Origin of the sequence: Sphingobium naphthae (assembly GCF_043589935.1) — a bacterium.
GTDB lineage: Bacteria > Pseudomonadota > Alphaproteobacteria > Sphingomonadales > Sphingomonadaceae > Sphingobium > Sphingobium naphthae_A.
In genome coordinates this window covers 837,932-894,299 of sequence record NZ_CP171454.1, presented here as the reverse complement: position 1 = coordinate 894,299, position 56,368 = coordinate 837,932, and the positions used below count along the sequence as shown (strand labels likewise).

The following is a 56,368-nucleotide window of genomic DNA, read 5'->3' as shown; positions in this document are numbered from 1 at the left end:
CGGTGGACGAACTGATCCGCCTGTCCGGCCTGTCGCCCGCAGTGGTGCAGACGGTGCTGCTGGAGCTGGAGCTGGGCGGCCGGCTGGAGCGCCATGCGGGCGGACGGGTGAGCCTGACCTGAAAGGGACTGGCCTTGGGCGGCCTGCTTCCCTACATCAGCGATGCTTGACGGGGGGCGTCATCCATTTCCACACTCGCGCGTGTACGTGAGAGAGTTTCATACCGGGGCCTGAATGCAGCTTGTCATCGTCGAATCGCCGGCCAAGGCGAAGACCATCGAGAAATATCTGGGCGGCGATTTCCACGTCCTCGCCAGCTATGGCCATATCCGCGACCTGCCGCCCAAGGACGGTTCGGTCGACCCGGACAACGGCTTTGCCATGTCCTGGGAAAATTATGGTGACAAGGGCAAGCAGCTGAAGGCCATTGCCGACGAGGCGAAGAAGGCCGACCGACTGATCCTGGCGACTGACCCCGATCGCGAGGGCGAAGCGATCAGCTGGCATGTGCAGGAAGTGCTGCGCGCCAAGAAGGCGCTGCCGCAGAAGGTGGACCGGGTGACCTTCAACGCAATCACCAAGGCGGCCGTGACCGAGGCGATGGCGCAGCCGCGCGCGCTGGACGAGGATCTGATCGACGCCTATCGCGCGCGCCGGGCGCTCGACTATCTGGTGGGCTTCACCCTGTCGCCGGTGCTGTGGCGCAAGCTGCCCGGCGCCAAGTCGGCGGGTCGCGTCCAGTCGGTCGCATTGCGTCTGGTGGTGGAGCGCGAGCGCGAGATCGAGAGCTTCGCGCCCCAGGAATATTGGTCGGTTGCGGCCGAGATGGAGCAGGGCGGGCAGAGCTTCACCGCGCGGCTGGTCCGCTGGAAGGGCGAGAAGATCGACCGCCTGACCATCGGCAGGGAAGGCGACGCCATTGCCGCGAAGGCGGACGTGGAGGCGGGGCGCTTCACCATCGACAAGGTCGAAACGAAGCCGCTTACCCGCAATCCCCCGCCCCCCTTCACCACATCGACGCTGCAGCAGGAAGCCGCCCGCAAGCTCGGCTTTTCGGCCAGCCACACGATGCGGATCGCGCAGCAACTCTATGAGGATGGCGCGATCACCTATATGCGGACCGATGGCGTGCAGATGGACGGCAGCGCCATTTCAGCCGCGCGCAAGGCGATCGCGGACCGTTATGACGGCGGATACCTGCCCGAAAAGCCGCGCCAGTATCAGACCAAGGCGAAGAATGCGCAGGAAGCGCATGAAGCGATCCGCCCGACCGAGTTCAGCCGCGACAAGGCGGGCTCGGGCGATCATGCGCGGCTCTACGACCTCATCTTCAAGCGCGCGCTGGCGAGCCAGATGGCGAGCGCCAGGCTGGAGCGCACGACGATCGACATGGTCGACGGCAGCGGCAGCCATACGCTGCGCGCGACCGGGCAGGTGGTGATCTTCCCCGGCTTCCTCGCGCTCTACGAAGAAGGCCGCGACGACAGCGACGACGATGATTCCAAGCTGCTGCCGCGCCTGGCCGAAGGCGATGCGCCGGCCAAGAAGCAGGTCAGCGCCGAGCAGCATTTTACCCAGCCGCCGCCGCGCTATTCGGAAGCGAGCCTGGTCAAGCGGCTGGAGGAGCTGGGGATCGGGCGTCCGTCGACCTATGCCTCCACGCTGCAGGTGCTGAAGGACCGCGACTATGTGCGGGTGGAGAAGAACCGCTTCTTCGCCGAGGAAAGCGGGCGGCTGGTGACGGCCTTCCTGGAGCGTTTCTTCGAGCGCTACGTGTCATACGACTTCACCGCGGGCCTTGAGGATGAGCTGGACGACATCAGCGGCGGCAGGGCCCAGTGGCAGCAGGTGCTGGAGGCTTTCTGGCGCGACTTCAAGCCCAAGACCGCCGAGGTGATGGAGCAGAAGCCGAGCGACATCACCGCGGAGCTGGACAAGTTTCTGGAGCCGATGCTGTTCCCGCCCAAGGCCGATGGCAGCAATCCGCGCGCCTGCCCGATGTGCGGCGACGGGCAGCTGTCGCTGCGCGGCGGCCGCTTCGGCGCCTTCATCGCCTGCTCCAACTATCCCGAGTGCAAATATACCCGCAAGTTCGGCCAGCCCGGCGGCAAGGAAGGCGAGGACACGGGACCGGAGGTGCTGGGCCAGCATCCAGAAACCGGGCAGGACATCGTGCGCAAGTCCGGCCGTTTTGGCCCCTATATCGAAATGGGCGAGGGCAAGGAGGCCAAGCGCGGTTCGATCCCCAAGGACCTCCCCGATGGCGAGCTGACCCTGGACTGGGCGGTCAAGCTGCTGAGCCTGCCGCGCGAGGTGGGGCTACACCCCGAAACGGGCAAGCCCATCGTCGCCAATATCGGCCGCTTCGGGCCCTATCTGCTGCATGACGGCAAATATGGCCGCCTGTCGAACACCGCCGAGATTTTCGAGGTCGGCATGAACAGCGCGGTGGTGAAGCTGGCCGAAGCGGCGAGCCGCGGCGGCCGGGGCGCGGCGCGCGAGCCCTTGAAGCTGCTGGGCGCGCATCCGCGCACGGAGGCGGAGATCAAGGTGATGGAGGGCCGCTATGGCCCCTATGTCACGGACGGCACGACCAACGCGACCCTGCCAAAGACGGTGACGCCCGACGCGTTGACGCTGGAGGAAGCCGCCCAGCTGATCGACACCAAGGCGGCATCGGCCCCGCCAAAGAAGGGCAAGAAGAAAGCCCCCGCGAAAAAGGCCGCAGGCGCGAAGAAGGACGCCAGCGCGAAGAAGGAAGCGGGCGCAAAGAAGCCCGCCGCGAAGAAGGCGCCGGCGAAGACGAAGGCTGCGAGCGCTGGCTGATATTCCCGCCCCGGCGTGAAGTTTTCATTCCGGATCAATAACGACTTGTCACCTGTAGTCCGGTCGAGGACCATAGGTGCGGGTCGTGCTGATTCGGGGGGAAAGGCACATGCAAGTTCAGCGAATTTTAGGTGGTGTGATCCTGTGTCTGGGATCAATCCTGATGTCCGCCTGTGCAGGCGCGGGCGGTGCGCGGGTCGAGCCGGTAACGATGGCAGTGTACCCGGACCGCGATGGTTGCAGGACGCTGAGGGAGCCCGACGTCCATGCTGGCAAGCCCAAGCCAACCGCAGCGGACTCTCGCCCGGGCGCAATCGACCTATCCTGCTTCACATTTCCCGGATCGGGCCAGACTGCCTATGTCACAGCAGCAGGGAGCGATACTGCGCGCAACCGCCTCGCTGCGGTGCTGCTGAAGCAGGCGGACGATGTGTGCACGTCTGAAAAGGCATTGTTGCTCAAACGCCAAGCTGAAGTGAATGGCTGGATGAGCATCCTCACCACTGGCCTTTCGACCACATCGACGATCGTGTCCGGGGACTTGGCGAAATCGATCCTGTCGGGTGGTGCTGCCATCACCAGCGGCAGCCGCGACCATGTGAACACCCATGTCTATCGCAACCAGATCATCCAAACGATCACCAAGGCAATCGACACGGAGCGGACCCGCCTGCACGACTTGATCGTGCCGCACCTTAAGCAGGATATCACGACTTATAATGTTGATGAGATGATCCGGGAGGTGAACGCCTATCACCAGGCATGCTCCTTTGGCACCGGGCTTCAGATTGTCATGGATTCGGTTGAGAAGCGCGAAGCGTTCAACCGCGCTGCGCAGGTGCAAAGCATCAACGACGAATTACGGGCACTCGAGACCGATCGGCGGACGGGCATCGCGGGGGCGGGTACAGATGCGCGGATCGAAACCTTGCTCGACGAGCGCATGCGGCTCGCAACCGGGGTATCGGTTGACTAGGTCATCGCAAGGGTAAGCGAGACGAGTGCGGCCGCGGCAAGCATCGCGCCGGCTAGCCATTTGGCGGCGGTGAGGGCGCCTTGATCGGTGAGGGGGGCGGGCGGTTCGCGGCTGTCCTCCAGACGGCGCGTGAGGGCGCGCAGAAGACGCGGTGCGTCGTCTGCCAGGCGGGCCGCTTCCAGAGCGAAGGCCACGGCCTTTTCCGGCGACTGGGCTGAGGCGAGGCGGTTCAGGACCAGCCGGCCGCGCGCCTTCTGCAGGGCGGCGGACAGGTCGAAGCCCGGTTGGATGGCGCTCAGAACGCCGTCCATGGTGATCAGCGCCTTGAAGATCAGTGCGAGATCGGGCGGCAGCACCAGGCCCTCCCTGCGCAGCAGCGGGAAGAAATCCGCGACCATTCTGCCCAGCACCAGAGGGCCGCTGCCGTGGCGGGCGACCAGCTGCTCGGCGGCGGCGAGCACGCCCTTGGGATCGGGCGCGCTGTCGCGCGACCAGTCGAGCAGCGTGTCGGCCAGCGTTTGGGAATCGCCCGCACGCAGGGACAGGATGAAGGTCAGGAATTGCTGCTGCCGCCGGGCGCTGACATGGCCGATCAGGCCGAGGTCGAGCAGCGCCAGTCGGTTGCCCGGCAGGCAAAGCAGGTTGCCCGGGTGCGGATCGCCATGGAAGCGGCCGTGGACCAGCACCATGTCGAGCACCAGCGCCGCGCCGAGGTCGGCAATGGCGGCTGGATCGATCCCGGCCGCGCGCAGGCTGTCTCCGTCGCGCGGGGGCAGGCCGGCGACATAGTCCATCACCAGCACGGAGTCGCTGCTGTAGCGCCAGTGGATGGCCGGTATGACGATCGCCGGATTGTCGGCAAGGTCGGCGCGCAGGCGATCGGCATTGCGGCCTTCATTGGTGAAGTCCAGCTCCTCCAGCACCGTGTCCAGCAATTGTCCGACCAATGCCTGGGGCTGGAAGCGACGGGTTTCCTTGCTGCTGGCCTCCACGATGCCGGCGAGATGAGTGATGAGCCGCAGATCGGCCTGCATGGCCTTGCGAATGCCGGGCCGGCGTATCTTCACGACGACATCGGTGCCGTCCTGCAAAGTGGCGCGATGCACCTGCGCCATCGAGGCTGCGGCGAGCGGGATCGGATCGAAGCGGGCGAAAGCGGTTTCGGGGGGCTCGCCCAGCGCGTCCTCCAGCCGCGGGCGCAGCGCTTCGAACGGCAGGGTGGGGGCGCTGCTGTGCAGGGCCGCAAATTCGGCCACCCACTGTTCGGGCAGCAGGTCGGCGCGGGTGGCGAGGATCTGCCCGAGCTTCACATAGGTGGGGCCCAGCGCTTCGAGCGCCTGTCGCGTGCGGCGGGGCAGATCGGGTGGGGGCGCGTCGCCGGATCGGCTGGCCAGGCCCATGCGCGCGAGCAGCATGTCGAGGCCGAAGCGCGTGGCGATGGCGGTGATTTCGGCCAGCCGCTCCCGGTCGCGGGCGGCAACAACGATCGTTTTCAGCATGACGCTTCAACGATCGGCGTGGACCAATGTTTCGGGTGAGGAACGGGTCGCGGTCAATCCACCCAGTCGAGGCCGATGTCGCGGTAGATGAAGCGGTCGTCCTCCCAATCTTCCTTCACCTTGACGTGCAGGTAGAGATGGACCTTGACGCCCAGCAGAGCGGCCAGTTCGGCGCGCGCCCTGGAGCCGATTTCCTTGAGGCGCTGGCCGCCTTTGCCGAGGACAATGGCGCGCTGGGTCGGACGGGCGACCAGGATCTGCTGGTGGATCTCCACCGATCCGTCCTCGCGCTCCTTATATTGTTCGGTGTCGACGGCGGCGGCATAGGGGAGTTCGGCGTGCAACTGGTGATACAGCTGCTCGCGCGTGATTTCCGCCGCCAGCATCCGGTCGGTGGCGTCGGAGACCTGATCCTCGGGGAAATGCCAAGGGCCCTGCGGCATGGCGCCCGCAAAGGCGGATTTGAGTTCGGCGAGGCCATCGCCGGTCTGGGCGGAGATGAAAAAGGTCTCCTCGAAGCCGATCCGCTCGTAAAGCTTCTGGGTGTGGACCAGCAGCTTTTCCTTTATGGCGATGTCGACCTTGTTGAGGATCAGCCATTTGCGTTCGGGGCGATGAGTGAGCGCCTCGATGATCGGCTCCATCTTGGGGCCGAGCCCCGCCTTGCCATCGACGATCAAGGCGATGAGGTCCGCGCCCTGCGCTCCGCCCCAGGCCGCCTGCACCATCGCGCGGTCGAGCCGGCGACGCGGCGCAAAGATGCCGGGCGTGTCCACCAGCACGATCTGCGCGTCGCCCTCGATCGCGACGCCCATGACGCGCGTGCGCGTGGTCTGCGCCTTGGGGCTGGTGATCGCCACCTTCTGCCCCACCAGCGCATTGACCAGCGTCGATTTGCCCGCATTGGGGGCGCCGACGATGGCGACGACGCCGCAGCGCTGGGATTCCATATCAATCGTCAAATAAAGCTCCGTTCGCCCATCGCCATATGGTCATCCCGGCGAAAGCCGGGATCCCGCTTCTTCTTGCCAGCATTGCCGAAGAAAAGCGGGATCCCGGGACAAGCCCGGGATGACGGGGATTATTGTAGGTCGTTTTTATCTTGAGAGGAAGCTGTGCCTATCCCGCCAGCTTGTCCAGCAGGGCCTTGGCGGCCGCGGTTTCGGCTTCCTGTTTCGATGCGCCGGTGGCGCTGGCTTCGCCGGCGCCCTTGATGGAGACCGCGACGGTGAAGCGCAGCGCATGTTGCGGGCCGGAGCGGTCGGTCAGCTGATATTCGGGCGGCTTGCGCTTGTTGGCGGCGGCCCATTCCTGCAGCGCAGATTTGGGATGGCGCGGCGCGCTGGTCTGGGTATCGACGCGGTCGCCCCACAGGCGGCGGACGAGCGCGCGCGCTTCGTCCAGCCCCCCTTCCAGATAGAGCGCGCCGATCAGCGCCTCCATCACGTCGCCCAGCACATTGTCGCTGTCGGCCGCGCCGTCGTCGCGCGCCTGCTTGCCCAGGATCAGGTGCCTGGGCACGCCGGCCGCGCGCGCGATGTCCGCGCAGGTTTCGCCCGATACGAGCGCATTGTAGCGGCGCGACAGCTTGCCTTCGGGTTCGTCGGTGAAGCGGTCGAACACCCATTCGCCGATCAGCAGGCCAAGCACCCGGTCGCCGAGAAATTCGATCCGTTCATAATTGACCGGCTTGGCGCTGCCATGGGTGAGCGCCTGTTCGAACGCCGCCCGGTTGCGCGGCGCGCGGCCGATCAGCTCCTTCAGCCAGCCGTCAGTATCGGGCCGGGGGGGCGTTCCGCTCAAAATCCTTCCCCGATGCGGCTCCACCGCGCGGCGGTGAACCAGGTCCAGGGGAGCAGCCAGTTGGCGCTGCCGTCGGTGGAGAAGACGGAGACCAGCGCCTTGCCGACCAAGTTCTTTTCCGGGACCAGGCCGATGCCGCCGCCTTCGACCGCGGGGAAGCGGCTGTCGGCGCTGCGGTCGCGATTGTCGCCCATCATGAACAGATGGCCTTCGGGCACCAGCACCGCGTCGCGATCATCGGCCGCGCCATCGGGCAGCAGGTCGAGCACATTGTAGCTTCTGCCGCCGGGCAGCGTCTCGCGATATTGAGGATAGCGGCACTGCCGGCCGCCGCCGTCCGCGGCTTCCTCGAATTCCGGGCGGTAGCAGGGCGAAGGGCTGCCTTCCTTCTGCGCGGTGTCGGTCATGTTGGGCGTCACGGGGATGACGAGGTCGGCGACCTTCTGCTTGGGAATGGCCTGGCCGTTCAGATAGACGGTGCCGCCGCGCACCGCGATGATGTCGCCGGGCAGGCCGATGACCCGCTTGATATAGTCATTCTTCTGGTTCGGCGGCGCCTTGAACACCACCACGTCGCCGCGTTCGGGCGTCGAGGCGAGGATGCGGCCGGGGATCAGCGGCACCGAGAAGGGAAGCGAATAGCGCGAATAGCCATAGGGCCATTTGGCGACCAGCAGATAGTCGCCGATCAGCAGCCGCGGCTGCATCGATTCCGAGGGGATGTTGAAGGGGGAGACGATGAAGCTGCGCAGGATGAAGACGAACAGGCCCAGCTTGACGAGAAACCAGAGGAAGTCCCGTGTTTCGGATTTGGCGGTCATGGATGCTGGTCTTTTCCTTCGCTCCGGCCCGGAAAAGGGCCGTCGCGGCTTTTGCGGCGTCGTAAAGGCCGCGTCAAGCACGCCCGATGGTGCATTGCACGCCGGACCTGTCTAGACAGAGACAGAATCGACCGGTGCAGCGTCGATGTCGACCAACGTCACAAAAGGATTCCCCAGCATGACCAGCCCTGCACTGCACGGTTCCCTGGCGGCCATCGCCGCGCTCCCTGAGCCCGACCTCAAGACCATCTTCACCACCGAACCCGATCGCATGTCCGCGCTGGTGCTGAACCAGGGGCCGCTGCGGTTCGACTGGTCGAAGACGCATTTGACCGCCGACCTGATCGACGCCTTCCTGGACCTCGCGCAGGAGCAGGGCTTCGCCGCGCAGCGCGACGCCCTGTTCGCGGGCGAGGCGGTCAACAACACCGAAGGCCGCGCCGCCGAGCATCCCGCCGAGCGCGGCGAGGGCAATGCCGAAAGCGTGGCGCGGGCCAAGGCGCTGCACGAGCGGATGCGCGCGCTGATCGACGCGATCGAGGCGGGCGCGCTGGGCGAGATCCGCCATATCCTGCATATCGGCATTGGCGGGTCGGCGCTCGGCCCCGACCTCATCATCGACGCGCTGGACGGCGACGGCATTCGCTATGACGTGGCGATCGTGTCCAATGTCGACGGCACCGCGCTGGAGCGGGCGATGGACAGTTTCGATCCGGCCTATACGCTGATCGCGGTTGCGTCCAAGACCTTCACCACGACCGAGACGATGCTGAACGCGGCGAGCGCGATCAACTGGATGGTCGAGGCCGGCGTCGAGGACCCCTATGGCCGCGTGATCGCGCTGACCGCCTCGCCCGAGCGGGCGATCGAATGGGGCGTGGACGAGACCCGCATCCTGCCCTTCGCCGAAAGCGTGGGCGGGCGCTATTCCCTCTGGTCCTCGATCGGCTTCCCCGCCGCGCTGTCGCTGGGTTGGGACGCGTTCGAGAGCCTGCTGGAGGGCGCGGCGGCGATGGACCGCCATTTCCGCCTGTCCGATCCGCGCGAGAATGCGCCGCTGATCGCGGCCTTCGCCGACCAATATTATGCCCGCATCATGGGGTGCCAAACGCGCGCGCTGTTCGCCTATGACGAGCGGTTGAAGCTGCTGCCATCCTATCTCCAGCAGTTGGAGATGGAGAGCAATGGCAAGAGCGTCACGCGCGATGGCGCCCCGGTCGACGGGCCGACCGCGCCGATAACCTGGGGCGGCGTGGGCACCGACGCGCAACATGCCGTGTTCCAGCTGCTGCACCAGGGCACGATCATCACGCCGGTCGAATTCATCGCCTCGATCGAGCCGGGCCATACGCTCGACCCCGCGCATCACCGCGCGCTGCTGGTCAATTGCTTCGCGCAAGGCGCAGCGCTGATGCGGGGCAAGGAGAATGCGGACGATCCCGCGCGCGCCTATCCCGGCGGGCGGCCGTCGACCACGATCCTGATGGAGGATGTGACTCCGCACGCGCTGGGCGCGCTGATCGCCTTCTACGAGCATCGCACCTTCGCCAATGCGGTGCTGATGGGGATCAACCCCTTCGACCAGTTCGGCGTCGAGCTGGGCAAGGAGATCGCCAAGTCGATCGAGGCCGATGGCCCGAGCGGCTTCGACCCGTCGACCATGGCGCTGATCGACCTGGCTCTGGGCGCGGAGTGATCCCCGGTCCGTTCGTGCTGAGTAGAGGCTCGATCGCTACTCAGGACGAACGGTCCCCCAGGTGAAACACCATTTGTAACTCACCGCGCCAGCCGCCATATCCCGCGCACCATCAGCGGAGACCGGCATGAGCGACTATGATTTCGACCTTTTCGTCATCGGTGCAGGATCGGGCGGGGTGCGGGCGTCGCGGGTGGCGGCGGCGCATGGCGCCAGGGTCGCGGTGGCCGAGGAATTTCGGGTCGGGGGCACCTGCGTCATTCGCGGCTGCGTGCCCAAGAAGCTGCTCATCTATGGCGCGCATTTCGCCGAGGACCTGAAGGATGCCCGGCGCTTCGGCTGGAACGTCCCCGATTGCGGCTTTGAATGGACGACGCTGCGCGATAATGTGCTGCATGATGTCGACCGGTTGGAAGGGCTCTACAAGAATACGCTGGAAAATCACAAGGTCGAGCTGATCGCGGAGCGGGCGACGATCACCGGGCCGCACAGCGTCAAGCTGGCGAGCGGGCGTGAGATCAGCGCGAAGGTGATCCTGGTGGCGACCGGCGCCTGGCCGATCATCCCGGAGGTCGAGGGCGCCGAGCATGGCATCACCAGCAACGAGGTGTTCCATCTGGACGAATGCCCCGGTCGCATCGTGATCGTGGGCGGCGGCTACATCGCCAACGAGTTCGCCGGCATCTTCCACCAGTTCGGCAGCCATGTGACGATGGTCAATCGCGGGGGCACGCTGCTGCGCGGCTATGACGAGACGGTGCGTGACCGGCTGCTCCAGATTTCGATGATGAAGGGGATCAATTTCCGCTTCAACGCGAAGATGGAGAAGATCGAGAAGAATGAGGACGGGACGCTGTGCGTGCGATTCGAGAGCGGCGATCCGGTTGCGGCCGACCTGGTGTTGTTCGCGACCGGGCGGCGGCCCCATACCGAGGGGCTGGGGCTGGAGACGGCGGGCGTCGAGCTGAACGAGAAGGGCGCGATCAAGGTCGACGAGTATAGCCGCAGCAGTTGCGAGAGCATCTATGCGGTGGGCGACGTGACCGACCGGCTGCAGCTGACCCCGGTGGCGATCCGCGAAGGCCATGCCTTTGCCGACACGGTGTTCGGCGACAACAAGCGCAAGGTCGATTATGGCTGCGTGCCGTCGGCGGTGTTCAGCCATCCGCCGCTGGCGGGCGTGGGCATGACCGAGGCGGAAGCGCGCAACAAGCTGGGCACGGTCAAGATCTACACGTCCGATTTCCGGCCGATGAAGAATGTGCTGGCCGGGCGCGATGAGCGCGCGCTCTACAAGATGATCGTGGATGCGACGACCGACAAGGTGGTGGGGCTGCACATGATCGGACCCGATGCGCCGGAAATCCTGCAGGCGGCTGCGGTCGCGGTGAAGGCGGGCCTGACCAAGCAGGATTTCGACGACACGGTCGCGCTGCACCCCAGCATGGCCGAAGAGCTGGTTCTGCTGAAATAGGCAAATGGTGATCCTGCGACAGCAGGACCACTTCAGACGGCCGCGAAGGTCACCACCAGCGCGTCGCGCCAGGCGGGGCGGGCGGGGTCGAGCGGATGGATTTCGGTGACGCCGTGCAGGATGCGATGATCGTCGATCAGCATCGTGTCGCCGGGATCGGTCAGAGTGAATTCGCCCAGCGCCCTGCCGTCGGGCGCGCCGATGCGAGTGACGCCTTCGCGCACATTGCAGCGTTCGACCAGCATCACCAGCACCCGGTCGACGCCGTCGCGATGCATCCCCTCGGGCGTCGGGCGCCCCTGTTCGTCGGGGCTGGCCTCGATCCGGAACTGGTGCAGTTCGACATGCCAGGCGCCCGAGCCGGCAGGGGCGAAATGGTCGGCGCAGAAGGCGAGGATCGCCTGCATCACGGGATTGGCGATGGTGGCGGGATCGACGGGATCGAACCAGCGCTGCACGTCGCCGTTGAGCGGATTATAGTCGCGGCTCTGCCAGTGGGGCTGGTGCGGCTGGCGCGTGAGGACGCCGTCGCGACAGGCGAAGGTGGCGTGGCGGCGGCGGCGATAGCGCCCGCCATCGGCCATGTAGAGATCCGGCCCCAGATGCCGCCAGCTCGTAGCGAAAGCGGCCCAGTCCGGCTCGGCGATGTCGAGCCGGTCGAACATCGCCGAGCCGGACAGGCGGGCATAGCCGTCGCGCGCAAGGGCGGCTTCGATGCGGGATAGGCTGTCCGTGTCGCTCATTCTGCTTCTCATAGCGCAAAGCAGGGAACGAGCGACAGGGCCAGTTGCCGCCAGCCGGATCGCGGCGGGGCGTCAGGCGATGGTGGGGACCATGCCCCCTTCGACCCGCAGGGCCGCGCCATTGGTCGCGGCGGCGAGCGGGCTGGCGAGATAGGCGGCCATGGCCGCGACTTCGTCCGCCTCAATGAGGCGTTGGATCAGCGAGAGCGGGCGCAGGCGAGCGAAGAATTCGGCTTCCCGCTCGGCTTCGGGCGCGTCCTTGTTGTCGACGACCGATCGGATGAAGTCGACGATCCCTTCCGACCGGGTCGGGCCGGGGAGCAGGCTGTTGACGGTGACGCCGGTGCCGCGCGTATGTTCGGCAAGGCCGCGCGAGATGGCGAGCTGCGCCGATTTGGTCATGCCGTAATGGATCATCTCGGCCGGCGGGAGCAAGCCGCTTTCCGAAGCGATGAAGAGGATGCGGCCCCAGTCGCGATCGATCATGCCGGGGAAATAGTGGCGGGCAAGACGCGCGCCGCTCACCACATTCACCTCGAAGATATGATGCCAGTCGGCGTCGCTGATGTCGGCAAAGTCCTTGGCCTCGTAGATGCCCAGATTGTTGACGAGGATGTCTGTATCAGGGACTGCGGCGATCAGGGCGGCGGCGCCCTCCGCCGTGGCGGGGTCAGCGAGGACGGGATTGACCGCGCCGCCGATCTGCGCGGCGGCGGCGTCCAGCTTGGCTTGGCTGCGGCCGGTGATGGTGACGGCAACACCCTCTTCGGCCAGACGCCGGGCGATGGCGAGACCGATGCCGGCGGTCGATCCGGTAACGATGGCGCTCTTGCCCATGAGCTTCAAATCCATGGCATATTTCCCTTCAAGCAGACAGCGAACTGGACAGAAGATAGCATCTGCTTCATTCATGATTAGAGCGCACATCATCACTTCAGAAGTGAATTGAAATCATGGATAACCGGCTGGGCGACATCGAGACGTTTCTGATGGTGGCGAGCGAGGGGAGCTTCGCCAACGCGGCCAAGGCGTTGCGGCTGACGCCGTCGGCGGTGAGCCGGTCGATCGCGCGGCTGGAGCAGCGGTTGGGCGTCACCTTGGTGCGCCGGACGACGCGGGCGCTGGCGCTGACGCGCGAGGGGGCGGCCTATCGCGACCGGATGACGGTGCTGCTGAGCGACATGATGGAGCTGGAGGCGGGGCTGGGCGAGGATAGGGGCGAGCCGCGCGGGCTGTTGCGGGTCAACGCATCGCCCTCCTTCGGGATCGAGGGCCTGATCCCGCTGCTGCCCCGCTTTCGGGCGCGCTATCCCGGCGTGCGGGTGGACCTGACGCTGTCGGACATGATCGTCGACCTGGTCGAGGAGCGCGCCGATGTCGCCATTCGCATCGGGCCGCTGCGCGACACGCGGCTGCGGGCGAAGAAGCTGGGGCATAGCCGCATGGCGCTGGTCGCCAGTCCCGACTATCTGGCGCGGCGCGGCACGCCGCGCACGCCCGACGATCTGGCGGCGCATGACTGCCTGCGCTTCAGTTTTCGCCGGTCGGTCGACAGCTGGCCCTTCCGCATCGGGCGCAGGATCGTGCAGCGGCCGGTGGAGGGCGCCTGCTTCGGCAATTCGGGCGAGGTGGTGCGGCAAATGGCGCTGGCCGGGTGCGGGATCGCGCGTCACGGCTATTTCCACGTCGCCCGCGACCTGAAGGACGGGCGGCTGGTCGAGCTGTTGGCCGACTATGATGCCGGGGACGGCGAGGATATTCATGCGCTCTACGCCGCAGAGGACCGGACGGCGGCGCGGGTGCGCGCGTTCCTCGATTTCCTGGATGCGGTGGTGGTGGAGGAGGGACGCGGCGTCAGCGCGCCGGCGCGTCCTGCGCCAGCAGATTGAGCGCGCGCGTCATCAGCGCCACGAACCTGGCTTCGTCGACCCGCGCGGCGGAATTGTTCCAGCTGGCGCTGAGCGCATACCAGTCACCATCCTGTCGCTGCGCCAGGAAGCTCATCGCGATCACGCCGGGCTCGCTGCCGCCCTTGTAGCCGAGGTAGCGCCAGCGGCCGGCGTCGGCCGGCGCGATGCCGGGATTGATGGCCAGGATCGGCAAGGCGTCGCCGCCGCCGCGCCGCAGACGGTCGAGCAGCGCGACGAGGTCGGTGGGCGAGGCGAACCATTCGATCCGGTCGATCGCGGCCGGCCTTTCGGCGACGCTGCCGATGTCGACATGGGCGGCGGAAAGGCGCGCGGCGGCGTCGCGCAGCAGGGCGCGGCGCGCGTCCGGCGCGGCGGCGGCATAGCGCGCGCGCAGATCGGCCGCGCCGGGCATCTTGAGCGCAAAGGCCTCGGCCGTGGTGAGCAGCGGCAGGGTGCGGGCCGGATCGGCATGGCCGCTGGCCGCGACCATGGCGTCCACCAGGTCGCGGCCGAGCGCGAGGAGCAGCGTGTCGGCGGCGCTGTTGTCGCTCTCCGCGATCATGGCGGTGGCGAGGCTGTGCAGCGTCATCGGCGCGGCGTCGGGCCAGCGCATCAGGCGGCCGGAAAAGCTTTTGGGGCCAAGCGGGACGACGTCGCTCCAGCGCCGATCCCCGGCGGCGACGGCGCGGGCGAGTTCGGCGAGGATATAGAGTTTGAAACTGGAGCCGGTCGCCATCTGCGCATCGGCGCGATGGGCGCGGATCGGCTGCGGCCCGGCGTCGGTCAGCCTGGCGATCGACAGCGCGCTCGTGCCGGGCAGGGCGACGAGATTGGCCATCACCTTGTCTAGGCTGTCGTCGGCGGTGCGCGCGCCGATGATGCGCAGTCCGATGACGCGGGCGGGCGGCTGGGGCGCGACCACCAAAGTGAAGCCGACGGTTGCGCGCTCGTAACGGACTTCGACCTGACCGGCGGTGGCGCTTTCCCGCCGCACCGCGCCCAGCGCCAGCGGCTTGCCATGCTGGGCGCGCAGGTCGGCGGCAATGGCGCGCCAGCGATCCACCGGCACGGCGTCGAGGAAGAGCGGGGCGAAGAAATCGCTTTCGTCGCCGGGAGCGGCGAGGAGGCGCAGCAGCTGCCGGGCGCGGGACTGATAGTCGGGCGAGGGCGCGGGCGCCGCGGATGCGGGCGCGGCGAGGGAGAGGATGAGCAGCGCGAGGAAGGCGAGGATTTGCGCCGTCGCGCGGGTGAGGAGGCGGGGAGATGGGCTGCGTTTGGGGCTCTGGGCTCCTGCCTTCGCAGGAGCACGGGGGCGGGCGGGGGTGGTGCCGATGCGATGGCGGGTCGTGTGGCGCGCGTTCAACATGTCCCGGCTGCGCTCGGAGCGAACGGAACCGGGCATCGTCATGCGTCGATCGCTTCCTCGTCCAGCGCGGCGGCGTTTTCCTGGATGAAGGCGAAGCGGTGGGCGGGGTTGGTGCCCATCAGCCGGTCGACCAGATCGCGCACCTGCTGCCTGTCCTCGACATCGTCGGGCAGGGTGATGCGGATGAGGCTGCGGGTCCTGGGGTCCATGGTGGTTTCGCGCAGCTGCATCGGGTTCATTTCGCCCAGCCCCTTGAAGCGGCTGATATCGACCTTCTTGCCCTTGAAGTCCCTGGCCAGCAATTGCTCGCGATGCGCGTCGTCCTTGGCATAGAGGCTCTTGCCGCCCGCGGTCAGGCGATAGAGCGGCGGCTGGGCGAGGTAGAGATGGCCGCGCCGCACCAGTTCGGGCATTTCCTGGAAAAAGAAGGTCATGAGCAGCGTCGCGATGTGCGCGCCGTCGACGTCCGCGTCGGTCATGATGACGACGCGTTCGTAGCGCAGATGATCCGGATTGCAGTCCTTGCGCGTGCCGCAGCCCAGCGCCAGGATCATGTCGGCGATTTCCTGATTGGCCAGGATCTTGGCGGTGTTGGCCGACGCGACGTTCAGGATCTTGCCGCGCAGGGGCAGGATCGCCTGCGTCTTGCGGTCGCGCGCCTGCTTGGCGGAGCCGCCTGCGCTGTCGCCTTCGACCAGAAAGATTTCAGCGCCTTCCGGGTCGTCGTTCGAACAATCGGTGAGCTTGCCGGGCAGGCGCAGCTTGCGGCTGTTGGTCGCGGTCTTGCGCTTGACTTCTTTTTCCTGCTTGCGGCGCAGCCGTTCGTCCATGCGGTCGAGCACATAGGCGAGCAGCGCCTTGCCGCGATCCATATGGTCGGTCAGATAATGATCGAAATGATCGCGCACGGCGTTTTCGACCAGGCGCGCGGCATCCGGACTGGTGAGGCGGTCCTTGGTCTGGCTCTGGAACTGGGGGTCGCGGATGAAGACCGACAGCATGATTTCCGACGAGGTCATGATGTCGTCGGCCGTGATGTCCTTGGCCTTCTTCTGCCCGACCAGATCGCCGAAGGCGCGGATGCCCTTCACCAGCGCAGCGCGCAGGCCCGCTTCGTGCGTGCCGCCGTCGGGCGTGGGGATGGTGTTGCAATACCAGCTATAGCTGCCGTCGGACCAGAGCGGCCAGGCGACCGCCCATTCGACCCGGCCTGCATCGGCGGGAAAATCCTGGTTGCCCGAAAAGAAGACGCTGGTCGCGCATTCGCGGTCGCCAATCTGTTCCTGGAGATGATCGGCCAGGCCGCCGGGAAACTGGAACACGGCGTCGGCCGGCGTATCGTCGCTGATCAGGGTGGTATCGCATTTCCAGCGTATCTCGACCCCGGCGAAGAGATAGGCCTTGGATCGGGCGAGGCGGTAGAGGCGAGCGGGCTTGAACTTCTGTTCGCCAAAGATCGCGGTGTCGGGAGTGAAGGCGACCGACGTGCCGCGCCGGTTGGGCGCGCCGCCAACCTTTTCCAGCGGTCCCTGCGGCAGCCCCTGGGAAAAGCTCTGGCGGAACAGTTCCTTGTTGCGCGCGACTTCGACCACGGTCGAGGTGGAGAGCGCGTTGACGACCGAAATGCCGACGCCGTGCAGGCCGCCCGAAGTGGCATAGGCCTTGCCCTCGAACTTGCCGCCGGAATGGAGGGTGGTGAGGATGACCTCCAGCGCCGACTTGCCGGGAAATTTCGGGTGCGGATCGACCGGGATGCCGCGGCCATTGTCGGTGATGGTAAGGCGATTGCCCGCCTCCAGCGTCACCTCGATCCGGGTGGCATGGCCCGCGACCGCTTCGTCCATGCTGTTGTCGAGCACTTCGCTGGCGAGATGGTGCAGCGCGCGCTCGTCAGTGCCGCCGATATACATGCCCGGCCGGCGCCGGACGGGCTCCAGCCCTTCCAGAACCTCGATCGCCGAGGCGTCATAATCGGTGGTGGTGGCGGGGGCGGCGGCAAACAGGTCATTGGACATGGCGCCAAGCTATAGGCAGGCGCGCCGCAGGCGCAAGCGCGACCGCATGATGCGACGCAGCAACGAAATGTTACGGTGAGCCGTGCAACGAAATTGATCCATGATGGGTTTGGGCTCCCGATGGGCCAACTATGCCCCAGGCGAGGAGAAAATTGATGAAGAACAGCATCCTGGCGCCCTTCGGCGCGATGATGGCGCTTGGCCTGGCAATGCCGGCCACGGCGCAGGATAATGGCGGCGCGGTAGACTGGACCGGCCCCTATGTCGGCGGCTCCTTCGGCTATAACTGGCAGAAGAGCGACAATGCGGAGCATCTGCGTTTCGACACCGATGGCGATGGCAGCTTTGACGACGCGGTGACGACCACGACCGGCGCCAACGCCTTTTCGCCCGGCACCTGCGGCGGCGCGGCGCGGGGACGCACCCCGGCATCGGGCTGCAACGCCGACAAGGACGCCATCGGCTGGATGGGCCATGTCGGCTATGACATGCAGTTCGGCAGCTTCGTCGCGGGCGTCGTTGCGGAAGCGGGCAAGGCCTATGTCGACGACAAGGTCACGGAATTTTCCACCACCCCGGCCTTCTACACGATGCGCCGCAAGATCGACTGGAACGGCAATCTGCGCGCGCGGCTGGGCTACACCACGCCGGGCGGCGTGATGCCCTATATCACCGGCGGCCTCGCCTATGCGAAGGTGAAGAATAATTTCAACACCAGCAATGGCGCCAACAGCTTCACGGAGGAGAACCGCAGCGAGGATGGCTGGGGCTGGACCATGGGCGGCGGCATCGAGGCCAAGGTGGCGGACAATTTCTCGATCGGCGCGCGCTATCTGTGGACGCGCTACAATGTCGACGACTATCGCGTCGATGTGGGTGCGGGCAGCGCACCGGCGACCAATCCCTTCCTGATCACGCCGTCGGGCGGCACCAGCATCAATCGCGGCGACAAGTTCGACACGCAAAGCGTGATGGTGACGAGCAGCTTCCGCTTCTGATCCGACGCGCCTTTTCCAGGCGAAAAATGGGCCGGTTCCTTCAAGGAGCCGGCCCATTTTCATTGGGAGGATGAGCAGGCGGCGTTCAGCGCACGCGCGGGCCGCCGAAGGGCATGGGCGGCGGCGGGCGGCGAGTGCCGCGCGGCAGCTGCGCCTGATAGGCCCGGCCGCAATGTTCGACGCAATAGGGGAAGCCGGGATTGACCGCTTCGCCGCAGAAATGGAAGTCCGGTTCGCCCGGATGCCCCATGGGCCATTTGCAAATCCGCTCGGTCAGGTCGAGCAGGCTGGTCTTGTCCGCGATTTCGGGGCTGGGCTTGGCCGGCACCAGGCGGCGCGGCGGCGCGGGTGGAATCGGCGCCTGCTGGTCGCCCGGACCCTGGCGCAGGAAGCCGCCTGGGCCCACGGAGATGATGCGCGGCTGCGGCGCGGGCGTGGGCGCATCGCCCGATGCTGCCGCTGCGGGCGCGGCGGGCGCTGCCGCCGGCGCGGCGGGCGCGGCAGCGGCGGCGGGACGCAGCGGCGGCGGGGGCGCAGCGACCGGGGCGGCGGCACGAGGCGTTTCGGCTTCGGCCGCGGCGGGCGCGGGCTTGCGCGCCGGGGCGGCGCGCTTGGGCGTCTCGTTCGCCTTCACCGGCGACGGGCGGGACTGCAGGCCCAGGCGATGCGCCTTGCCGATCACCGCATTGCGGCTGACGCCGCCCAGTTCGTCGGCGATCTGGCTGGCGGTGAGGCCGCGTTCCCACATCGCCTTGAGCTGGTCGATGCGCTCGTCAGTCCAGGACAATGAAAAACTCCTTACAGATTTCGGATCGCTCCCCATATGGGAAGCCCGCGCCTGAGGTTCAAATCCCTGGACTTGACCCCTTGCAGCACAACGGACCAGCCGATAGTCGATCCGACCATGAACGACCAGCCCAAAATTGCCGCCGAATCGCCCTTTGCCGAACCGGGCGTGCCGCAGATACGGAACGTCAACTGGGCGGGAACCTGGGCGCTCTATCGCAAGGAAGTGCGCCGCTTCCTGAAGGTGCAGTTGCAGACCGTGTGGGCGCCGGCGATCACGACGCTGATGTTCCTCATCATCTTCATCGTCGCGCTGGGCGGCAGCGGGCGCACCGTGTCGCTGCGCGGGGAAGCGGTGGCCTTTGCCGACTTCATTGCCCCTGGCCTCATCATCATGGGCATGATCAACGCCTGTTTCGCCAATGCGAGCTTCTCGCTGATGGTGGGTAAGGTGCAGGGGACGCTGGTCGATTATCTGATGCCGCCCATTTCGGTGGGCGAGCTGTTGTTCGCGCTGGCGGCGTCTTCGGTCACGCGCGCGGTGTTCGTGGGCTTCGCGCTGTGGCTGGCGATGGCGGCCTGGCCGGGCGTGCATGTGACCCCGGCGCATCTGTGGGCGGTGCTGTGGTTCGGCCTGCTGGGGACGAGCTTCATCGCCTTCCTGGGCGTGCTGACGTCGATCTGGGCGGAGAAGTTCGACCATGGCGCGGCGATCACCAATTTCGTGATCGGGCCGCTGGCGCTGTTGTCGGGCACCTTCTATTCGATCGACCGGCTGCCCGCCTTCTTCCAGGGGATCAGCCACGCCAATCCCTTTTTCTACATCATCTCGGGCTTTCGCTACGGCTTCGTCGCGGCCGCGGACACCAATGTGATGATGGGCAGCGCGGTGCTCCTGGGGCTGAACCTGGTCTTTGGCGGGCTGTGCTACGCGCTGCTGCGGCGCGGCTGGAAGATCAAGGCCTGAGCGTCAGAGGAACGCTGCGAACAGCGGCACGGCGAAGGTGGTGACAAACAGGATCGCCGCCGCCGCCAGCCAGTGACGCAGGCGGGGAAGGCGGTCGTCGGCTTTGTCGTCACGCAGGAACGCCATCGGCTTGAATTGCTTTCACGAACACCAATGCTGCCTTGCGCGCGCGACCGGATCATCAATGTCGCGCCGCATCGCGGCGCGGGAATACTCAAGATGTTCAGCGGCTGTATACCAATTTCTGCGACAGGCGGAGCGGCTGGCGCAGGTGAATGGCGAGGGAGTAAGGCGTGAAGGTGGCCATGGTGTTCGGGACTCGTCCCGAGGCGATCAAGATGTTCCCGGTGGTGCATGCGCTGCGCCGGCGCAGCGGGGTGGAGACGCGCGTGATCGTCACCGCCCAGCATCGCGGGCTGCTGGACCAGGTGCTGGCGATCGCCGGGATCGCGCCCGACATCGACCTGGACGTGATGGTGCCCAACCAGACGCTGGACGGGCTGACCGCGAAGCTGATCGTCGAGCTGGGCCGCGCGTTCGACGCCGAAACGCCCGACCGGGTGGTGGTGCATGGCGACACGCTGACGACCATGGTGGCGAGCCTGGCGGCCTATTATCGCAAGATCCCGGTCGCCCATGTCGAGGCGGGACTGCGCAGCGGCGACATTCATCATCCCTGGCCCGAGGAGGTCAACCGCCGCGTCGTCGCCTGCATCGCCGACATGAATTTCGCGCCGACGCAGGCGGCGGCTGACGCGCTGCGCAAGGAAAATCGCGATCCGGCCTCCATTCACGTCACCGGCAACACGGTGATCGACGCGCTGCTGGCGACGCGCGACCGAGTGCGCGCCGATCCGGCGCTGGCGGGTGGGCTCGATGCGCTCGCGACGCGCTTTTCGGGCCAGCGGATCGTCGCCGTGACGACGCACCGGCGCGAGAATTTCGGCGGCGGCATGGAGGCGATCGCGCGCGCCATCGCCGACATCGCCGCGCGCCCGGACGTGGCGGTGGTGTTCCCGGTCCACCCCAATCCCAATGTCCGCCCGGTGATGGACGCGGTGCTGGGCGACCTACCCAATGTCGCGATGATCGAGCCGCTGGATTATCCGCATTTCGTGCGGCTGCTCGACATGTGCCACCTGGTGCTGACCGACAGCGGCGGGGTGCAGGAGGAAGCGCCTTCGCTCGGCAAGCCGGTGCTGGTGATGCGCGAGACGACCGAGCGGCCCGAAGGCGTGGAGGCGGGCACCGCCCGGCTGGTCGGCGCGGACCGCGCGCGGATCGTGCGCGAAGTGCTGGCGCTGCTGGATGATGAGGACGCCTACCAGGCGATGGCGCGGGCGCATAATCCGTTCGGCGACGGCAAGGCGGCGGAGCGGATCGCGGCGGTGATCGCGGCCAGGTGATCGGCAAGGCCGATGGCCAGGAGCCGCGAGGGCTGACAGCGCGGGAGCGGGCGAACCGGCCAGCATTACCAAAATCTTCAGCAATGTCGGCCAAAAGCGGCTATCAGACGTTGTTGACCAAGGGACCATTCGCTTCATGCCCGTCGATACCCAGCAGAAGGTTTCCGTCATCGGCCTTGGCTATATCGGCCTGCCGACGGCTGCGCTGATCGCGCGCGGGGGATGCCAGGTGGTGGGCGTGGATGTGTCGGCGCATGTGGTCGAGACGGTCAATTCCGGCCGCGTGCATATCGAGGAAGTCGATCTGGACGGGCTGGTGCAGGGGGTGGTGGCGCGCGGCAATCTGCGCGCCAGCCTGGCGGTCGAGGAAAGCGACGTGTTCATCATCGCGGTGCCGACTCCGGTGGCCGAGGATCGCGCGCCCGATATTTCCTACGTGCTCAAAGCCGCCCGCACGGTCGCGCCGGTGCTGAAGGCGGGCGACACGGTGATCCTGGAATCCACCTCGCCGGTCGGCACGACCGAAGCGATGCGCGACATTTTCGCGCAGCTGCGCCCCGACCTTAAAATGCCGGGCCTGGGCGCGCAGGGCGATGTCGCCATCGCCTATTGCCCGGAGCGGGTGCTGCCCGGGCGCATCCTGGTCGAGTTGATCGACAATGATCGGTGCATCGGCGGCATCACGCCGCGCTGCGCGCGCAAGGCGCTGGGCTTCTATCGCCAGTTCGTGCGCGGCGCCTGCATCACCACCACCGCGCGCGCGGCCGAGATGGTGAAGCTGGTCGAAAACAGCTTCCGCGACGTCAATATCGCCTTCGCCAATGAATTGTCGGTGATCGCGGAGAATATGGACATCGACGTGTGGGAGGTGATCCGCCTCGCCAACCGGCATCCGCGCGTCAACATCCTCAATCCCGGGCCGGGCGTGGGCGGCCATTGCATCGCGGTCGATCCCTGGTTCATCGTCCATGGCGATCCCGACAATGCGCGCATCATCCGCACCGCGCGCGAGGTGAATGACGGCAAGACCGATCATGTCGTCGCCAAGGCGTCGGACCTGATCGACGCTTTCGCCGGCGAGGATGTCGCGTGCCTGGGCCTGGCGTTCAAGGCGAATATCGACGACTTTCGCGAAAGCCCGGCGGTGAAGGTCGCCGCGCGCCTGGCCCGCCGCTATGGCCGGCGGATCAAGCTGGTCGAACCCTATGCGCGCGAGGTGCCGATGGACTTTGCGGGAACGGGCGCCGAACTGATCGATCTCGATACGGCACTGGAACAATGTGGCGTGTTCGTCATTCTGGTCGATCATGACATGTTCAAATCAGTCCCCGTCGACGAGCGCGCCGACAAGGCGGTCTATGACACGCGGGGAATCTGGCCCGACCAGCCGCGCCGCCAGCCCGCCGCGACGGCGGGACGCATCGCGGTCTGACCGGCAGCGGCGCGGCCCGTCGCGCGGGCGGTTGCCATCCTGCTGCCCCACGGCTAACCCCCGACAAGAGGGGCGCTTTTGCGCGCGCCCGGGCAATCGCCAACGGGGGACATGAGGCATGACGCGACGGCTTCTGCCGCGAGGGACGATGGCCGTCCTGCTGCTGGGCGGGCTGGCCGCCTGCACCACGGTCGAGGATGCGCCGCGTGGCGAGCAGGCCTATGCCATCATGCCGCCGCCGCCGGCCGTGGGGCTGGACTATCGCATCGCCCCTGACGACGTGCTGCGCATTCAGGTCTATCATGAGCCCGACCTGTCGCTGGAGGATGCGCGGGTCGATGCGCAGGGCATGGTGCGCATGCCACTGATTGGCGCGGTGCCGGTGGCGGGCCTGTCCGCCAGCGAGGCGGCCGACGTTGTCGCCGGTCGGCTGGGCGAGCGCTATCTGGTGTCGCCGCAGGTCAGCCTGTTCGTCAAGACGGCGGTGGGCCGCCGCATCACGCTGGACGGCGAAGTGCGCGAACCGGGCCTCTATCCGATCGAGGGGCGGCTGACGCTGTCGCAGGCGGTGGCGCTGGCCAAGGGCCCGACCCGGCTGGCCGCCACCGACCAGGTGGTGGTGGTGCGCCGCATGGACGGGCAGCGCCAGGCGGCGATGTTCGACCTGGGCGCGATCCGCAAGGGCGCGGCGCCCGATCCGGAAATCCTGCCCGGCGACCAGCTGATCGTCGGCCTGTCGCGGGCGAAGGCGATTCTGGGCGGCGCGCTGGTCGCCGTGCCGGCGCTGGCGGCCGGGTTCATCGCGCTGGACGGAGATAATTGATGGCCGGTATGATGACCCAGGGGCAGGATCGACCGGAGCGCCAGGATGTGGGCGCGCGGCTGACGCGCGGCGCGCGCGATTACTGGATGGTGCTGCGGCGGCACCGCGTCATCCTGTTCGTCACCATGGCGCTGTGCCTGCTGGCGGCCTTGCTCTACATCCTGCTGTCGACGCCCGATTATCGCGCGACGGCGTCGGTGGAGGTGGAGGATGTGCCCGCCGGCGCGGCCGGCGCGGGGACGCCGCCGCGCCCCAGCAACGACGATGTCGAAACCGCGATGCAGACCCAGCTGGAAGTGCTGCGCAGCCGCGCGCTGGCCGAGGAAGTGGCGCGCAGCCTGGCGCTGGTGGGCACGCCCACCTTCTTCGACGGCATGGGCGTCAGCCGGCCCAAGCAGGGGAGCGGCGGCCAGAGCCAGCGGCAGGTCGAGCAGGAGCGAGTCATCGCCCTGCTGCGCGACAGACTGGAGGTGGAGCTGCCGGGCAAGTCGCGCGTGATCCGCATCAGCTTCGTCAGCGCCGACCCGGCGCTGTCCGCGCGGATCGCCAATGGCTATGCCGACAGCCTGATCCGGTCGGACCTGAAGCGCGGGTTCCAGTCGGGCGTGCAGGCGCGCCGCTTCCTGCTGGGCGAGCTGGACGGCGCGCGCCGCGACCTGGAGCGGGCCGAGCGCGAGCTGGCGGTCTATGCCGCGCGCAACGGCGTGCCGGTGGAGGATGGCGCGGACAGGGACGGCGCCGCGGCCAACGCCAGCGGGCCGGCCAAGCCGTCGGAAGCGGCGATCGACAGCCGGCTGGCGCAGCTCAACGCGCTGCGCGCACAGGCGCTGGCCGAACGGATCGCGGCGCAGAAGCGGTGGGAAAGCGCGCGCGCGGCGAGCGCAGACACGCTGCCCGAAGTGCTGGGCAACGGCGCGATGCAGCAGCTGATGGCGGAGCGGGCGCAGGCGCGCGCTGCGCTCGTCGAGGAGCGGCAGTTCCGCAAGGACGCGCACCCGGAAATGCGCGAGGCGCGGGCGCGGCTGGCGGCGCTGGACGATCAGGCGCAGCAGATGGCGAGCCGCATTCGCGCGTCGCTGCGGCAGGAATATGACATCGCCCGGCGCGGCGAGAAGCAGATCGCCGACGAGATCGCCGATGTCGAGCAGGACGCGCAGGCGGCGCGGGGCCGCAGCGTGCAGATGGGCATGTATGAGCGGTCGGTGGAAACCTATCGCATGCTGCACGACAGCCTGTTGCAGCGCTATCGCGACATGGCGTCGCAGGCGGGCTTCCAGGCCGGGCGCATCCAGCCGCTCGACAGGGCCGTCGCGCCGGCGCGGCCCTTCTCGCCCAAGGTTGGGGAAACGATGCTGCTGGCCGCGATCGGAGGTCTGGCGTTGGGGCTGCTGCTGGTGGGCGCGCGCCACGTCTTCGACGATGCGGTGACGTCGGCCGAGACGCTGGCCGAGCGAGTGGACCTGCCGCTGCTGGGCGCGGTGCCGGTGACCGGCGACAATCCGCAGCCATCGGAGGTGTTCGCCCCGATCGCGCGATCCTTGCTGCTGGCGTCGACCAGCGGCCTGCCGCGCTCCATCCTGGTCACCAGCGCGCAGGAGGGCGAGGGCAAGTCGCTGACGCTCAACGCGCTGGCGCGCGCGCTCGCCGCGCTCGACAAGACGGTGCTGGTCATTGATGGCGACATGCGCCGGCCGGTGCAGCATGCGCTGTTCCGCGTCGCGCCGGGCCGCGGCATCAGCGAGGTGCTGACCGGTCAGGCGAGCGCAGCCGAAGCGGTGGTCGCGACCGGGGTTCCGGGCGTGTCGCTGCTGCCTTGCGGCGCGGTGCCGCCCAATCCGACTGAATTGCTGGCGACCCCGGCGCTCGACGCGCTGCTGGCGTCGGTGCGCGACGACTATGACACGATCCTGATCGATGCGCCGTCGATCCTGGGGCATGGCGACACGCCCCTGCTGTGCGCCCGCGCGCAGGCGAACCTGATGGTGGTCGAATGGGGCCGCAACCATCATGGCGGCCTGCGCACCGCGGTCGACCGCCTGCGCCGCGCGGGCGGGGTCATCATCGGCGCGATCCTGACCAAACAGCAGGGCCGGGCGTTCGATTACGATTATCATCGCGGCGGGTGAGGCGCGGTCGCGCGGAGCCTGACGGCCCGCTTTGCCGGGACGCCTCGGTTCGCAGGCTTCATCCATGATCCTGCCGGCGAGGATGCCCCCGAACGGCCGGGATCGGCGAGGGAGCCGTAACAGACTGTGAAAAGACGAAGCCCGCCGGGCGATGACGCGCGACGGGCTTTTCGTCGGGTTTTTACGCTAGCTCAGGCGCGGGCCATCAAACCTTCGACCAGGCCGTCAAACAGGCGCTTGCCGTCGGTCGCGCCGTGAGCGGGTTCGATGACGCGTTCGGGGTGGGGCATCATGCCCAGCACATTGCCGCCATCATTGAGGATACCGGCGATATTGCGGGCCGAACCGTTGATATTTTCGGCATAGCGCAGCGCGACGCGGCCTTCGCCTTCCAGCCGGTCGAGCGTGGCGTCGTCGGCGAAATAATTGCCGTCATGATGCGCGACCGGGAAATGGATCGTCTCGCCCGCGTCATAGCGGCTGGTGAAGGCGCTCTGTGCGTTCTCGACGGTCAGGGGCACGTCGCGGCAGACGAAATGGCCGCCGGCATTGCGCAGCAGCGCGCCGGGGAGCAGGCCGCTTTCGGTCAGCACCTGGAATCCGTTGCAGACGCCCAGGACGAACGCGCCGCGCGTTGCCGCCTGCGCCACCGCCTGCATCACGGGCGATCGCGCGGCCATCGCGCCTGAACGCAGGTAATCGCCATAGGAAAAGCCGCCGGGCACGCCGATCAGGTCGATGTCGGCGGGCAGATCAGTGTCGCGGTGCCAGATCATGGCGGGCTTGCTGCCGGTCGCAGTTTCGAACGCCACCGCCAGGTCGCGGTCGCAATTGCTGCCCGGAAAGACGATGACGGCGCTCTTCATGAGTCAGGCCACCTTTTCGATGCGGTAATTTTCGATCACCGTGTTGGCGAGCAGCTTGCGGCACATGGCGTCGATATCCTCGTCGCTCGTGTCGTCGGCCAGGTCGAGTTCGATCAGCTTGCCCGCGCGCACGTCGTTGACGCCGCCAAAGCCCAGGCCCTCGAGCGCGTGATGGATCGCCTTGCCCTGCGGATCGAGGACACCGCCCTTGAGGGTGACGAAGATGCGGGCTTTCATGGCGTGCTCAACTCCCTGGAACCAACGTGGCCGCGCGCGCCGGGCGCGGCAAGTGCGGATGGCGCACCCCCTAGGCCCGGCGCGCGCGCGAGGCAAGCCATTATCCTGCGGCCGTGCAGCCGATGGGCTGCGTCGCCACCGACGCCCGCGAAGGACGCCCGGGCGGCGCGCGGCGGCGGGAACGGCGCGCCTCCGGCCATGGCGGTCAGCGCCAGAGCGCCGCCAGCGTCGCCATCATCCCCGCGTCCTCTGGGCGGGGCCGGCGCGGGGCGCCATAGCCGCGGCATTCGAGGCAGTCGGCGCGCACGCCCGCTCCGGATACCAGCGCGCGCACGTCGCTCACCGCCTGCAGCGCCCAGCCGCGCTGCGCCCAGGCCTGGCGCGCGAGCATGTCGCGCGGGGCGGTGGCGTCGTCGCTCTCGCGCTCGGCCAGCGCTTCGAGCCATTCGGCCCAGGGGTCGGGCGCCTTTTCGATGCGATAGGCGCGGGCCTTGGCTGGATCGAGCTTGGCGCGGCGAGCGGCTTCGGCGATCGCGTCCTCCAGTCCGCCGAAGCGGTCGACCAGGCCGATCTGGCGCGCGGTGCCGCCATCCCAGACGCGGCCCTGGGCGATGGCGTCGATCTGCTGCGGCGTCTTGTTGCGCGCGCGGGCGACGAGGCCGACGAAGCGGCGATAAATATCCTCGACCCCCAGCTGCATGATCTGGTCGAATTCGGGCGTGGTGCCGCCGGCGATATCGGGCTGGCCCGACAGTGGCGTGGTGCGCACGCCATCGGTGGTGATTCCCATCTTCGCCAGCGTCCCTTCGAAGCTGGGCAGGATGCCGAACACGCCGATCGAGCCGGTGATGGTTTCGGGTTCGGCGAAGATGACGTCGCCCGGGGTCGAGACCCAATAGCCGCCGCTCGCCGCGACATTGCCCATGGATACGACCACCGGCAGGCCGTCCTCCTTTGCCTGCAGGATGGCGCTGCGAATTTTTTCCGAAGCCATGACCGACCCGCCGGGCGAGTCGACCCGAACGACCAGCGCCTTCAGATCACGCTGGTCGAGCGCGGTCAGCAGCAGGTTCGAAATCGTGTCGCCGGCCGCGGTGCCGGGGCCCGCTTCGCCATCGACGATGTCGCCCGCGACCGTCAGCACGCCGATCTGCCCGTCATTCGCGGGCGCGCGCGCCTTCACATAAGTGCGCAGGTCGATGGCGGCGAAGCTGCCCGCCTTGTCCCCCGCAGCGTCGCCCGCAATCTCCGCCACATGCTCGCCAAAGGCCGATTCGTCGCCCAGCTTGTCGACCAGGCCGGCGGCGAGCGCGGCCTTGGCGATGTCGCCATTGGCGGCGCGGGCGGCGGCGGCGGGATCGCCCGCATAGGCCGCGATCCGCGCGCGGGGCCGCGCCTTTTGCACATCATCCTGCCAATTCTGCCACAGGGCGTCGGCCAGCGCCTGATTGGCCTGGCGCGCTTCGGGCGATTGTTCGGTGCGGGTGTAAGGCTCGACGAAGCTCTTGTAGGTGCCGACGCGATAGACATGGGTGTTGACGCCCAGCTTGTCGATCAGTCCCTTATAATAAAGGTTGGAGCCGCCCCGACCCAGGATCGCGACGCCGCCCAGCGGATCGCTCCACACTTCGCTGGCATGGGCGGCGAGTTGATAGCTGTCGTCGGTATAGAGGGTGGCATAGGCGAGAACCGGCTTTTTCGCCGCGCGCACCGCATCGAGCGCCGCGCCGATCCGCGTCATCGCGACCTGGCCGCCGCCCAGGAACCCGTCGAGGTTGAGGACGACCGCCTTCACCTTGGCGTCGCCCTTCGCTGCTTCGAGTGCGGCGACGATGTCGGACAGGCGATATTCCTTCGCTTCGGGCGCGGAGCCGGTCAGCAGGGCGGTCGGGCTGATCTCGGCGGGCTGCTCCGCCACCGTGCCGTCGAGGTCCAGCAGCAGCGCGCCGCTGCTGACCGACTTTGTCGGCTTGGGCGAATAGGACAGCGCGGCATAGAGCGCCCCGAAGAAAAGCAACAGGAACAGAAGGACGAGCCCGTCCTTGATCGCGACCAGGATGCGCCATGCGCCCTTCACAAATGCCAAGTCGGCTGCTCCTTCTGCTCAAACGCGCGTGTGTCGACCATCGGGGGCTATCGCATCCATGCCCGCGCTGCAATGTGGGGGATGCGGCGGCCGCGACAAGCTTGCACGCGCGATTTTGCCCGTTATGGGGTGGGCATCATTCGCCGCTATCGTGCAGGAGACGCGCCCATGCCCACTCTCGTCCTCATTCGCCATGGCCAGTCGGCCTGGAATCTGGAAAATCGCTTCACCGGCTGGTGGGACGTGGACGTGACCGAAAAGGGCGTGGAAGAGGCGCGCGCGGCGGGGCGGCTGATGGCGGAGAAGGGCCTGGATTTCGACCAGTGCTACACTTCGCTCCAGACCCGCGCGATCAAGACGCTCAACCTGGCGCTGGAGGAAATGGGGCGGCTGTGGCTGCCGGTCGAAAAGGACTGGCGCCTCAACGAGCGCCATTATGGCGGGCTCACCGGCCTCAACAAGGCCGAGACGGCGGAAAAGCATGGCGACGATCAGGTGAAGATCTGGCGCCGCAGCTTCGACATCCCGCCCCCGGCGATGGAGGCGGGCAGCGCGTTCGACCTGTCGGCCGACCGCCGCTATGCCGGCATCGCCATTCCCGCGACCGAATCCCTGAAGGACACGATCGCGCGCGTCCTGCCCTATTGGGACACCGTCATCGCCCCGGATCTGAAGGCCGGCAAGCGCGTGCTGATTTCCGCCCATGGCAATTCGCTGCGCGCGCTGGTCAAGCATCTGTCGGGCATTTCCGACGAGGAGATTACCGGCCTGGAAATCCCGACCGGCCAGCCGATCGTCTATGAGCTGGCCGACGACCTGTCCGCCACCGACCGCTATTATCTGTCGGAACGGTAACTCCTCCCCTGAAAAGGGGAGGATTTGACGTTTGCCCAATGCCGCTACTGCCGCTAAGGGGCTTTGCTTTCCGCGCTATCAGGGGAAGTCAGCACGGTCATGAGCGCTATCGACGTCGGCATCATCATGGGATCCCGCTCCGACTGGGAGACGATGCGCCACGCCGCCGAGACGCTCGACGCGCTGGGCGTCGCCCATGAATGCAAGGTCGTGTCGGCCCATCGGACGCCGCAGCGGCTCTATGACTATGCCGGCGGCGCGGCGGCGCGCGGCCTGAAGGTCATCATCGCCGGCGCGGGCGGGGCGGCGCATCTGCCCGGCATGGCCGCGGCGATGACGCGGCTGCCGGTGCTGGGCGTGCCGGTCGAATCCAAGGCATTGAAGGGCATGGATTCGCTGCTGTCGATCGTCCAGATGCCCGGCGGCATTCCCGTCGGCACGCTCGCCATCGGCAAGCCCGGCGCGATCAATGCCGGCCTGATGGCGGCCGCGATCCTGGCGACGCAGGATGCGGCGCTGGCCGAGCGGCTGGACGCCTGGCGCGCGCGCCAGACCGACGCCGTCGCCGAAACCGTCCAAGACTGACGGAAGATTGGCGGACAAGAGAGACATGACGACCATCGCGCCCGGCTCCACCATCGGCATTCTCGGCGGCGGCCAGCTTGGCCGGATGATCGCCGTCGCGGCGGCGCAGCTGGGCTATCGCACCCATATCTTCGCGCCGGAGGAAAGCGGACCGGCGGCCGACGTGTCGCCCAACTGGACGCGCGGCGCCTATGCGGATGCGCAGGCGCTGGCCGCCTTCGCCGACAGCGTCGACGTCGTCACCTATGAATTCGAGAATATCGATCCATCCGCGGTCGACACGCTGGCGCGCCACGGACTGGTGCGGCCGGGGGCGGAGGCGCTGCGCGTCGCGCAGGACCGGCTGGCGGAAAAGCGCTTCGTCTGCGACCTGGGCGGGCTGACCGCGCCGTTCGCGCCGGTCGAAAGCCTGGACGATCTGGAAGCGGCGATCGAGACGATCGGCAGCCGCGCGATCCTGAAGACCAACCGCATGGGCTATGACGGCAAGGGGCAGGCGCGCCTGGCCGAGCCGGGTGATGCGGTCGGTGCCTGGAACGCGATCGGCCGGCAGAGCGCGATCCTGGAAGGCTTCGTGACCTTCGCGGAGGAATTTTCGGTGATCCTGGTGCGTGGCGCGGATGGCGCAACGCGCTTCTGGGATTCGCCCGCCAATGTCCATGTCAACGGCATCCTGTCGACGTCGACTGCGCCCGCCGGCCCGCTGATCGAGGGGCAGGTCGACCAGGCGCGCGCGCTGGCGGCGCAGGTCGCCGACGCGCTGGACTATGTCGGCGTGCTGACGCTGGAATTCTTCGCCAGCGCCGACGGACCGGTGTTCAACGAGATGGCGCCGCGCGTCCACAATAGCGGCCACTGGACCATCGAGGGCGCGGTGACGAGCCAGTTCGAAAATCATGTCCGCGCGATCTGCGGCCTGCCGCTGGGCGACACCGGGCTGGCCGCGCCGCGGGTCGAGATGCGCAACCTGATCGGCGACGATGTGAATGCCTGGGCTGAGATATTGGCCGATCCGGCCAATCATCTTCACCTCTATGGCAAGCATGAGGCGCGCCCGGGCCGTAAGATGGGACATGTGACGCGGCTGGCGCTGTGAGCGAGATCGTTCTGGTCCTCGCCCGCGCCGACAATGGCGTGATAGGCAAGGATGGCGACCTGCCCTGGCGGTTGCCGGCGGATTTGCGGCATTTCAAGGCGATCACGGCGGGCCATCCGATGCTGATGGGGCGCAAGACGTTCGACAGCCTGCCCGGGCCGCTGCCGGGCCGCCGCCATATCGTTCTGACTCGCGACCGCGCCTGGCGGGCCGAAGGCGCGGAAGTAGCGCATGATGTCGATGCCGCCATCGCGATGGCGAAATCGCCCACGCTGATGGTCATCGGCGGCGCTGAAATCTACCGACTGATCCTGCCGATCGCGGACCGGATCGAACTGACCGAAGTGCATCTGGACGCCGATGGCGACGCCAGCATTGCCTATCCCGACGCGGCCGAATGGCGGGAAACCGCGCGCGTGGATCATCCGGCGACGGACGGGCGGCCGGGCTACAGCTTCGTCACCTTGGCGCGGCGATAGGGCGCGGGCGCGCGCTCCATTGCCACGCTTTGGCCACGCCCCTATAGCGCGGCGCATGGAGCGGCTTTCCAGCAGCGGCCCGGTTCCCCCGCATCTGCGCGGGAGCGTCATGGCGCTCGGCAATTTCGACGGCTTTCATGCCGGGCACCAGGCGGTGGTCGGCCGCGCGATCGCGCGCGCGCGCGCGGAAGGACGGCCGGCGATTGTCGCCACCTTCGATCCGCACCCGATGCGGCTGTTCCGGCCCGACAGCCCCAGTTTCCGCCTGACGACGCTGGACCAGCGCCAGGCGCTGTTCGCCCATGCCGGGGCGGACGCGATGCTGGTCTTCGACTTCACGCGCGAACTCGCCGCGCTCGATCCCGCCGCTTATGTCCGCTTGCTGGTCGAGCAGTTGGGCGTCGCCGCGGTGGTGACGGGGCAGGATTTCACCTTCGGCCGGGGGCGTGCCGGCACGATCGGGAGCTTCGCTGCGCTGGGGTTGCCGGCCGAAGCGGTCGCGCCGATCACCGACGGGGAGGGGGTGATTTCCTCCACCCGCGTGCGCGCGGCGCTGCGAGCGGGCGATTGCGCGACGGCGACGCGGCTGCTGACGCGGCCCTTCACGATCGAGGGCGTGGTGCAGCATGGCGCCAAGCTGGGCCGGACGATCGGCTTTCCCACCGCCAATATCGACATGGGCCCCTATCTGCGCCCGGCCTATGGCATTTATGCGGTGCGCGGGCGGCTGTCCGACGGGCGCGTGCTGGACGGCGCGGCGAACCTGGGCATCCGGCCGAGCTTCGACCCGCCCAAGGAATTGCTGGAGCCGCATTTCTTCGACTTTTCCGAAAGCCTTTATGGCGAGCGGGTCGCGGTGGAGCTGATCCACTATCTCCATGCCGAGCGCAAATATGAGGGGCTGGAGGCGCTGACCGCCGGCATCGCGCAGGACTGCGCGGACGCGCGGCAAATCCTTGCGGGAACGCCCCGCCTCGCGTAGGGCACGGCCCTGATCTGCTCAACCTCCGTTCGGTTCGAGCGTGTCGAGAGCAGTTCGCGACGAACGCTTCTCGGCTTCGCTCGAAGCTGCTCGAACCGAACGGCCAGAATAAGCGCGCCCATGACCGACCAGCCTGCCCAGAAAACCGAAGACTATAAGTCCACCGTCTTCCTGCCCCAGACCGACTTTCCGATGAAGGCGGGCCTGAGCGCCAGGGAGCCGGCGATCGCCGCGCGGTGGGAGGCGATGGACCTCTATGGCAAGCTGCGCGAGAAGCGGGCGGGGCGCGAGCGCTTCATCCTGCATGACGGCCCGCCCTACGCCAATGGCGACATCCATATGGGCCATGCGATGAACAAGGTGTTGAAGGACATCATCGTCCGCAGCCAGTCCTTGCTTGGCAAGGACGCGCCCTATGTGCCCGGCTGGGACTGCCACGGCCTCCCGATCGAATGGAAGATCGAGGAAGAGTATCGCAAGAAGAAGCTGAACAAGGACGAGGTGCCGGCGGCCGAGTTCCGCGCCCAATGCCGCGCCTATGCCGACAAATGGGTCGGCGTGCAGAAGGAGCAGTTCAAGCGGCTGGGCATCATGGGCGATTGGGAAGATCCCTATCTTACCATGAAGTATGACGCTGAGGCGACCATCGTCGGCGAATTGCTCAAGTTCGCGGAGAGCGGCCAGCTCTATCGCGGGGCCAAGCCGGTGATGTGGTCGCCGGTCGAGAAGACCGCGCTGGCCGAGGCGGAAGTCGAATATGAGGATGTGACGTCGACGCAGATCGACGTGGCGTTCGAGATTGTGGAAGCGCCGAACGCGCCGGAACTGGTCGGTGCGCATGCGGTGATCTGGACGACGACGCCCTGGACGATCCCGGTGAACCAGGCTTTGGCTTATGGGCCGGAGGTTGAGTATGTGCTTTGCCGCTGCACGCCGAAGCTCCTCGCGCCATTCGTCAAGCCCGGAGGAAAAGGAGAGTCAATCTATCGGCACGGCAAAAGCCTGTTGATTGCGGCCGCATTGCTCGATCAATTTAAAGCCCGGCTCGATTGGGATTTTAATGGTGTGCTTTGGCGCGGCAAAGGCTCGCAGCTCGCCGGCGCTGTCGCCCGCCATCCCATGCACCATCTCGGCGGCTTCTTCGCCAAGCCGCGTCCGTTCCTGGCGGGCGATTTCGTCACCACCGATGCGGGCACCGGCCTCGTCCACATGGCGCCGGACCATGGCGAGGACGATTTCGGGCTGTGCAAGGCGAACGGCATCAACCCGGTCTTCGCGGTCGAGGGTGACGGGAAATATCGCGCGGACTGGCTGTGGCTCGGCGGGCAGGGGAGCGTCATCAATCCCAAGTTCGTGAGCAAGGACGGGCCGATCTGTTCCGACCTGCGCGATGCAGGCGCGCTGCTCGCCGCGTCGGACGATTTCCGCCACAGCTATCCGCATAGCTGGCGGTCGAAGGCGAAGATCATCTTCCGCGCGACGCCGCAATGGTTCATTCCGATGGACCAGCCGCAGGGTAAGCGCGCTGTTCTCGACAAGCTCGAACCGAACGGTGGAGGGGAGCAGGCCCAGGAAATTCCGTTCGGTTCGAGCAGCTTCGAGCGAAGCCGAGAAGCGTCTGTCGTGAACGGCGGCAACGGCGCAACCCTGCGCGAAATCGCGCTCGACGCGATCGCGCAGACGCGCTGGGTGCCCGAGCGCTCGACCAACCGCATCCGCTCGATGGTGGAGGGCCGCCCGGACTGGGTCATTTCCCGCCAGCGCGCCTGGGGCGTGCCGATCGCCCTCTATGTCCATCGCAAGAGCGGCGACTATCTGGTTGATCCGGCGGTCAATGCCCGCATCGTCGAGGCATTTCGCGCGGGCGGCGCCGACGCCTGGTTCGGCGCGGATCATCAGGCGCTGCTCGGCCCCGATTACGATCTGACCGACTATGAGGTCGTGAACGACATTCTCGACGTCTGGTTCGATTCAGGCTCGACCCACAGCTTCGTGGTCGAAGGCCGCTATGGCGAGGGCGCGCGCGCCGACCTCTATATCGAAGGGTCGGACCAGCATCGCGGCTGGTTCCAGTCGTCGCTGCTGGAAAGCTGCGGCACGCGCGGTCAGGCGCCCTACAAGGCGGTGCTGACACATGGCTTCGCGCTGGACGGGTCTGGCAAGAAAATGTCCAAGAGCCTCGGCAATGTCGTCGACCCGCTCAAGATCATGAGCGAGAGCGGCGCCGACATCCTGCGCGTCTGGGTGGCGAGCACCGACTATTTTGACGACGTGCGCATTGGCAAGGAAGTGCTGGCCGGCGCGTCCGACGCCTATCGCAAATTGCGCAATACCTTCCGCTACATGCTGGGCGCTCTGTCCGACTATGATGAAGAGACCGAAGCGGTCAGCTACGCGGAAATGCCGGAACTGGAGCGCTACATGCTCCATCGGCTGGCGCAGCTCGACGCGGAATTGCGCGCCGTGGTGGACAAGGGTGCGGGCAGCGAGAACTGGCTGGAGTTCAGCCGCTACAGCCGGGCGATCTTCGACTTCGCCAACAGCGACCTGTCCGCCTTCTTCTTCGACATCCGCAAGGACTGTCTCTATTGCGACGCGAAGGGCGATCCCAAGCGCCGCGCCTATCGCACTTTGCTCGACACGCTGTTCCACGCGCTGGTCCGCTATGTCGCGCCGATCATCCCCTTCACCGCCGAGGAAGTGTGGCAGAGCCGCTTCCCAAGTGCCGAGGATAGCGTCCATTTCCTGGAATGGCCGGAGGTCGACGCGCGCTGGATCGACTCCGATCTGGGCGACAAATGGCAAGCACTGCGCGACCAGCGCGAACAGGTGAACGAAGCGATCGAGCCGCTGCGCCGGGACAAGATCGTGCGATCCAGCCTGGACGCGGACGTCACCATGGGCGAGCTGCTGGCGGCGGGCAACGTCGATTTCGCGGAAGTGGCGATCGTCGCGCGCGTGACCATGGGCGAGGGCGACGGCATCATCGTGCGGCCCAGCGACTGGCACAAATGCGGCCGCTGCTGGCGCAAATCGCCCGAAGTGACGGAAGACGGCGCGCTGTGCGACCGTTGCGAGAAGGTGCTGACCGCATGAGCCCCGCCAATCACCGCCCGCTGGGCCTGACCGTGGCGATCGCCACGCTCGCGCTCGACCAGCTCATCAAATATACCGTCACCTATCCGTTGGCGCTGCAGAGCCGGGCGGACGAAGGGATCGACCTGCTGCCGATCTTCCGCCTGCGCTGGCTGGAAAACAGGGGCGTGTCGATGGGCTTTTTCCATGCGGACACCGATGCAATGCGCTGGGCGCTGGTCGGCATGACCTTTCTGATCGCGACATTCGTCGCGGTGTGGATGTGGCGGGAAAAGGCGCGGCAGGACGTCGCGGCGCTCGGCCTGGTGCTGGGCGGGGCGATCGGCAATATCATTGACCGCGTGAGGCTGGGCTATGTCGTCGATTATGCCGACCTGCATTTCGGCGAATGGCGGCCCTTCCTGATTTTCAACCTGGCGGACGCCGCCATCACCATCGGCGTGCTGATCCTGCTTGCACGGGCGTTGCTGCTGCGCGACAAGGGCGCAAAGACGGAGACTTTGAAGTGAAGCGTAAACTGATCCTCGCCGCCGGCCTTATCGCAACCCTTTCAGCCTGCGGCGGTGGCCGTGGCCTGATGGGGCGCGAGCGGCCCGATGAATTTGCGGTGTCGCGCCAGGCGCCGCTGGTCGTGCCGCCCGACTTCGCGCTGGTGCCCCCCGCGCCCGGCACGCCCGCCGCCGCGTCCGTCGACGCCAGCAAGGAAGCCATGCAGGCGATGTTCGGCGGCCCGGCCCAGCGCAGTGCGGCGGAAAGCGCGGCGCTGAACGCGGCTGGTCGCGCCGATGCGGCCGCCGGCATCCGCTCGCAGGCGGGCGATCCCGACACGCAGGTCGTGAACAAGGGCAACACCACCCGCGACATCATCGCCGCGCCCGAAGGCGATGGCCAGGAAGCGCGCGCGGCAGTCCCGCAATAAGGGGCTTTTAGCGCGGCTGATACAGGATTTGCGCCTCGCCCGTCGCCCGGACTGGCAGGTGCAACCCTTCGCCATAAGCGTGTAGCTGACCAATTTCAAAATCGTTCGCTCGCGCTTTGATGACGAAATCGCCCACTCGTTTGTTGGCGATGGCGCGTGCGATCGTGACCTTCAGTTCCGCAATGTCCTTGGCAAAATTCTGGCTGAGCGCGGTAGCGATCAAGTCGGCAAAGCCCCGTGTGCGGCTTATGGCCAAGGCGGTGTCGCCGCCGATGCCGTCCGTGTCGCCGGTGATGATCGGGTCGACAAAGCTGACCTCAGGCGAGTTGGCGGCATTCACTGGCCGGGCGGCCAGCCAGACGCGGCCATGCGTGTCGCGCGCTGCGCCATCACGACGCGCACTGATATCGACGCTGACGGCGATTCGACCGCCAACCGAGCCGTAGCAGGTGATATTCGAAAAGCGGGCGCGCACGTCGCCGAGTGCGGGAAGGTGGAAGGGGCGCGCTGCCCGCTTGTCCAGCGCCTTCTGGATGACGGGCACCAGTGTCTGATAATCTGCCGTAACCGGAAGGCGGAAGCGCAATCCCTTCGTCTTGTTCGATCGATCCAGCGGCGGCAACGGCTTGGGCTGCGGCGGCGGGGGGCGATCGCCGACGAAGGTTTGCGTGGTCGCCTCCAATCCCAGATCCAGGCGCAGCGTCCGACCGCGCATTGAGTAGCCATTGTAGAAGACGCGGCTGGGTGCGACGCGCATCCAAACGGGCGGATTGCGGCGGTTCAGTTCCAATGTCGTGAAAGCATCGCGCCACAAGGCCTCGATCCGGCTGCGAAGGTTCAGCTTGGCCAATTCGCGCGGCAGGTCGCGCTCAAGCTGCGCGACGACCGGGCGCAGCTTCTCATCAGCCTGATCGGTAAAGCGAATACGCTGACCCAGGAAATCAATGCCCGGCGGGGTCGTCCAATCATAATGAAGATCGATCTTGCCCGTGGGCTTCCACTGCCGGTCGATGTCAAGCCGGATGCGGGCCTGAACGTGGGCGGAGCCGGTGGCGGTTTCCCCCTTCAAGACGCCGGCGACGTCGCGCGCGCTGATCCGGGCATGGACCGGCACGTCGGCGATGATGGTCTGCCCTTCTCCGTGCAAGGTAACCGGGCCGCGCGTCACCGTCCCCACGATGGTGCAGCTGATCGGCGGCGTAACCTTTATGTCCTCGCCCAATATGCGCAGCTTCTGCGGCGCTATGCATCTGGGCTCGCGCTGGTTGATTGTCCACAAGATGCGCGGCACCGACCGTTCGATCGCCTGACGTATCGCGTCCGAGCTGGCTTCGATGGGCACGGCGATGATGGACGTTTCCAGGGCGTCCGGCACTTTGTCGGATGCGCGCGGGGGCGCCCGATCAGCGGGCGCGTCGCGACAGGACGGGCATGTCAGCACGGGAAGAAGGAGTGTTGCCACGCGAAAGGACGGACGCATTGTCCGGAAAGCGCCTTGCAATGGCTTCTCCTGATCTTGTCGGGTCCGCAGCAGCCTGTGATCTCCGCCGCGGTTCGCACAAGGACCATTGACCGCGTATTTGGTTCCCGCCGCGCTGGCTTAGGCGCGCGCTTCAGATCCGACACTGTTGTGGCGCAGCGCGGTCAGCACCGTGTCGACGATGGCGTCGGCATCGAGCCGGGCCTGCGCATATTGCCGCTCCGGCTTGTCCTGATCCTGGAACAGGTCGGGCAGGCGCAGCGTGCGCAGCTTGAGGCCATTGTCGATCAGGCCGAGGTCGCTGGCCAGCGTCAGGACATGCGCACCCAGGCCGCCGATCGCCCCTTCCTCGATCGTGACGGCGACGTCATGGCTGGTCAGCAGCTTGCGGATCAGCGCTTCGTCCAGCGGCTTGGCGAAGCGCAGGTCGGCCACGGTGGTGGAAAGACCCTTGGCCTCCAGCGCGTCGGCCGCCTTGATCGCTTCCTCCAGCCGGGTGCCGAGCGAGAGGATCGCAACCTGGCGTCCTTCGCGCATGATGCGGCCCTTGCCGATCTCCAGCGCCTGCGGCGTCTGCGGCAGGGCGATGCCGGTGCCATTGCCGCGCGGATAGCGCACCGCGATCGGGCCACTGTCATGCAGGGCGCAGGTGTGGACCATATGGACCAGCTCCGCCTCGTCCGCGGCCGCCATCACCACCATGTTGGGCAGGGTGGCAAGATAGGTGACGTCGAAGCTGCCGGCATGAGTTGATCCGTCAGCGCCGACCAGACCCGCGCGGTCGATCGCGAAGCGAACGGGCAGGTTCTGGATCGCGACGTCGTGCACGACCTGGTCATAGGCGCGCTGCAGGAAGGTCGAGTAGATGGCGCAAAAGGGCCGCATGCCCTGCGCTGCGAGGCCCGCGGCGAAGGTGACGGCATGTTGTTCGGCGATGCCGACGTCGAAGATGCGGTCGGGAAAGACCGTCTGGAACTTGTCCAGCCCCGTGCCCGACGGCATGGCGGCAGTGATGGCGCAGACGGCGGGATCGCGCTGCGCTTCGGCGATCAGCGCCTGCGCGAAGACATTGGTGTAGCTGGGCGGACCGGGGGGCGCCTTGTCCTGGGTACCGGTGATGACGTCGAATTTCTGCACGCCATGATATTTGTCGGCCGCCGCTTCGGCCGGGGCATAGCCCTTGCCCTTTTGGGTGACGACATGGACCAGGCATGGGCCCTGCGCGGCATCGCGGACATTTTCCAGCACCGGGATCAGCTGGTCGAGATTATGCCCGTCGATCGGCCCGACATAGTAGAAGCCCAGTTCCTCGAACAGGGTGCCGCCCATCGCCATGCCGCGCGCGAACTCGTCGGTCTTGCGCGCCGCATTGTGGAGCGGGCGGGGCAGCTTGCGCGCCAGCTTCTTGGCAAGGTCGCGCAAGCCCAGAAATTCGCGGCTCGACACCAGGCGCGCGAGATAGGCGGAGAGGCCGCCGACGGGCGGCGCGATCGACATGTCATTGTCGTTGAGGATGACGACCAGCCGGTTGCCCGCGTCGCGTGCATTGTTCATCGCCTCATAGGCCATGCCCGCCGACATGGCGCCATCGCCGATCACCGCGATCGCCTTGCCCGGCTTGTCCTGCATCTTGTTGGCGATGGCGAAGCCCAGCGCCGCGCTGATCGATGTGGAGCTGTGCGCCGCGCCGAACGGGTCATAATCGCTTTCGGCGCGCTTGGTGAAGCCGCTGAGGCCGCCGCCCTGGCGCAGGGTGCGGATGCGGTCGCGCCGTCCGGTCAGGATCTTGTGCGGATAACATTGATGGCCGACGTCCCAGATCAGCTTGTCGTCGGGCGTATCGAACACATAGTGGATCGCTGTGGTCAGCTCCACGACGCCCAGGCCCGATCCCAGATGGCCGCCCGTGACGCCGACCGCCGCGATGGTTTCGGCGCGCAGTTCGTCCGCCAGCTGGCGCAGCTGCTCGGGCTGCAGCTTGCGCAGGTCGGACGGCCAGGCGACCTGGTCGAGCAGCGGCGTTTGCGGGCGATCATTCATGGTCAGGCATAGTCTCCAATGCGCCCCGCCATGCGCGGGCCGGGCGTCTGCGTCTCGCTCAGGCCGCGCACTTGGCGCAAAGGCCGAGGATCTCGATCACGGGGCGTTCGGGGCGGAAGCCATCCTGCTGCGCGATGGCGCGGACCTGGCCGGTCACCGTGTCGTCGTCGACATGAGTGGCCTGCTTGCAGTTGCGGCACACCATGAAGATGCAGTCATGGTGGCAGCCCGGATGGGCGTTGGCGATATAGGCGTTGGCGCTTTCGACCCGCATGGCGATGTTGTTCGTCACGAACAGGTCGAGAATGCGGTAGACGCTGTTTGGCGCGACGCGCTTGCCGCGGGCCTTGGACACGGTGTCGGCAATGTCATAGGCCGAGGCCGGCCGCTCTTCAGACGCCAGCGCGTCGAAGATGGCGGCGCGCATCGGCGTCCATTGCTCATTCTGCGCCTCCAGCGTGGAGCGGGCGGCGTCCGCCAGCTTCGCGCCGGTGGGTTCCAGATGGTCATGATGATGATGGTCGGCCATAAGGTCCAATCTATGCGCAGCCGGCGCAAGGGGCAAGGGCGGCGCGTCAGCGCTGACCGAAGGTCCATGCGGCCCAGAGCCAGCCGGCGATCATCAGCGTTCCGCCGACCGGCGTCACCGCGCCCAGCCATCGCGGGCCGCCCAGCGCCATGATGTAGAGCGACAGGGCGAAGATCGCCGCGCCCGCCAGCAGCAGCGCCGCCGCGCCGCGCGCGACCCCGGTCAGCGCGATCGCGGCGACCGCGTGGACCAGCTGATAGAGGCCGCCGGTGCGCAGCCAGTCAGCGGCCTTGGCGTCGGCGACGCCATGCGCCCCGAACGCGCCTGCGCCGATGGCGAGCGCCGCCGACAGACAGGCCAGGATCGCGATCATGCCTCTTCCCCGTCGCCGCGGCTGAGCAGTCGCATGGAATTGCCCGGCCGATACATCAGGTCCTTGGCCGCCAGCAGCGTGCCATGTTCGATCTGCAACGCCATGCGCTGGCGGTCATTCTCGCGATATTGCCGCTCGACCTCCTCGATCTCGGTCGACGGCACGCCCAGCGTCTCCATCGCCTGGACGCCCATGCAGATGGCCGATTCATAGACTTCGCGGACGACCCCGGCGAGTTCGATGCCCTGCAGCGCCAGCACTTGCCGCCGGTCAAAGGCGCGGACCATCAGCGCCGCCTGCGGGAACGCCTCGGCAATGGGTTCGAGCGCGCGCGCGTCGAGCGCGGGATCGTCGATGCAGAAGGCGATCAGCCGCGCCTCGTCCGCGCCCGACCGGCGCAGCAGGTCGATGCGGGTGCCGTCGCCATAATAGACCTTCATGTCGAACCGGCTCGACACTTCGATCTGGGCGGGCTTCTTGTCGATCAGGACGACGCCGAAGCCATGGCCCATCAGCATCTGCGCGACCGTCTGGCCAAACCGGCCATAGCCCACGATGATCGCCGATCCGCGCGGCGCGTCCTCGGGCCCGGGCAGGTCGTCGCGATCCTTGCTCCTGGCGAATTCGAAGCGGCGGGCGAAGAGCATCAGGAACGGCGTGGTCGCCATGGAGAAGGTGACGATGGCGCTGAACAGGCTGGCCGCCTGCGGCGCGATCAGCAAAGCGCCTTGCGCCTGGGCGAAGAGAACGAAGCCGAATTCGCCGCCCTGGCTCAGCAACAGGCCTGCGCCCAGCGCCTGTTGCCAGCTCATCCCGAACAATCGGGCGAGGCCCGTGATGATCGCAGCCTTGGTGGCCACCAGAATGGCCGCCATGGAGAGGACGAACAGCGGATTGGCGATCACCGCGCGCAGGTCCAGCACCATGCCCACGGCCAGGAAGAAAAGGCCGAGCAGGATCGATCGGAAGGGTTCGACATCGGCTTCTATTTCATGCCGATAGGGCGAATCAGCGAGCATCACGCCTGCCACGAAAGCCCCCAGAGCGGTGGACAGGTGCAGCGTGTGCATGAGTTCGGCTGCAGCGAGCACCGTGAACAGGCCGACGGCGACGAACAATTCGCGCTCGCCCAAACGGCCGACCAGCGCCAGGAGCGGACGCAGGATGAAGCGCCCGACTAGCACCAGGCCCGCGATCGCTGCCACAGTGTAGCCGGCCAGCACCCACCCCGGCGGCCCCCCGGCATCGGCCGGATTGCGCGACAGGGCCGCGATGATCGTGATGAGCGGCACGATCGAGAGATCCTGGAACAGCAGGATCGAAAAGACCTTCTCACCGAAGGGCGAGTTGATGCGGCCGCTCGACTTGAGACTTGGCAGCACCTGCGCGGTTGATGACAAGGCAAGCGGCAGGCCGAGCGCGATCGCCGCGCCCCAGGAGAAGCCGGTGGAATAAAAGATGATCGCGGTCAGCACGCAGCCGCAGGTCACGACCTGGGCCAGGCCGAGTGCGAAAATGTCGCGCTTCAGCCGCCACAGCCGGGCCGGATGGAGTTCGAGGCCGACGAGGAAGAGCAGCAGGACGATGCCGATTTCGGCTATGGCGAGTTTCGATTGGCCGCCACCGACCAGGCCCATCCCCTGCGGCCCCACGAGCGCGCCGGCGACGAGATAGCCGAGCACCGCGCCCAGGCCGAAGCGGCGGAACAGCATGACGAAGGCAACGGCGGCGCCAAGCAGGATGACGCCCTCGCTCAGCAGCATGTCGGTGGCGCTGGTCGTTTCCATCAGGCGTCCGCCATGCGTGCGGCTTCGGCGATGGCTTCGAAGCCGAGGCGAATAGAGGCATGGCGCGCGGGGTAGCCGCGCGCGGGGGCCAGCACGGCAAGGCCGGGCCAGAAGTCGAGCGTGTCGCTATCGCCGGCCAGATAGGCGGTCAGGCGATCGCGCGCATCGGCCAGTTCGTCCGCGGAAAGGCCGATCGCCTGCGCAGCCATCAGCGCCGCCGACGCCTGTCCCAGCGCGCAAGCCTTCACGTCGAGGCCGAGTTCGGCGAGCCGGCCGTCGGCCATGCGCACGTCCGCGGTGACGCGCGATCCGCAGGTGGGCGATCTCTTCTCGACGCTGGCCTGCGGATCGGCCAGCCGCTGGTGATGCGGAATGCTGGCGGCGAGCCGCAATATGTCCTTGTTATAGAGGGGGGCGTTCATGCCGATGATGTAGGACAGGAATGGCTTTTGCGGAAGCCGCGGATCGATGCCACGACGAAATAAGGGCGGCCCATTGTTTCGCGCGGCCGCGCGGCCTATCGCGAGCGCCATGAGAATATTGGTCGATGCCGACGCCTGCCCCGTCAAGGAGGAGATTTACAAGGTCGCCTGGCGACACGAGGTGCCCGTCGCCATCGTCAGCAACAGCGTCATCCGCGTCCCCGCCCATTCGCTGGTCGAGCGCGTGGTGGTGAGCGACGGCTTCGATGCGGCGGACGACTGGATCGCGGAACGGGCCGATGCGGCAACGGTCTGCGTCACCGCCGACATCCTGCTCGCCGACCGCTGCCTCAAGGCCGGGGCCCAAGTGATAGCGCCCAATGGCAGGCCCTTCACCACCAGTTCGATCGGCGCGGCGATCGCCACGCGCGCGATCATGGCGGATCTGCGCGCGGGCGCGGTGGGCGACGCGATCGGCGGGCCAGCGCCCTTTTCCAAAGCGGATCGCTCGCGCTTCCTGTCGGCGCTGGACGAGGCGCTGGTGCGCCTGAAGCGCGGCCGCTGATGGGGCGGTCTGTGGAGCAGCCCTGGGATGCGATCATCCTGGGCGCGGGCGCGGCGGGGATGATGTGCGCCGCCGTCGCAGGACAGCGCGGACGCCGCGTGCTGCTGGCCGACCATGCCGACGCGCCGGGCAAGAAGATCCTGATTTCCGGGGGCGGGCGGTGCAATTTCACCAATATCCACACGGCGGCGGACCGCTATCTGTCGGCCAACCCGCACTTCGCCAAGTCCGCGCTCGGCCGCTACAGCGCGCAGGATTTCCTGGCGCTGGTCGACCGTCATGGCATCGCCTGGCATGAAAAGACGCTGGGGCAGCTGTTCTGCGACGGGTCAGCAAAACAGATCGTCGCCATGCTGGAGGCTGAATGCGACAAGGGCGGCGTCACCATGGCGCTGGGCGCGGGCATCACGGGGGTCGATCATGGCGAGGGCCTGTATCGCGTGACGCTGGGCGATCGCGAGCATCGTGCGCCCGCGCTGGTGCTGGCCACGGGCGGCCCATCCATTCCCAAGTTGGGCGCGACTGGCTTCGCCTATGACGTGGCGCGGCGTTTCGGCCTGTCGGTGGTGCAGCCGCGCCCGGCGCTGGTGCCCTTCACCCTAGGGCCCGACGACGCGCTGTTCCAGTCGCTGTCGGGCGTGTCGGCGGATGTCGAGGTGCGCTGGGGCAAGACGCGCTTTCGCGAAGCGGCGCTCTTCACCCATCGCGGCCTGTCGGGACCGGCGATGCTCCAGATCAGTTCCTATTGGCAGCACCGGACGCCGATACAGGTCGACTTCCTGCCGGATCGCGCGGCGGACTGGCTGCTGGAGGAGAAACGGGCGCGACCGCGGGCGCAGCTGCGCAAGCTGCTGGGGCAGGCGCTGCCGGAGCGGCTGGCCGACGCGCTGCTGGAACGCGCCGGGGTGCAGGGCGAACTCGGCGCGTTGAGCGACAAGGCGCTGCGGCAGCTGGGCGCGCGGCTGGCGGACTGGCCTTTCACGCCCTCGGGCACGGAAGGCTATGCCAAGGCGGAAGTGACGGTGGGGGGCATTGCCACCGCCGGCCTGTCGTCGCGGACGATGGAGGCGGCGAAAGCGCCCGGTCTCTACGCCATTGGCGAGGCGGTGGACGTCACCGGCTGGCTGGGCGGCTATAATTTCCAATGGGCGTGGGCCAGCGGCTGGGCGGCGGGCCAGGCGATCTGAGGCCGGAGCCCTTTGACGGCAGCGTCCTGGATCAGGTGCCCTGCATCAGGCCCGTTGCGCGCGCGCGGCGGCGATGCTGGCCTGTAGATGCGACGGGCGGAACGGCTTTGACAGGCGCACGATGTCGGGCGCGATCAGGTCCACGCCCTGATAGCCCGATATGATCAGCAGGGCGATGCCGGGATGGTCGCAGCGCAGCCGGATCGCCAGTTCCGCGCCCGTCATGCCGGGCATCACATGGTCGGTGACGACGATGTCGGGACGATAGCCCGCCTCGATCATGCCGAGCGCCAGTTCGGCATGATCGACATCGACGACCTCATAGCCCATGTCGGCCAGCATGTCGCGGGTGCTGGCGCGGACCAGCGCATTGTCGTCGACCAGCAGCAGCTTGCCGCTCTGCCGCCGTTCGGGCGCGTCCTGTTCGTCCGGACTGCCGGCACGCGCCGGGTCTTGCGCGACCGGCAGCCAGAGCATGACCGTGGTGCCGCCGCCGACCTTGCTGTCGATCTCGATCGTGCCGCCCAGCTGTCCGGTCAGACCATGCGCCATGGACAGGCCCAACCCGTGGCCGGACGGCTTGGTGGTGAAAAAGGGCTCCATCGCCGACTTGCGCACTTCGGGCGTCATGCCGAACCCGGTGTCGCGGATGGCGATGCGGACATAGTCGCCCGTCGCCAGGCCGGGGGGCGCGGGCCGGCGGTCGGCGCTGATGCCCAGCGTGCCGCCATCGGGCATGGCGTCGCGGCTGTTGATCGCGATGTTGAGGATCGCAAGCTCCAGCTGGTTGGCGTCGGCGCGAACGGCGGGCAGATCGGCGGGCAGGTCGACCGACAGGGCGACGCACGGACCCATGGTGCTGGCCAGCAGCGCCTGCATGCCGGCGACCAGGTCGGGCAGGTCCACCGCCGTGGGCGAGAGCGGCTGACGCCGCGCGAAGGTCAGCAGCCGCTGCACCAATATCTGCGCCGCCTCGGCCGCCTGCAGCGCCATGCCCGCGTGGCGGTCGATCGATTCGGGCGTGCGCTTGGGCGTCAGGATCAGGTCCAGCCCGGCAATGATCGGGGTCAGCAGATTGTTGAAATCATGCGCGACATGGCCGGTCAGCTGGCCCATCGCCTCCATCTTCTGGAACTGGCGGACCATGTCCTGCGCCTGTTCCAGTTCCTGCGTGCGTTCGCGCACCCGCTCGTCCAGCTGGTCGTTCAGCGATTCGAGCGCGGCGAAGAGTCGGCCATTTTCCAGCGCAGTCGACGCCGCCCGGGCCAGCGCCTCCAGCAGAGCCACTTCATTGTCGCTGGGCTCGCCCTCTTCGGACCAGTAGGCGCCGACCGCCGCCGTCGCCTCCATCCGGCCGATCGGGACCATCACCATGCTGCGCACGAAGGTGCGTTCATAGGCGTCGACGGGCACGCGGGCATCGTTGAAGATGTCAGGAATGACGACGGTCTGGCCGTGGCGCATGGCCCAGCCGGACACGCAGTTGCCGGCCGGGAAACGCTGCCCGGCCCAGAGCGGCGCCATCGAATCCTCGACGATATAGTGGCACAGATCGCCTTCGCGCAGGATGACCGCAATGCCGTCAGCCCCAACGGCGCGGCGCGCGAAGGCGCGCAGCACATTGACGATGGCGTCGATCGATCGCGCGCCGGCGAGCGCCTCCATCGCTTCGGCCGCGATCGTCCATCGCGCGGCCAGCGCCTTCTGTTCCGAACTGCGCTCGCTCATGAGTTCCCTGGTCATCGGCGGCCCTCAACGTCAGAGTCGGCAAGCCTTATATCATTGAAAAGACTTGGACGTGAAATGCCGTCGGCGCATTGCATCCACCGGCGGGACGTGAAGCGGCGCTTAACCATGCAAGTCGCCACGATGCGGCCCGTCAGGGGCCGCCATCCTCCCCTTCGGGCTGCGTGCGCGTGACCGGCGGCGGCGCCCGATCGGGCTGCGGCAGCGGTTGCGGCTCGTCGGACGGGATGCGCAGCTGATTCGGCCCGAGATTCACCGTCATGCCGTCGCCATCCACGCCCAGGCCGACATTGCCAATCCCGGTTTCGATCGTGATGTTGGCGATCGCGTTGACCAGGTCCGCGTCCTGCGTTTCCTCGGGCGCGTCCTCGACCGGCTCGTTGATCGCGCCGCTCATGAAATTGCGCCAGATGCGCGCCGGCACGCCGCCGCCGGCTGCGCCGCCGGGCAGCGGCGCATTGTCATCATTGCCGATCCACACCGCCGTCACCAGGCCGCCGGCATAGCCCACGAAGATCGCGTCGCGGCTGTCCTGCGTGGTGCCGGTCTTGCCGAAGGTGCGGGTGCGCAGCGCCGCCGCGCTGCCCGTGCCGCGATTGGCGGCGGAGGATAGGAGGTCGCGGATCATCTCCAGCTGGCTTTCGCTGAAGCGGCGCTGGCGCTGCATCAGCCGCTCGAACCAGCCCTGATCCTCGGGCGGCAGGCCATGGGCGACCACTGGATAGGCGCCCGCCGCGACCGCCGCATAGGCTTCGGCCAGTTCAATCAGCGGAATTTCCGACGTGCCCAGCGCCAGGCTGAGATCCTCGGTCAGCGGCGCTGTGACGCCCAGGTCGCGCGCCACCTTGATCACAGCATCGACGCCGACCTGCTGCGTCAACCGCACCGCCGCGACGTTGCTGGACGCGGCGAAGGCCTGGCGCAGGGTGATGCGGCCGCGATATTTGCCGCCATGATTGGACGGGCGATAGCTGCCGGTGGTGAAGGGCGTATCGTCGACCCTGTCGTCGGGCGTCATGCCGGCGCGGAAGGCGGCGAGATAGACGAACAGCTTGAAGGTGGACCCCGGCTGGCGCTTCGCCTGCACGGCGCGGTTGAAGCTGCTCTTGCCGTAATTTTTGCCGCCGACCATGGCGACGACGCTGCCGTCCGGCTTCATCGCGACCAGCGCCGCCTGCGCCCCGCCCAGCGGCGCGCGGCGCACCGCCGCTTCGGCCAGGCGCTGGATGCGCCAGTCGAGCGTGGTTTCGATCCTCTGTTCGCCATAGACCGCGCCGGCGCGATCGCGCGCGATTGGCAGCACCCAGTCGGCGAAATAGGTGCCGCTGGTCGTGTCGGGATCATCATGCACGTCCAGCCGGGCAGGGGGCAGCCGGTTGCGCTCCGCCTGGGTCAGATAGCCCGCATCGACCATCGCCTGCGTCACCAGCGCGGCGCGCGCGCGGGCGCCGGGCAGGTTGGCGGTGGGGGCAAGGCGGGACGGGGCCTTGAGCAGCCCGGCCAGCATCGCCGCCTGCGGCACGGTCAGCCGCGCGGGCACGCGGTTGAAATAATGCCGCGCCGCCGCGCGCAGGCCATAGACATTGTCGCCGAAATAGACGTTGGAAAGATAGCGCTCCATGATCTGGTCCTTGGTCAGCCAGACCTCCAGCCAGATCGCGATCAGCGCCTCGCGCGCCTTGCGGCCCAGCGTCCGGTCGCTGGAGAGGAACACGCCCTTCGCCAATTGCTGGGTGATGGTGCTGCCGCCCTGCGACGCGCCGTCGGACCAGAGATTATGCCACATCGCCCGGGCAATACCGCGCGGGTCGACGCCCCAATGGGTGGGGAAGCGCCGATCCTCGATCGCCATGAAGGCCTGGGGCACATGGGGCGGCAGTTCGGCCATCGTCACCGGCTTGTCGATCACCGCGCCGCGCCGCGCGATCAGATGCCCGTCCGCCGATATCAGGCTGATGCTGGGCGGGACGATCGGCCGCAGCGATCGGGACAGGGGCGCGGTCACCGCCAGCCAGGCGACCAGGATCATCAGCAGCGCGAGCAGGGCCGCCAGCACCCAGCCGACGATCTGCCATCGCCGCCGCCATGGAGTCGGCGGCGCAAAGGCGCTGGGCGGACCCGCGCCAAATTCGCGCGGCGGCAGCGCGGACGGATCGACGGGGCGAGAGTCGTTCATGGGTTCGTTCATGCTGTATTGTTCACATCATACAGTCAAGCCTGTCCCGCGCCGGGACAGCGGAAGATTGCCGATCGCAAGCCATGGCCAAAATGGTAAATTATTCGTTAACGACATGCCATGCGAACCCGTCCTCTTGTCCTCACGACCGAATCGGCCCGCCACCCCTTCCGGCAGCGCCTGCCCGCCCATGTGCTGCGCGTCAGCGACGACAAGGGTGCGCGCGGCCGGAAACCGGTCGACGACGACAAGGACTGGAAATTGTTCGCGCTCAGCTTCTGCGCCTTCTTCACGGCTTTCTACAGCTTCATCTTCTGACGTCATGCCCGCGGCGGCCCACGGCTGCGGAGGGGCCGGGGGCGTCAGTGGCAAAGCGGGCCGTCGCACGCCTTGTGCAGCTTCCACGCCATCGCCGCGCAGGGCAGCGACAGGATGGCGACCAGCAGCAGCTGCATCACCACCGACACGCCCGCGACGCTGAGGCCGATGGCGCAGAGCGATCCCACCACCATCGCGCCGCTGTTGACGATATTGTTGGCGGCCACCGTGCGCGCCGCCTCGCATTTCTCGACCGTGGTGGTGAGGAAGGCGTAGAGCGGCACCACGAACATGCCGCCGAAGGTCGCCACGCCCAGCAGGCAGAGCGAAAGCGGTATGGCGAGCGGATGGGCCAGAAACTCCGTCAGCGACAGCATCTGACCCGCCGGTGCCGGCGTCCACAGGTCGCACACCACATGGAAAGCGACGATGCACAGCCCCATGCCGATGACCGACGCGGGCGCATATCGGGCCGACACATGCCCCTGCAACAGCCGGTTGATCGCCACCGATCCGATGGCGATGCCGATCGAGAAGATGGCGAGGAACAGGCTGGCGACCGGCTTGTCGGCGGTCAGCACGTTCTTCACCAGCGGCGGGAACTGGATGAAGAGGATGGAGCCCACCGCCCAGAACAGGCTGATCGCCATGATCGCCAGGAACAGCCGGCGGATATGCATGGTGCCGCGCACCAGCGCAATGGACGATCGGATGATGTGGAAATCAATCGGTTGGGCCGACAGCAGCGACGGGGCAGGGGGCACCTTGCGCCCCGCGACATAGCCGATCAGCGCGGTGATGATGATGCCCACGGCGGCCACCTCGACCGGGATGATGCCGGCCAGGATGGTGCCGGCCAGGATGGCGATATAGGTGCCCGCCTCGACCAGTCCGGTGCCGCCCAGCACTTCCTCGTCATGCAGATGCTGGGGCAGGATCGCATATTTGATCGGGCCGAAGAAGGTCGAATGGATGCCCATGGCGAACAGGGCGGCGAGCAGCAGGGGAATCGCCAGCGTATGGACCGCGATGCCGCTCCAGATCAGCGCCAGCCCCGCCGCGCCCACCGCCATGATCGCGATCTCCGCCGCCTTGACCCAGCGGATGATCATCGCCTTGTCGCGCTGGTCCGCCAGCTGGCCCGACAAGGCGGACAGCAGGAAGAAGGGCAGGATGAAGAGGCCGGTCGCCAGCGCGCTGAACCAGGTTTCCGACCTTTCGTCGTTATACACCTGGTAGACGACGAACAGCACCATCGCGTTCTTGAACAGATTGTCGTTGAACGCGCCCAGCAGCTGGGTGATGAACAGCGGCAGAAAACGACGCTTGTTCAGGAGCCTGAGCGAGGCTTGCATGGAATAGGGGGTCTTCTTTCCCGTTAGCGACCGGGGCGCGGTCTAGCCGCTGGCGGCGTCCATGTCCAACGCTTGAGTCCAGCGGTTGCGCCCGGCGGCCGGCGCCGCCGGCCTGTTGCAGGGGGACAAGGCCGCACGCGCTTGTGCGCGACGCCGGACTGTGGCAGTCCGCCCCCATGCTGACGCTGCCCAACCTGCTGACGCTTTCGCGCATCCTGACCGTCCCCCTGCTCGTCGCGCTGCTCTGGCCGGCGGAGCTCGGCGCGCGCTGGACAACCGGCTACGCGTTGGCTTTCGCTCTCTATTGCCTGATGGGCATCACCGATTATTTCGACGGCTATCTCGCCCGCGCCCAGGGCACGGTGTCGAAACTGGGCGTGTTCCTGGACCCGATCGCCGACAAGATCATGGTCGGCGCCGTCATCCTGATGCTGGCGGCGACGCGCGACATATCCGGGCTGCACATTGTCGCCGCGATGATCATCCTGCTGCGCGAGATCGCGGTGTCGGGCCTGCGCGAATTTCTCGCCGGGCTGCAGGTGTCGGTGCCGGTCTCCCGCCTTGCTAAGTGGAAGACGACCTTTCAGCTGATCGCGCTCGGCGCGCTGATCCTGGCCGGCGCGGTGCCGCAATTCCCGTTCGTGCAGATGGTGGGGATCATCACCCTGTGGGCGGCGGCGATCCTGACGCTGGTCACTGGCTGGGACTATCTGCGCGTCGGCATCAGCCATATGGACTGAGCGGATGGCGGCGCTCACCATCCTCTATTTCGCCTGGGTGCGCGAAGCGATCGGCCGGGACGAGGAGCAGGTCGATCGCCCGGCGCCCGGCGCGCGCATCGTCGATCTGGTGGAGATGTTGGCGGCGCGGGGCGGCGGCTATGCGCAGGCGCTGGGCGATCCCGCCCGGCTGCGCGCCGCGATCGACCAGCGGTTCGCGCCGCTCGACACGCCGATCGGCGAGGCGCGCGAGATAGCGCTTTTCCCGCCGGTGACGGGCGGATGAAGCGGATAGCGGTCCAGGCGCAGGATTTCGACGTCGCGGGCGAACTGGCCGCGCTTGAGGCGCTGGGCGGCGGCGGTGTCGCCAGCTTCACTGGGGTGGTGCGCGGCGGCGATGGGCTGGTCGCGCTGGAACTGGAGCAATATCCGGCGATGACGCAGGCGCAGGTGGCGCGGATCGTCGACGATGCCATGGCGCGCTGGCCGCTGCTGGGCGTCAGCGTCATCCACCGCCATGGCCGGCTGGAACCGGGCGCGCGCATCGTCTTCGTCGGCACCGCATCGCGCCACCGCACGGCCGCGCTGGAAAGCTGCGCCTTCCTGATCGACTGGCTGAAATCGCATGCCCCCTTCTGGAAGAAGGAGCATTTCGAAGACCGCACTACCCGATGGGTCGAAGCGCGCGCGGAAGACGAGGCGAAGGCCAAAGGCTGGGGCGGCTGACGGCTGGATTGTGCCGACCGGCCTTGATGCACCCAATTCTCCCCTGGCAGGGGAGGTGGCTGGCCGAAGGCCAGACCGAGGCGTGTCCCTCCATCGTGAGGGTGACACCCCTCCGTCCCGCGCTTCGCGCGCGACACCTCCCCTGCCAGGGGAGGATTGTTGAAAACCACCCCTCTCGTCATTCCCGGGAAGGCGGGAATCCAACTCTCCAGCAGTCCGGCGCCAGACTTTTTAAGCGTCGGATGTCGACCAGGTAGGACATTCCTTCTCCCTTGAGGGAGAAGGATACGAAGCCTTGCCGCGTAGCGGCTAGGCGCAGTTGGATGAGGGATTGGCGCGATACCGGCCTATCCCTGCAAGGTTGCCGCCCCATCACCCAGCTAAGATTAGGGAGCAGACCGCCAAGTCTGCGCAGCCTCGGCCAGAGGCGCGCCACTCTGGCGACCCTCAAGGGAGAGGGATATAGAATGTCTTGTTTCCACCCATCTTCCCCATTGCCTGCCGCCATTTACCCTGCCCCTATGCGCGCGCCTCACGCGTCACCCGTGGAAATAGTCATAGACCTGCTGCGCCACGGCCTTGGATACGCCGGGCGCCTTGGCCAGATCTTCCAGGGCGGCGTCGCGGACGGCGCGGGCGGTGCCGAAGTGCATCAGCAGGGCCTTCTTGCGCGCGGGGCCGATGCCGGGGACCTCGTCCAGCGAACTGACCGTGATCGCCTTGCTTCGCTTGGCGCGGTGGGCGCCGATGGCGAAGCGGTGGGCTTCGTCGCGCAGGCGCTGCAGGTAGAAAAGCACCGGATGGTTGAGCGGAAAGGTGATTTCGCGGCCGTCCATCAGGTGGAAGACTTCGCGCCCCTCGCGGCCATGATGCGGCCCCTTGGCGACGCCGATCATGCAGACATCCTCGATCCCCAGATCCTCCAATATGCCGCGTGCGGCCGATAGCTGGCCCTTGCCGCCGTCGATCAGGACCAGGTCGGGCCATTCGCCGCTGTCGCGATCCGGGTCCTCGCGCGCGGCCCCATCCGCTACCAATCTGGCGAAGCGGCGCTCGAACATTTCGCGCATCATCGCGAAATCGTCGTTGCTGATCTCCGGGTTCTTCATGTTGAACTTGCGATATGCGTTCTTGCGGAAGCCCTCCGGCCCCGCCACCACCATCGCGCCCAGCGCGTGCGCGCCCTGGATATGGCTGTTGTCGTAGATTTCGATGCGGTCCGGCACGCCGTCCAGCCCGAAGGCGTCGACCATCTCGTCCAATATCTTCGCCTGGCTGGTGGTTTCCGCCAGCCGCCGGTCGAGCGCCTCCACCGCATTGCGCTGCGCCTGGCGGATCAGGCGGACGCGATCGCCGCGCTGGGGCACTTCGATCCGCACCTTGGCGCCGACCCGTTCGGCCAGCGCCTGCGCCATCAGCGCGCATTCCGCCGGTTCGCGATCGGTGAGGATGAGCCTGGGCGGCGGCACTTCCTCGTAGAATTGCGCCATGAAGCTTTCCAGCACCTCCTCCGTCGCGACGTCGGCGGTGTGGACGGGGAAGAAGCTGCGATGCCCCCAATTCTGCCCGCCGCGGATGAAGAAGGCCTGGATGCACATCGCGCCGCCTTCTTCCGCCAGCGCGAAGATATCGGCGTCGCCCAGCCCTTCGGCATTGATCGCCTGGCTGCCCTGGATGAACGTCAGCGCCTTCAGCCGGTCGCGGATCATCGCGGCCTGCTCGAAATCCATCGCGTCGGACGCGGCCTGCATCGCCGCGCCCAGCTTCTTCTGCACGGCGGTGGACTTGCCGCCCAGGAAATCCTGCGCGTCGCGGACCAGTTCGGCATAGCCCGCCTGGTCGATCCGGTCGACGCAGGGCGCCGAGCAACGCTTGATCTGGTAGAGCAGGCAGGGGCGTGAGCGATTGGCGAAGAAACTGTCGGTGCAGGACCGCAGCAGGAACAGCTTCTGCAGCGCGTTGATCGTCCGCGTCACCGATCCGGCGCTGGCGAAGGGGCCATAATAGCGCCCCTGATATTTGCGCGCGCCGCGATGCTTTTGCACGCGCGGAAAGGCATGATCCTCGCGCAGCAGGATGAAGGGAAAGCTTTTGTCGTCGCGGAGCAGGACATTGTAGGGCGGGCGGTAGCGCTTGATCAGCTGCGCCTCCAGCAACAGCGCCTCGGCTTCGCTGTTGGTGGTGACGATGGTCATGCTGCGGGTCTGGGCGACCATGCGCTGCAGCCGCTTGGGCAGGCGATCGACCTGCGTATAGTTGGCGACCCGGTTCTTGAGCGCGCGCGCCTTGCCGACATAGAGCACATCGCCGCGCGCGTCGTGCATGCGATAGACGCCGGGCCGGATCGGCAGCGTCTTGAGCGTCGTGCGGATCGCTTCCACGCCGGCGTCGATGTCCGGCTGGCTGCCGGTGACGGTGTAGGTCGCCTTGTCTTCATGGAAACGGTCGGGGGATTGGGGGCCGGACATGGGGGCAGAGATAGCGTTCCCGTCCTGTTTCGCAATGGCAGGCTTGATCCGGGCCGCTTGCGGCCTATCTCTGCGACGCTGCGCAGTGCGCGGCATCTCCCGCATTTCCGTCGCCCCCGCGGCGACCCCATTGCATCGAAAGAGACCATTCCATGAGCGTTAAAGCCTATGGCGCCTACGCCGCCGACAAGCCGCTGGAACCCATGGACATCGAACGTCGCGCCGTTGGCGCGCGGGATGTCGAAATCGCGATCGCCTATTGCGGCGTGTGCCATTCGGATCTGCATCAGGTCCGGTCCGAATGGGATGGCACGCTGTATCCCTGCGTGCCGGGTCATGAGATCGTGGGCCATGTGACCGCCGTCGGGGACGACGTGACCAAAGTGAAGGTCGGCGACACGGTCGGCGTCGGCTGCATGGTCGACAGCTGCCAGGGCTGCGCTTCGTGCGACGAGGGGTTGGAGCAATATTGCGAAAAGGGGTTTGTCGGCACCTATAACGGGTCCACGGCCGACGCACCGGGCCATACGCTGGGCGGCTATTCGCAAAGCATCGTTGTGAAGGATGATTTCGTCCTCAAGATCAGCCACGCGCCCGAACAGCTGGCCGCCGTCGCGCCACTGCTCTGCGCCGGCATCACCACCTGGTCGCCGCTGCGCCACTGGAATGTCGGGCCGGGCAAGAAGGTCGGCATCGTCGGCATTGGTGGCCTTGGCCATATGGGCGTGAAGCTTGCCCATGCGCTGGGTGCGCATGTCGTCGCCTTCACCACCTCGGAACCGAAGCGGCAGGATGCGCTGGACCTTGGCGCGGATGAAGTCGTCGTGTCCCGCAACGCGGACGAGATGGCGGCCCATGCCGGCAGCTTCGACTTCATCCTGAATACGGTCGCGGCCAGCCATGACCTGGATGCGTATACCATGTTGCTGAAGCGCGACGGGACGATGACGCTGGTCGGCGTGCCTGAACATCCGCACCCGTCGCCCAATGTCGGGGCGCTGATCTTCCAGCGCCGCTCGATTGCCGGCTCGCTGATCGGCGGCATCGCAGAAACGCAGGAGATGCTGGATTTCTGCGCTGAAAAGGGCATCACGGCCGAAATCGAGATGATCGCCGCGCGCGACATCGAAACCGCTTACGCCCGCATGCAGAAAAGCGACGTCAAATATCGCTTCGTGATCGACAACGCCAGTCTGGCGGCGTGACGACAGGGCCGGGCGGCGTTAGCCGTCGCCCGGCCAGTCTGCTGATCAGTCCTCGACGATCCGCAGCAATTTGCGCTCCACCGGGGCCAGCACATTGTGCAGGTCCGATCCGCGCTTCAGGATATGGCCGCCTTCGCCCACGAGCGCCCACATGCCCTGGCGATGGCGCAGCCCCGGGCGCTTTTCGATGCGATATTCCGGGCGTTCGGCCGAGCGGCGAAACGCGCTGAAGATCGCGGCGTCGCGGCCCATGTCCATGGCATAGTCGCGCCAATGGCCGGCGGCGACCATCCGGCCATAGAGGTCCATGATGCGCTGCAATTCCTGTCGGTCGAAGCCCACCTGGCCGGCGGCGGCGGCGGGAAACGGCGTCACATTGGTCATCAGGCGCGGTCGCGATCCTT

General features: G+C 67.1%; 52 protein-coding genes (2 of these 52 cut by a window edge). 27 read left to right on the top strand and 25 right to left on the bottom strand.

The features are described from left to right. The 3 genes from dprA to ACGGKE_RS04410 all read left to right on the top strand — a co-directional run. On the top strand, positions 1-122 hold the 3' end of the coding sequence (gene dprA / locus ACGGKE_RS04420; protein WP_394440378.1) for a DNA-processing protein DprA. The gene continues 961 nt to the left of window position 1, outside the view; the window shows 122 of its 1,083 coding nt (coding positions 962-1,083); its start codon lies off the left edge, out of view; it ends in the stop codon at positions 120-122. Between the two features lie 112 nt (positions 123-234). Then, positions 235-2,826, top strand: a complete 2,592-nt coding sequence (gene topA / locus ACGGKE_RS04415; protein ID WP_394440376.1) for a type I DNA topoisomerase — start codon at positions 235-237, stop codon at positions 2,824-2,826. Between the two features lie 109 nt (positions 2,827-2,935). Next, positions 2,936-3,802, top strand: a complete 867-nt coding sequence (locus tag ACGGKE_RS04410) for a hypothetical protein (RefSeq protein WP_394440374.1) — start codon at positions 2,936-2,938, stop codon at positions 3,800-3,802. Here the strand turns inward: ACGGKE_RS04410 and ACGGKE_RS04405 are convergent. The 4 genes from ACGGKE_RS04405 to lepB form a co-directional block, all read right to left on the bottom strand. Beyond that, on the bottom strand, positions 3,799-5,301 hold the full coding sequence (locus ACGGKE_RS04405; protein WP_394440372.1) for an ABC1 kinase family protein: 1,503 nt from the start codon (positions 5,299-5,301) through the stop codon (positions 3,799-3,801). The genes ACGGKE_RS04410 and ACGGKE_RS04405 overlap by 4 nt on opposite strands. A 53-nt stretch (positions 5,302-5,354) precedes the next feature. Continuing rightward, the gene (gene era, locus ACGGKE_RS04400; RefSeq protein WP_394440369.1) at positions 5,355-6,263 is read right to left on the bottom strand and encodes a GTPase Era; all 909 of its coding nucleotides are present in this window, start codon (positions 6,261-6,263) and stop codon (positions 5,355-5,357) included. Positions 6,264-6,420: 157 nt separating this feature from the next. Beyond that, a complete protein-coding gene (gene rnc / locus ACGGKE_RS04395; RefSeq protein WP_394440367.1) occupies positions 6,421-7,104 on the bottom strand; it encodes a ribonuclease III in 684 nt (227 codons plus the stop codon). After that, the gene (lepB, locus tag ACGGKE_RS04390) at positions 7,101-7,925 is read right to left on the bottom strand and encodes a signal peptidase I (RefSeq protein ID WP_394440365.1); all 825 of its coding nucleotides are present in this window, start codon (positions 7,923-7,925) and stop codon (positions 7,101-7,103) included. Before lepB ends, rnc begins: the two co-directional genes overlap by 4 nt. A 178-nt stretch (positions 7,926-8,103) precedes the next feature. Here lepB and pgi point away from each other — a divergent pair, with 178 nt between their 5' ends. Together pgi and gor are read left to right on the top strand one after the other, a co-directional pair. After that, positions 8,104-9,621: a glucose-6-phosphate isomerase gene (gene pgi, locus ACGGKE_RS04385; protein WP_394440363.1), complete on the top strand. Its 1,518-nt coding sequence runs from the start codon at positions 8,104-8,106 to the stop codon at positions 9,619-9,621. 127 nt (positions 9,622-9,748) lie between these two features. Then, the gene (gor, locus tag ACGGKE_RS04380; protein WP_394440361.1) at positions 9,749-11,095 is read left to right on the top strand and encodes a glutathione-disulfide reductase; all 1,347 of its coding nucleotides are present in this window, start codon (positions 9,749-9,751) and stop codon (positions 11,093-11,095) included. Between the two features lie 32 nt (positions 11,096-11,127). Here gor and ACGGKE_RS04375 read toward each other — a convergent pair whose 3' ends face one another. Together ACGGKE_RS04375 and ACGGKE_RS04370 are read right to left on the bottom strand one after the other, a co-directional pair. Further along, complete coding sequence (locus tag ACGGKE_RS04375) at positions 11,128-11,838, bottom strand: 2OG-Fe dioxygenase family protein (protein WP_394440359.1); 711 nt, start codon at positions 11,836-11,838, stop codon at positions 11,128-11,130. A 72-nt stretch (positions 11,839-11,910) separates the two neighbouring features. Further along, on the bottom strand, positions 11,911-12,690 hold the full coding sequence (locus ACGGKE_RS04370; RefSeq protein WP_394440357.1) for an SDR family NAD(P)-dependent oxidoreductase: 780 nt from the start codon (positions 12,688-12,690) through the stop codon (positions 11,911-11,913). Positions 12,691-12,791: 101 nt separating this feature from the next. Here ACGGKE_RS04370 and ACGGKE_RS04365 point away from each other — a divergent pair, with 101 nt between their 5' ends. Next, on the top strand, positions 12,792-13,727 hold the full coding sequence (locus ACGGKE_RS04365; protein ID WP_394440355.1) for a LysR family transcriptional regulator: 936 nt from the start codon (positions 12,792-12,794) through the stop codon (positions 13,725-13,727). On the opposite strand, the gene ACGGKE_RS04360 is transcribed toward ACGGKE_RS04365, so the two are convergent. Beyond that, the gene (locus ACGGKE_RS04360; RefSeq protein WP_394440353.1) at positions 13,693-15,156 is read right to left on the bottom strand and encodes a serine hydrolase; all 1,464 of its coding nucleotides are present in this window, start codon (positions 15,154-15,156) and stop codon (positions 13,693-13,695) included. The two genes, ACGGKE_RS04365 and ACGGKE_RS04360, sit on opposite strands and share 35 nt — an antisense overlap. Further along, positions 15,153-17,129 carry a DNA topoisomerase IV subunit B gene (gene parE / locus ACGGKE_RS04355; protein ID WP_394440351.1) on the bottom strand — a complete coding sequence of 659 codons (1,977 nt, stop codon included), beginning with the start codon at positions 17,127-17,129 and terminating at the stop codon, positions 15,153-15,155. The genes ACGGKE_RS04360 and parE overlap by 4 nt, the downstream gene beginning before the upstream one ends. Positions 17,130-17,284: 155 nt before the next feature. Here parE and ACGGKE_RS04350 point away from each other — a divergent pair, with 155 nt between their 5' ends. Then, positions 17,285-18,127, top strand: coding sequence for an outer membrane protein (locus ACGGKE_RS04350; protein WP_394440349.1), 843 nt, complete (start codon positions 17,285-17,287; stop codon positions 18,125-18,127). An 85-nt stretch (positions 18,128-18,212) separates the two neighbouring features. Here ACGGKE_RS04350 and ACGGKE_RS04345 read toward each other — a convergent pair whose 3' ends face one another. Beyond that, positions 18,213-18,914, bottom strand: coding sequence for a GcrA family cell cycle regulator (locus ACGGKE_RS04345; RefSeq protein ID WP_394440347.1), 702 nt, complete (start codon positions 18,912-18,914; stop codon positions 18,213-18,215). Positions 18,915-19,031: 117 nt separating this feature from the next. Here ACGGKE_RS04345 and ACGGKE_RS04340 point away from each other — a divergent pair, with 117 nt between their 5' ends. Beyond that, positions 19,032-19,880 (top strand): ABC transporter permease, encoded by an 849-nt coding sequence (locus ACGGKE_RS04340; protein WP_228166739.1) that lies wholly within the window; start codon positions 19,032-19,034, stop codon positions 19,878-19,880. A gap of 3 nt (positions 19,881-19,883) precedes the next feature. Here ACGGKE_RS04340 and ACGGKE_RS04335 read toward each other — a convergent pair whose 3' ends face one another. Beyond that, entirely contained in the window at positions 19,884-20,006 is a 123-nt protein-coding gene (locus ACGGKE_RS04335; RefSeq protein WP_394440345.1) for a hypothetical protein, read from the bottom strand. Between the two features lie 167 nt (positions 20,007-20,173). Here ACGGKE_RS04335 and wecB point away from each other — a divergent pair, with 167 nt between their 5' ends. The 4 genes from wecB (at position 20,174) to ACGGKE_RS04315 (ending at position 25,667) form a co-directional block, all read left to right on the top strand. Continuing rightward, positions 20,174-21,286 carry a non-hydrolyzing UDP-N-acetylglucosamine 2-epimerase gene (gene wecB / locus ACGGKE_RS04330; RefSeq protein WP_394440343.1) on the top strand — a complete coding sequence of 371 codons (1,113 nt, stop codon included), beginning with the start codon at positions 20,174-20,176 and terminating at the stop codon, positions 21,284-21,286. A gap of 136 nt (positions 21,287-21,422) precedes the next feature. Continuing rightward, positions 21,423-22,718 carry a UDP-N-acetyl-D-mannosamine dehydrogenase gene (wecC, locus tag ACGGKE_RS04325; protein ID WP_394440341.1) on the top strand — a complete coding sequence of 432 codons (1,296 nt, stop codon included), beginning with the start codon at positions 21,423-21,425 and terminating at the stop codon, positions 22,716-22,718. Positions 22,719-22,836: 118 nt separating this feature from the next. Next, positions 22,837-23,541, top strand: coding sequence for a polysaccharide biosynthesis/export family protein (locus ACGGKE_RS04320; RefSeq protein ID WP_228166743.1), 705 nt, complete (start codon positions 22,837-22,839; stop codon positions 23,539-23,541). Positions 23,542-23,627: 86 nt separating this feature from the next. After that, the gene (locus ACGGKE_RS04315) at positions 23,628-25,667 is read left to right on the top strand and encodes a GumC family protein (protein ID WP_394441725.1); all 2,040 of its coding nucleotides are present in this window, start codon (positions 23,628-23,630) and stop codon (positions 25,665-25,667) included. A gap of 191 nt (positions 25,668-25,858) precedes the next feature. On the opposite strand, the gene purQ is transcribed toward ACGGKE_RS04315, so the two are convergent. The 3 genes from purQ to sppA form a co-directional block, all read right to left on the bottom strand. Further along, positions 25,859-26,533 (bottom strand): phosphoribosylformylglycinamidine synthase subunit PurQ, encoded by a 675-nt coding sequence (gene purQ, locus ACGGKE_RS04310; protein ID WP_394440338.1) that lies wholly within the window; start codon positions 26,531-26,533, stop codon positions 25,859-25,861. Between the two features lie 3 nt (positions 26,534-26,536). Next, positions 26,537-26,770 (bottom strand): phosphoribosylformylglycinamidine synthase subunit PurS, encoded by a 234-nt coding sequence (purS, locus tag ACGGKE_RS04305; protein ID WP_228166746.1) that lies wholly within the window; start codon positions 26,768-26,770, stop codon positions 26,537-26,539. Positions 26,771-26,975: 205 nt separating this feature from the next. After that, positions 26,976-28,856: a signal peptide peptidase SppA gene (gene sppA, locus ACGGKE_RS04300; RefSeq protein ID WP_394440336.1), complete on the bottom strand. Its 1,881-nt coding sequence runs from the start codon at positions 28,854-28,856 to the stop codon at positions 26,976-26,978. 168 nt (positions 28,857-29,024) lie between these two features. Between sppA and gpmA the strand changes: the two genes are divergently transcribed. The 8 genes from gpmA (at position 29,025) to ACGGKE_RS04260 (ending at position 36,868) form a co-directional block, all read left to right on the top strand. Then, positions 29,025-29,711, top strand: a complete 687-nt coding sequence (gpmA, locus tag ACGGKE_RS04295) for a 2,3-diphosphoglycerate-dependent phosphoglycerate mutase (protein ID WP_317515456.1) — start codon at positions 29,025-29,027, stop codon at positions 29,709-29,711. A 99-nt stretch (positions 29,712-29,810) separates the two neighbouring features. Beyond that, complete coding sequence (gene purE / locus ACGGKE_RS04290) at positions 29,811-30,296, top strand: 5-(carboxyamino)imidazole ribonucleotide mutase (protein WP_394440334.1); 486 nt, start codon at positions 29,811-29,813, stop codon at positions 30,294-30,296. 25 nt (positions 30,297-30,321) lie between these two features. Then, the gene (locus ACGGKE_RS04285) at positions 30,322-31,392 is read left to right on the top strand and encodes a 5-(carboxyamino)imidazole ribonucleotide synthase (protein WP_394440332.1); all 1,071 of its coding nucleotides are present in this window, start codon (positions 30,322-30,324) and stop codon (positions 31,390-31,392) included. After that, entirely contained in the window at positions 31,389-31,871 is a 483-nt protein-coding gene (locus ACGGKE_RS04280) for a dihydrofolate reductase (protein WP_394440330.1), read from the top strand. Before ACGGKE_RS04285 ends, ACGGKE_RS04280 begins: the two co-directional genes overlap by 4 nt. 55 nt (positions 31,872-31,926) lie before the next feature. Further along, positions 31,927-32,853, top strand: a complete 927-nt coding sequence (locus ACGGKE_RS04275) for a bifunctional riboflavin kinase/FAD synthetase (RefSeq protein ID WP_394440328.1) — start codon at positions 31,927-31,929, stop codon at positions 32,851-32,853. 120 nt (positions 32,854-32,973) lie between these two features. Further along, positions 32,974-35,949, top strand: a complete 2,976-nt coding sequence (gene ileS, locus ACGGKE_RS04270; protein ID WP_394440326.1) for an isoleucine--tRNA ligase — start codon at positions 32,974-32,976, stop codon at positions 35,947-35,949. Continuing rightward, entirely contained in the window at positions 35,946-36,458 is a 513-nt protein-coding gene (gene lspA, locus ACGGKE_RS04265; protein ID WP_394440324.1) for a signal peptidase II, read from the top strand. Before ileS ends, lspA begins: the two co-directional genes overlap by 4 nt. After that, positions 36,455-36,868 (top strand): DUF3035 domain-containing protein, encoded by a 414-nt coding sequence (locus ACGGKE_RS04260; protein ID WP_394440322.1) that lies wholly within the window; start codon positions 36,455-36,457, stop codon positions 36,866-36,868. Before lspA ends, ACGGKE_RS04260 begins: the two co-directional genes overlap by 4 nt. A 7-nt stretch (positions 36,869-36,875) precedes the next feature. On the opposite strand, the gene ACGGKE_RS04255 is transcribed toward ACGGKE_RS04260, so the two are convergent. The 6 genes from ACGGKE_RS04255 to ACGGKE_RS04230 form a co-directional block, all read right to left on the bottom strand. Next, on the bottom strand, positions 36,876-38,243 hold the full coding sequence (locus tag ACGGKE_RS04255) for a DUF4403 family protein (protein WP_394440320.1): 1,368 nt from the start codon (positions 38,241-38,243) through the stop codon (positions 36,876-36,878). Positions 38,244-38,468: 225 nt separating this feature from the next. Next, entirely contained in the window at positions 38,469-40,388 is a 1,920-nt protein-coding gene (gene dxs / locus ACGGKE_RS04250; protein ID WP_394440318.1) for a 1-deoxy-D-xylulose-5-phosphate synthase, read from the bottom strand. A 58-nt stretch (positions 40,389-40,446) separates the two neighbouring features. Further along, complete coding sequence (locus ACGGKE_RS04245; RefSeq protein ID WP_228166762.1) at positions 40,447-40,917, bottom strand: Fur family transcriptional regulator; 471 nt, start codon at positions 40,915-40,917, stop codon at positions 40,447-40,449. Between the two features lie 46 nt (positions 40,918-40,963). Further along, complete coding sequence (locus ACGGKE_RS04240; protein WP_394440316.1) at positions 40,964-41,290, bottom strand: DUF423 domain-containing protein; 327 nt, start codon at positions 41,288-41,290, stop codon at positions 40,964-40,966. Next, on the bottom strand, positions 41,287-43,077 hold the full coding sequence (locus ACGGKE_RS04235) for a cation:proton antiporter (protein WP_394440314.1): 1,791 nt from the start codon (positions 43,075-43,077) through the stop codon (positions 41,287-41,289). Before ACGGKE_RS04235 ends, ACGGKE_RS04240 begins: the two co-directional genes overlap by 4 nt. Beyond that, positions 43,077-43,499, bottom strand: coding sequence for an iron-sulfur cluster assembly scaffold protein (locus ACGGKE_RS04230; RefSeq protein ID WP_394440312.1), 423 nt, complete (start codon positions 43,497-43,499; stop codon positions 43,077-43,079). Before ACGGKE_RS04230 ends, ACGGKE_RS04235 begins: the two co-directional genes overlap by 1 nt. Before the next feature lie 109 nt (positions 43,500-43,608). Between ACGGKE_RS04230 and ACGGKE_RS04225 the strand changes: the two genes are divergently transcribed. Both ACGGKE_RS04225 and ACGGKE_RS04220 read left to right on the top strand, forming a co-directional pair. Then, positions 43,609-44,064, top strand: a complete 456-nt coding sequence (locus ACGGKE_RS04225; RefSeq protein WP_394440310.1) for a YaiI/YqxD family protein — start codon at positions 43,609-43,611, stop codon at positions 44,062-44,064. Then, positions 44,064-45,251: an NAD(P)/FAD-dependent oxidoreductase gene (locus ACGGKE_RS04220; protein ID WP_394440308.1), complete on the top strand. Its 1,188-nt coding sequence runs from the start codon at positions 44,064-44,066 to the stop codon at positions 45,249-45,251. The genes ACGGKE_RS04225 and ACGGKE_RS04220 overlap by 1 nt, the downstream gene beginning before the upstream one ends. 45 nt (positions 45,252-45,296) lie before the next feature. Here ACGGKE_RS04220 and ACGGKE_RS04215 read toward each other — a convergent pair whose 3' ends face one another. Both ACGGKE_RS04215 and ACGGKE_RS04210 read right to left on the bottom strand, forming a co-directional pair. Continuing rightward, the gene (locus ACGGKE_RS04215; protein ID WP_394440306.1) at positions 45,297-46,994 is read right to left on the bottom strand and encodes an ATP-binding protein; all 1,698 of its coding nucleotides are present in this window, start codon (positions 46,992-46,994) and stop codon (positions 45,297-45,299) included. A gap of 136 nt (positions 46,995-47,130) precedes the next feature. Continuing rightward, positions 47,131-49,185 (bottom strand): transglycosylase domain-containing protein, encoded by a 2,055-nt coding sequence (locus tag ACGGKE_RS04210; RefSeq protein WP_394440304.1) that lies wholly within the window; start codon positions 49,183-49,185, stop codon positions 47,131-47,133. Positions 49,186-49,293: 108 nt separating this feature from the next. Between ACGGKE_RS04210 and ACGGKE_RS04205 the strand changes: the two genes are divergently transcribed. Continuing rightward, positions 49,294-49,491 (top strand): hypothetical protein, encoded by a 198-nt coding sequence (locus ACGGKE_RS04205; protein ID WP_228166769.1) that lies wholly within the window; start codon positions 49,294-49,296, stop codon positions 49,489-49,491. 44 nt (positions 49,492-49,535) lie between these two features. Here the strand turns inward: ACGGKE_RS04205 and ACGGKE_RS04200 are convergent, their stop codons facing one another. Next, a complete protein-coding gene (locus ACGGKE_RS04200; protein WP_394440301.1) occupies positions 49,536-50,846 on the bottom strand; it encodes an MFS transporter in 1,311 nt (436 codons plus the stop codon). Positions 50,847-51,022: 176 nt separating this feature from the next. On the opposite strand from ACGGKE_RS04200, the gene pgsA reads away from it, so the two are divergent. From pgsA to ACGGKE_RS04185, 3 genes are read left to right on the top strand one after another with little or no spacing between them, the layout of a single operon-like run. Beyond that, positions 51,023-51,586, top strand: coding sequence for a CDP-diacylglycerol--glycerol-3-phosphate 3-phosphatidyltransferase (gene pgsA, locus ACGGKE_RS04195; RefSeq protein WP_394441722.1), 564 nt, complete (start codon positions 51,023-51,025; stop codon positions 51,584-51,586). 4 nt (positions 51,587-51,590) lie between these two features. Then, positions 51,591-51,851 carry a molybdopterin converting factor subunit 1 gene (gene moaD / locus ACGGKE_RS04190; RefSeq protein ID WP_394440299.1) on the top strand — a complete coding sequence of 87 codons (261 nt, stop codon included), beginning with the start codon at positions 51,591-51,593 and terminating at the stop codon, positions 51,849-51,851. Continuing rightward, positions 51,848-52,291 (top strand): molybdenum cofactor biosynthesis protein MoaE, encoded by a 444-nt coding sequence (locus ACGGKE_RS04185; RefSeq protein WP_394440297.1) that lies wholly within the window; start codon positions 51,848-51,850, stop codon positions 52,289-52,291. The genes moaD and ACGGKE_RS04185 overlap by 4 nt, the downstream gene beginning before the upstream one ends. A 539-nt stretch (positions 52,292-52,830) precedes the next feature. On the opposite strand, the gene uvrC is transcribed toward ACGGKE_RS04185, so the two are convergent. Further along, on the bottom strand, positions 52,831-54,759 hold the full coding sequence (gene uvrC, locus ACGGKE_RS04180; RefSeq protein ID WP_394440295.1) for an excinuclease ABC subunit UvrC: 1,929 nt from the start codon (positions 54,757-54,759) through the stop codon (positions 52,831-52,833). Positions 54,760-54,911: 152 nt separating this feature from the next. On the opposite strand from uvrC, the gene ACGGKE_RS04175 reads away from it, so the two are divergent. Then, a complete protein-coding gene (locus ACGGKE_RS04175) occupies positions 54,912-55,964 on the top strand; it encodes an NAD(P)-dependent alcohol dehydrogenase (RefSeq protein WP_394440293.1) in 1,053 nt (350 codons plus the stop codon). A 45-nt stretch (positions 55,965-56,009) separates the two neighbouring features. Here ACGGKE_RS04175 and ACGGKE_RS04170 read toward each other — a convergent pair whose 3' ends face one another. Then, positions 56,010-56,348, bottom strand: a complete 339-nt coding sequence (locus ACGGKE_RS04170) for a DUF2794 domain-containing protein (RefSeq protein ID WP_394440291.1) — start codon at positions 56,346-56,348, stop codon at positions 56,010-56,012. Then, a protein-coding gene (gene epsC, locus ACGGKE_RS04165) for a serine O-acetyltransferase EpsC (RefSeq protein ID WP_394440289.1) crosses the window boundary here: on the bottom strand, positions 56,348-56,368 show its end. The gene runs 693 nt beyond the window's last position; only the last 21 of its 714 coding nucleotides appear in the window; the start codon falls outside the window, past its right edge; its stop codon occupies positions 56,348-56,350. The genes ACGGKE_RS04170 and epsC overlap by 1 nt, the downstream gene beginning before the upstream one ends.

Coding starts and splice junctions, on each gene's coding strand:
- ileS (WP_394440326.1), top strand. CDS start 32,974: ATGACCGACCAGCCTGCCCAGAAAACCGAAGACTATAAGTCCACCGTC.
- lepB (WP_394440365.1), bottom strand. CDS start 7,925: ATGACCGCCAAATCCGAAACACGGGACTTCCTCTGGTTTCTCGTCAAG.
- ACGGKE_RS04200 (WP_394440301.1), bottom strand. CDS start 50,846: ATGCAAGCCTCGCTCAGGCTCCTGAACAAGCGTCGTTTTCTGCCGCTG.
- dxs (WP_394440318.1), bottom strand. CDS start 40,388: ATGAATGATCGCCCGCAAACGCCGCTGCTCGACCAGGTCGCCTGGCCG.
- ACGGKE_RS04230 (WP_394440312.1), bottom strand. CDS start 43,499: ATGAACGCCCCCCTCTATAACAAGGACATATTGCGGCTCGCCGCCAGC.
- ACGGKE_RS04285 (WP_394440332.1), top strand. CDS start 30,322: ATGACGACCATCGCGCCCGGCTCCACCATCGGCATTCTCGGCGGCGGC.
- ACGGKE_RS04320 (WP_228166743.1), top strand. CDS start 22,837: ATGACGCGACGGCTTCTGCCGCGAGGGACGATGGCCGTCCTGCTGCTG.
- ACGGKE_RS04340 (WP_228166739.1), top strand. CDS start 19,032: ATGAACGACCAGCCCAAAATTGCCGCCGAATCGCCCTTTGCCGAACCG.
- wecC (WP_394440341.1), top strand. CDS start 21,423: ATGCCCGTCGATACCCAGCAGAAGGTTTCCGTCATCGGCCTTGGCTAT.
- ACGGKE_RS04215 (WP_394440306.1), bottom strand. CDS start 46,994: ATGACCAGGGAACTCATGAGCGAGCGCAGTTCGGAACAGAAGGCGCTG.
- ACGGKE_RS04245 (WP_228166762.1), bottom strand. CDS start 40,917: ATGGCCGACCATCATCATCATGACCATCTGGAACCCACCGGCGCGAAG.
- ACGGKE_RS04375 (WP_394440359.1), bottom strand. CDS start 11,838: ATGAGCGACACGGACAGCCTATCCCGCATCGAAGCCGCCCTTGCGCGC.
- ACGGKE_RS04235 (WP_394440314.1), bottom strand. CDS start 43,077: ATGGAAACGACCAGCGCCACCGACATGCTGCTGAGCGAGGGCGTCATC.
- ACGGKE_RS04175 (WP_394440293.1), top strand. CDS start 54,912: ATGAGCGTTAAAGCCTATGGCGCCTACGCCGCCGACAAGCCGCTGGAA.
- lspA (WP_394440324.1), top strand. CDS start 35,946: ATGAGCCCCGCCAATCACCGCCCGCTGGGCCTGACCGTGGCGATCGCC.
- ACGGKE_RS04360 (WP_394440353.1), bottom strand. CDS start 15,156: ATGACGATGCCCGGTTCCGTTCGCTCCGAGCGCAGCCGGGACATGTTG.
- gpmA (WP_317515456.1), top strand. CDS start 29,025: ATGCCCACTCTCGTCCTCATTCGCCATGGCCAGTCGGCCTGGAATCTG.
- purE (WP_394440334.1), top strand. CDS start 29,811: ATGAGCGCTATCGACGTCGGCATCATCATGGGATCCCGCTCCGACTGG.
- ACGGKE_RS04410 (WP_394440374.1), top strand. CDS start 2,936: ATGCAAGTTCAGCGAATTTTAGGTGGTGTGATCCTGTGTCTGGGATCA.
- pgsA (WP_394441722.1), top strand. CDS start 51,023: ATGCTGACGCTGCCCAACCTGCTGACGCTTTCGCGCATCCTGACCGTC.
- ACGGKE_RS04275 (WP_394440328.1), top strand. CDS start 31,927: ATGGAGCGGCTTTCCAGCAGCGGCCCGGTTCCCCCGCATCTGCGCGGG.
- ACGGKE_RS04365 (WP_394440355.1), top strand. CDS start 12,792: ATGGATAACCGGCTGGGCGACATCGAGACGTTTCTGATGGTGGCGAGC.
- moaD (WP_394440299.1), top strand. CDS start 51,591: ATGGCGGCGCTCACCATCCTCTATTTCGCCTGGGTGCGCGAAGCGATC.
- ACGGKE_RS04205 (WP_228166769.1), top strand. CDS start 49,294: ATGCGAACCCGTCCTCTTGTCCTCACGACCGAATCGGCCCGCCACCCC.
- ACGGKE_RS04185 (WP_394440297.1), top strand. CDS start 51,848: ATGAAGCGGATAGCGGTCCAGGCGCAGGATTTCGACGTCGCGGGCGAA.
- ACGGKE_RS04315 (WP_394441725.1), top strand. CDS start 23,628: ATGGTGCTGCGGCGGCACCGCGTCATCCTGTTCGTCACCATGGCGCTG.
- gor (WP_394440361.1), top strand. CDS start 9,749: ATGAGCGACTATGATTTCGACCTTTTCGTCATCGGTGCAGGATCGGGC.
- ACGGKE_RS04225 (WP_394440310.1), top strand. CDS start 43,609: ATGAGAATATTGGTCGATGCCGACGCCTGCCCCGTCAAGGAGGAGATT.
- topA (WP_394440376.1), top strand. CDS start 235: ATGCAGCTTGTCATCGTCGAATCGCCGGCCAAGGCGAAGACCATCGAG.
- ACGGKE_RS04220 (WP_394440308.1), top strand. CDS start 44,064: ATGGGGCGGTCTGTGGAGCAGCCCTGGGATGCGATCATCCTGGGCGCG.
- ACGGKE_RS04350 (WP_394440349.1), top strand. CDS start 17,285: ATGAAGAACAGCATCCTGGCGCCCTTCGGCGCGATGATGGCGCTTGGC.
- ACGGKE_RS04240 (WP_394440316.1), bottom strand. CDS start 41,290: ATGATCGCGATCCTGGCCTGTCTGTCGGCGGCGCTCGCCATCGGCGCA.
- ACGGKE_RS04405 (WP_394440372.1), bottom strand. CDS start 5,301: ATGCTGAAAACGATCGTTGTTGCCGCCCGCGACCGGGAGCGGCTGGCC.
- ACGGKE_RS04210 (WP_394440304.1), bottom strand. CDS start 49,185: ATGAACGAACCCATGAACGACTCTCGCCCCGTCGATCCGTCCGCGCTG.
- pgi (WP_394440363.1), top strand. CDS start 8,104: ATGACCAGCCCTGCACTGCACGGTTCCCTGGCGGCCATCGCCGCGCTC.
- purS (WP_228166746.1), bottom strand. CDS start 26,770: ATGAAAGCCCGCATCTTCGTCACCCTCAAGGGCGGTGTCCTCGATCCG.
- parE (WP_394440351.1), bottom strand. CDS start 17,129: ATGTCCAATGACCTGTTTGCCGCCGCCCCCGCCACCACCACCGATTAT.
- uvrC (WP_394440295.1), bottom strand. CDS start 54,759: ATGTCCGGCCCCCAATCCCCCGACCGTTTCCATGAAGACAAGGCGACC.
- ACGGKE_RS04170 (WP_394440291.1), bottom strand. CDS start 56,348: ATGACCAATGTGACGCCGTTTCCCGCCGCCGCCGCCGGCCAGGTGGGC.
- ACGGKE_RS04370 (WP_394440357.1), bottom strand. CDS start 12,690: ATGGATTTGAAGCTCATGGGCAAGAGCGCCATCGTTACCGGATCGACC.
- purQ (WP_394440338.1), bottom strand. CDS start 26,533: ATGAAGAGCGCCGTCATCGTCTTTCCGGGCAGCAATTGCGACCGCGAC.
- ACGGKE_RS04335 (WP_394440345.1), bottom strand. CDS start 20,006: ATGGCGTTCCTGCGTGACGACAAAGCCGACGACCGCCTTCCCCGCCTG.